The sequence below is a fragment of the Leucobacter alluvii genome (assembly GCF_039530485.1).
In the GTDB taxonomy this organism is placed as follows: domain Bacteria; phylum Actinomycetota; class Actinomycetes; order Actinomycetales; family Microbacteriaceae; genus Leucobacter; species Leucobacter alluvii.
In genome coordinates this window covers 108,820-165,512 of sequence record NZ_BAAAOP010000003.1, presented here as the reverse complement: position 1 = coordinate 165,512, position 56,693 = coordinate 108,820, and the positions used below count along the sequence as shown (strand labels likewise).

The 56,693-nt window shown below is 68.3% G+C and carries 53 protein-coding genes (2 of these 53 only partly in view); 10 read left to right on the top strand and 43 right to left on the bottom strand.

Annotated elements, in window-relative coordinates:
* Together ABFX18_RS02815 and ABFX18_RS02810 are read right to left on the bottom strand one after the other, a co-directional pair.
* A protein-coding gene (locus tag ABFX18_RS02815; protein ID WP_200331668.1) for an MFS transporter crosses the window boundary here: on the bottom strand, window positions 1–566 show its beginning. It extends 871 nt beyond the left edge of the window; only the first 566 of its 1,437 coding nucleotides appear in the window; the start codon lies at window positions 564–566; the stop codon falls past the left edge of the window.
* 62 nt (window positions 567–628) lie between these two features.
* Window positions 629–1,516 (bottom strand): arginase family protein, encoded by an 888-nt coding sequence (locus ABFX18_RS02810; RefSeq protein ID WP_346057306.1) that lies wholly within the window; start codon window positions 1,514–1,516, stop codon window positions 629–631.
* A 141-nt stretch (window positions 1,517–1,657) separates the two neighbouring features.
* On the opposite strand from ABFX18_RS02810, the gene ABFX18_RS02805 reads away from it, so the two are divergent.
* Window positions 1,658–3,280 carry a PucR family transcriptional regulator gene (locus tag ABFX18_RS02805; protein WP_346057305.1) on the top strand — a complete coding sequence of 541 codons (1,623 nt, stop codon included), beginning with the start codon at window positions 1,658–1,660 and terminating at the stop codon, window positions 3,278–3,280.
* Window positions 3,281–3,282: 2 nt separating this feature from the next.
* Here the strand turns inward: ABFX18_RS02805 and ABFX18_RS02800 are convergent, their stop codons facing one another.
* Complete coding sequence (locus ABFX18_RS02800; RefSeq protein WP_346057304.1) at window positions 3,283–4,506, bottom strand: acyl-CoA dehydrogenase family protein; 1,224 nt, start codon at window positions 4,504–4,506, stop codon at window positions 3,283–3,285.
* 171 nt (window positions 4,507–4,677) lie between these two features.
* On the opposite strand from ABFX18_RS02800, the gene ABFX18_RS02795 reads away from it, so the two are divergent.
* Window positions 4,678–5,352: a TetR family transcriptional regulator gene (locus ABFX18_RS02795; RefSeq protein WP_090150276.1), complete on the top strand. Its 675-nt coding sequence runs from the start codon at window positions 4,678–4,680 to the stop codon at window positions 5,350–5,352.
* A 91-nt stretch (window positions 5,353–5,443) separates the two neighbouring features.
* Here ABFX18_RS02795 and ABFX18_RS02790 read toward each other — a convergent pair whose 3' ends face one another.
* From ABFX18_RS02790 to ABFX18_RS02765, 6 genes are all read right to left on the bottom strand, one after another.
* Window positions 5,444–6,778: an amidohydrolase gene (locus ABFX18_RS02790; protein WP_346057303.1), complete on the bottom strand. Its 1,335-nt coding sequence runs from the start codon at window positions 6,776–6,778 to the stop codon at window positions 5,444–5,446.
* 1 nt (window position 6,779) lies between these two features.
* Entirely contained in the window at window positions 6,780–7,427 is a 648-nt protein-coding gene (locus ABFX18_RS02785) for a VOC family protein (RefSeq protein WP_090150282.1), read from the bottom strand.
* Window positions 7,428–7,526: 99 nt separating this feature from the next.
* Window positions 7,527–8,153, bottom strand: a complete 627-nt coding sequence (locus ABFX18_RS02780; protein WP_200331658.1) for an MBL fold metallo-hydrolase — start codon at window positions 8,151–8,153, stop codon at window positions 7,527–7,529.
* Window positions 8,153–9,238, bottom strand: coding sequence for an S-(hydroxymethyl)mycothiol dehydrogenase (locus ABFX18_RS02775; RefSeq protein WP_211648654.1), 1,086 nt, complete (start codon window positions 9,236–9,238; stop codon window positions 8,153–8,155). Before ABFX18_RS02775 ends, ABFX18_RS02780 begins: the two co-directional genes overlap by 1 nt.
* 108 nt (window positions 9,239–9,346) lie before the next feature.
* Complete coding sequence (locus ABFX18_RS02770) at window positions 9,347–10,630, bottom strand: ArgE/DapE family deacylase (protein ID WP_346057302.1); 1,284 nt, start codon at window positions 10,628–10,630, stop codon at window positions 9,347–9,349.
* 159 nt (window positions 10,631–10,789) lie between these two features.
* Entirely contained in the window at window positions 10,790–11,887 is a 1,098-nt protein-coding gene (locus ABFX18_RS02765; protein WP_346057301.1) for an RsbRD N-terminal domain-containing protein, read from the bottom strand.
* Between the two features lie 108 nt (window positions 11,888–11,995).
* On the opposite strand from ABFX18_RS02765, the gene ABFX18_RS02760 reads away from it, so the two are divergent.
* On the top strand, window positions 11,996–13,318 hold the full coding sequence (locus tag ABFX18_RS02760) for an aspartate aminotransferase family protein (RefSeq protein WP_346057300.1): 1,323 nt from the start codon (window positions 11,996–11,998) through the stop codon (window positions 13,316–13,318).
* A gap of 15 nt (window positions 13,319–13,333) precedes the next feature.
* On the opposite strand, the gene ABFX18_RS02755 is transcribed toward ABFX18_RS02760, so the two are convergent.
* Window positions 13,334–14,374: a phosphotransferase gene (locus ABFX18_RS02755; RefSeq protein ID WP_346057299.1), complete on the bottom strand. Its 1,041-nt coding sequence runs from the start codon at window positions 14,372–14,374 to the stop codon at window positions 13,334–13,336.
* 11 nt (window positions 14,375–14,385) lie between these two features.
* A complete protein-coding gene (locus tag ABFX18_RS02750; RefSeq protein ID WP_200331648.1) occupies window positions 14,386–16,218 on the bottom strand; it encodes an ABC-F family ATP-binding cassette domain-containing protein in 1,833 nt (610 codons plus the stop codon).
* Between the two features lie 113 nt (window positions 16,219–16,331).
* Here ABFX18_RS02750 and ABFX18_RS02745 point away from each other — a divergent pair, with 113 nt between their 5' ends.
* Complete coding sequence (locus ABFX18_RS02745; RefSeq protein WP_346057298.1) at window positions 16,332–18,197, top strand: lipase family protein; 1,866 nt, start codon at window positions 16,332–16,334, stop codon at window positions 18,195–18,197.
* A gap of 29 nt (window positions 18,198–18,226) precedes the next feature.
* On the opposite strand, the gene ABFX18_RS02740 is transcribed toward ABFX18_RS02745, so the two are convergent.
* From ABFX18_RS02740 to ABFX18_RS02730, 3 genes are all read right to left on the bottom strand, one after another.
* Window positions 18,227–18,403: a hypothetical protein gene (locus ABFX18_RS02740; protein WP_346057297.1), complete on the bottom strand. Its 177-nt coding sequence runs from the start codon at window positions 18,401–18,403 to the stop codon at window positions 18,227–18,229.
* A gap of 28 nt (window positions 18,404–18,431) precedes the next feature.
* Window positions 18,432–19,133: a DsbA family oxidoreductase gene (locus ABFX18_RS02735; RefSeq protein WP_346057296.1), complete on the bottom strand. Its 702-nt coding sequence runs from the start codon at window positions 19,131–19,133 to the stop codon at window positions 18,432–18,434.
* Between the two features lie 77 nt (window positions 19,134–19,210).
* Window positions 19,211–20,137 carry a 4-(cytidine 5'-diphospho)-2-C-methyl-D-erythritol kinase gene (locus tag ABFX18_RS02730; protein WP_346057295.1) on the bottom strand — a complete coding sequence of 309 codons (927 nt, stop codon included), beginning with the start codon at window positions 20,135–20,137 and terminating at the stop codon, window positions 19,211–19,213.
* Window positions 20,138–20,345: 208 nt separating this feature from the next.
* Between ABFX18_RS02730 and ABFX18_RS02725 the strand changes: the two genes are divergently transcribed.
* Window positions 20,346–22,004: an MDR family MFS transporter gene (locus tag ABFX18_RS02725; protein ID WP_346057294.1), complete on the top strand. Its 1,659-nt coding sequence runs from the start codon at window positions 20,346–20,348 to the stop codon at window positions 22,002–22,004.
* Between the two features lie 4 nt (window positions 22,005–22,008).
* Window positions 22,009–22,554: a MarR family winged helix-turn-helix transcriptional regulator gene (locus tag ABFX18_RS02720; RefSeq protein WP_346057293.1), complete on the top strand. Its 546-nt coding sequence runs from the start codon at window positions 22,009–22,011 to the stop codon at window positions 22,552–22,554.
* Here the strand turns inward: ABFX18_RS02720 and rsmA are convergent.
* Genes rsmA through ABFX18_RS02700 form a run of 4 tightly spaced genes read right to left on the bottom strand, consistent with a single transcriptional unit; the run spans window position 22,535 to window position 26,476 of the window.
* On the bottom strand, window positions 22,535–23,446 hold the full coding sequence (rsmA, locus tag ABFX18_RS02715) for a 16S rRNA (adenine(1518)-N(6)/adenine(1519)-N(6))-dimethyltransferase RsmA (RefSeq protein WP_200331637.1): 912 nt from the start codon (window positions 23,444–23,446) through the stop codon (window positions 22,535–22,537). The two genes, ABFX18_RS02720 and rsmA, sit on opposite strands and share 20 nt — an antisense overlap.
* A complete protein-coding gene (locus tag ABFX18_RS02710) occupies window positions 23,443–24,360 on the bottom strand; it encodes a TatD family hydrolase (RefSeq protein ID WP_346057292.1) in 918 nt (305 codons plus the stop codon). Before ABFX18_RS02710 ends, rsmA begins: the two co-directional genes overlap by 4 nt.
* Window positions 24,357–25,943 carry a methionine--tRNA ligase gene (gene metG, locus ABFX18_RS02705; protein ID WP_346057291.1) on the bottom strand — a complete coding sequence of 529 codons (1,587 nt, stop codon included), beginning with the start codon at window positions 25,941–25,943 and terminating at the stop codon, window positions 24,357–24,359. Before metG ends, ABFX18_RS02710 begins: the two co-directional genes overlap by 4 nt.
* Window positions 25,944–25,999: 56 nt before the next feature.
* Window positions 26,000–26,476: an OsmC family protein gene (locus tag ABFX18_RS02700; RefSeq protein ID WP_346057290.1), complete on the bottom strand. Its 477-nt coding sequence runs from the start codon at window positions 26,474–26,476 to the stop codon at window positions 26,000–26,002.
* A gap of 49 nt (window positions 26,477–26,525) precedes the next feature.
* On the opposite strand from ABFX18_RS02700, the gene ABFX18_RS02695 reads away from it, so the two are divergent.
* The gene (locus tag ABFX18_RS02695; protein ID WP_346057289.1) at window positions 26,526–27,896 is read left to right on the top strand and encodes an aminotransferase class III-fold pyridoxal phosphate-dependent enzyme; all 1,371 of its coding nucleotides are present in this window, start codon (window positions 26,526–26,528) and stop codon (window positions 27,894–27,896) included.
* Between the two features lie 43 nt (window positions 27,897–27,939).
* Here the strand turns inward: ABFX18_RS02695 and ABFX18_RS02690 are convergent, their stop codons facing one another.
* From ABFX18_RS02690 to prmC, 14 genes are all read right to left on the bottom strand, one after another.
* Window positions 27,940–28,941 (bottom strand): PP2C family protein-serine/threonine phosphatase, encoded by a 1,002-nt coding sequence (locus ABFX18_RS02690; protein WP_346057288.1) that lies wholly within the window; start codon window positions 28,939–28,941, stop codon window positions 27,940–27,942.
* A gap of 30 nt (window positions 28,942–28,971) precedes the next feature.
* Window positions 28,972–29,772: a YaaA family protein gene (locus ABFX18_RS02685; protein ID WP_346057287.1), complete on the bottom strand. Its 801-nt coding sequence runs from the start codon at window positions 29,770–29,772 to the stop codon at window positions 28,972–28,974.
* An 82-nt stretch (window positions 29,773–29,854) separates the two neighbouring features.
* A complete protein-coding gene (locus tag ABFX18_RS02680; RefSeq protein ID WP_346057286.1) occupies window positions 29,855–30,112 on the bottom strand; it encodes a F0F1 ATP synthase subunit epsilon in 258 nt (85 codons plus the stop codon).
* Between the two features lie 3 nt (window positions 30,113–30,115).
* On the bottom strand, window positions 30,116–31,576 hold the full coding sequence (atpD, locus tag ABFX18_RS02675) for a F0F1 ATP synthase subunit beta (RefSeq protein ID WP_090150382.1): 1,461 nt from the start codon (window positions 31,574–31,576) through the stop codon (window positions 30,116–30,118).
* A gap of 22 nt (window positions 31,577–31,598) precedes the next feature.
* Entirely contained in the window at window positions 31,599–32,489 is an 891-nt protein-coding gene (locus tag ABFX18_RS02670) for a F0F1 ATP synthase subunit gamma (protein WP_090150385.1), read from the bottom strand.
* A 79-nt stretch (window positions 32,490–32,568) separates the two neighbouring features.
* On the bottom strand, window positions 32,569–34,197 hold the full coding sequence (atpA, locus tag ABFX18_RS02665) for a F0F1 ATP synthase subunit alpha (protein ID WP_090150388.1): 1,629 nt from the start codon (window positions 34,195–34,197) through the stop codon (window positions 32,569–32,571).
* A 54-nt stretch (window positions 34,198–34,251) separates the two neighbouring features.
* Entirely contained in the window at window positions 34,252–35,028 is a 777-nt protein-coding gene (locus ABFX18_RS02660) for a F0F1 ATP synthase subunit delta (RefSeq protein WP_346057285.1), read from the bottom strand.
* Complete coding sequence (locus ABFX18_RS02655; RefSeq protein ID WP_346057284.1) at window positions 35,028–35,579, bottom strand: F0F1 ATP synthase subunit B; 552 nt, start codon at window positions 35,577–35,579, stop codon at window positions 35,028–35,030. Before ABFX18_RS02655 ends, ABFX18_RS02660 begins: the two co-directional genes overlap by 1 nt.
* A gap of 39 nt (window positions 35,580–35,618) precedes the next feature.
* Entirely contained in the window at window positions 35,619–35,846 is a 228-nt protein-coding gene (atpE, locus tag ABFX18_RS02650; RefSeq protein WP_010157574.1) for an ATP synthase F0 subunit C, read from the bottom strand.
* A 51-nt stretch (window positions 35,847–35,897) separates the two neighbouring features.
* Window positions 35,898–36,722, bottom strand: a complete 825-nt coding sequence (atpB, locus tag ABFX18_RS02645; RefSeq protein ID WP_428833626.1) for a F0F1 ATP synthase subunit A — start codon at window positions 36,720–36,722, stop codon at window positions 35,898–35,900.
* A gap of 155 nt (window positions 36,723–36,877) precedes the next feature.
* Complete coding sequence (locus tag ABFX18_RS02640; protein WP_346057282.1) at window positions 36,878–37,348, bottom strand: Cg1360 family ATP-synthase-associated protein; 471 nt, start codon at window positions 37,346–37,348, stop codon at window positions 36,878–36,880.
* Window positions 37,341–38,549: an MraY family glycosyltransferase gene (locus ABFX18_RS02635; protein ID WP_346057281.1), complete on the bottom strand. Its 1,209-nt coding sequence runs from the start codon at window positions 38,547–38,549 to the stop codon at window positions 37,341–37,343. Before ABFX18_RS02635 ends, ABFX18_RS02640 begins: the two co-directional genes overlap by 8 nt.
* A 1-nt stretch (window position 38,550) precedes the next feature.
* The gene (locus tag ABFX18_RS02630; protein WP_211648677.1) at window positions 38,551–39,216 is read right to left on the bottom strand and encodes an L-threonylcarbamoyladenylate synthase; all 666 of its coding nucleotides are present in this window, start codon (window positions 39,214–39,216) and stop codon (window positions 38,551–38,553) included.
* Between the two features lie 57 nt (window positions 39,217–39,273).
* A complete protein-coding gene (prmC, locus tag ABFX18_RS02625) occupies window positions 39,274–40,179 on the bottom strand; it encodes a peptide chain release factor N(5)-glutamine methyltransferase (RefSeq protein WP_346057280.1) in 906 nt (301 codons plus the stop codon).
* Between the two features lie 189 nt (window positions 40,180–40,368).
* On the opposite strand from prmC, the gene cysK reads away from it, so the two are divergent.
* Together cysK and cysE are read left to right on the top strand one after the other, a co-directional pair.
* Entirely contained in the window at window positions 40,369–41,304 is a 936-nt protein-coding gene (cysK, locus tag ABFX18_RS02620) for a cysteine synthase A (protein WP_346057279.1), read from the top strand.
* Window positions 41,305–41,342: 38 nt separating this feature from the next.
* Window positions 41,343–41,909 (top strand): serine O-acetyltransferase, encoded by a 567-nt coding sequence (gene cysE / locus ABFX18_RS02615; RefSeq protein WP_090150415.1) that lies wholly within the window; start codon window positions 41,343–41,345, stop codon window positions 41,907–41,909.
* Window positions 41,910–41,925: 16 nt separating this feature from the next.
* On the opposite strand, the gene ABFX18_RS02610 is transcribed toward cysE, so the two are convergent.
* The 9 genes from ABFX18_RS02610 to ABFX18_RS02570 form a co-directional block, all read right to left on the bottom strand.
* A complete protein-coding gene (locus ABFX18_RS02610; protein WP_346057278.1) occupies window positions 41,926–43,317 on the bottom strand; it encodes an MFS transporter in 1,392 nt (463 codons plus the stop codon).
* 28 nt (window positions 43,318–43,345) lie between these two features.
* On the bottom strand, window positions 43,346–43,885 hold the full coding sequence (locus ABFX18_RS02605; protein ID WP_346057277.1) for a GNAT family N-acetyltransferase: 540 nt from the start codon (window positions 43,883–43,885) through the stop codon (window positions 43,346–43,348).
* Between the two features lie 205 nt (window positions 43,886–44,090).
* A complete protein-coding gene (gene prfA, locus ABFX18_RS02600) occupies window positions 44,091–45,167 on the bottom strand; it encodes a peptide chain release factor 1 (protein ID WP_090150424.1) in 1,077 nt (358 codons plus the stop codon).
* A gap of 108 nt (window positions 45,168–45,275) precedes the next feature.
* Entirely contained in the window at window positions 45,276–47,483 is a 2,208-nt protein-coding gene (locus ABFX18_RS02595; protein ID WP_346057276.1) for a hypothetical protein, read from the bottom strand.
* Window positions 47,484–47,635: 152 nt separating this feature from the next.
* Window positions 47,636–48,592, bottom strand: a complete 957-nt coding sequence (gene thrB / locus ABFX18_RS02590) for a homoserine kinase (protein ID WP_346057275.1) — start codon at window positions 48,590–48,592, stop codon at window positions 47,636–47,638.
* Window positions 48,589–49,908: a homoserine dehydrogenase gene (locus tag ABFX18_RS02585; RefSeq protein ID WP_346057274.1), complete on the bottom strand. Its 1,320-nt coding sequence runs from the start codon at window positions 49,906–49,908 to the stop codon at window positions 48,589–48,591. Before ABFX18_RS02585 ends, thrB begins: the two co-directional genes overlap by 4 nt.
* Before the next feature lie 70 nt (window positions 49,909–49,978).
* Window positions 49,979–51,430, bottom strand: coding sequence for a diaminopimelate decarboxylase (gene lysA, locus ABFX18_RS02580; protein ID WP_346057273.1), 1,452 nt, complete (start codon window positions 51,428–51,430; stop codon window positions 49,979–49,981).
* Between the two features lie 252 nt (window positions 51,431–51,682).
* Window positions 51,683–53,107 carry an APC family permease gene (locus ABFX18_RS02575; RefSeq protein WP_090150438.1) on the bottom strand — a complete coding sequence of 475 codons (1,425 nt, stop codon included), beginning with the start codon at window positions 53,105–53,107 and terminating at the stop codon, window positions 51,683–51,685.
* A gap of 44 nt (window positions 53,108–53,151) precedes the next feature.
* Window positions 53,152–54,255 carry an alcohol dehydrogenase catalytic domain-containing protein gene (locus ABFX18_RS02570; protein WP_346057272.1) on the bottom strand — a complete coding sequence of 368 codons (1,104 nt, stop codon included), beginning with the start codon at window positions 54,253–54,255 and terminating at the stop codon, window positions 53,152–53,154.
* Between the two features lie 162 nt (window positions 54,256–54,417).
* Between ABFX18_RS02570 and ABFX18_RS02565 the strand changes: the two genes are divergently transcribed.
* Entirely contained in the window at window positions 54,418–55,854 is a 1,437-nt protein-coding gene (locus ABFX18_RS02565; RefSeq protein ID WP_346057271.1) for a PucR family transcriptional regulator, read from the top strand.
* A gap of 1 nt (window position 55,855) precedes the next feature.
* On the opposite strand, the gene ABFX18_RS02560 is transcribed toward ABFX18_RS02565, so the two are convergent.
* A complete protein-coding gene (locus ABFX18_RS02560) occupies window positions 55,856–56,623 on the bottom strand; it encodes an LmeA family phospholipid-binding protein (RefSeq protein WP_090150447.1) in 768 nt (255 codons plus the stop codon).
* Window positions 56,624–56,636: 13 nt separating this feature from the next.
* Window positions 56,637–56,693, bottom strand: partial view of an arginine--tRNA ligase gene (gene argS / locus ABFX18_RS02555; protein WP_346057270.1) — the 3' portion only. 1,614 nt of this gene lie beyond the right edge of the window; only the last 57 of its 1,671 coding nucleotides appear in the window; its start codon lies off the right edge, out of view — the gene reads right to left on this strand; its stop codon occupies window positions 56,637–56,639.

Here is a 56,693-nt window from a genome sequence, read left to right as displayed (position 1 = left end):
TGCAGCACCGTGACGATCGCTGCGCCCAACACGAAGCCGAGATAGCTGCCCGCGTCGAGGAAGGCGGCGTAGAACCCCCGCTTCTTGTCGGGCGCCGACTCACTGATGAAGGTCACGGCGCTCGTGAACTCCCCGCCGGCGGAGAACCCCTGCACGATCTTCAGCACGATCAGCAGCACAGCCGCTGCGATGCCGATGGAGGCATAGCCGGGAAGCAGACCGATGAGGAACGTCGCCAGCGCCACGGTGGTCAGGGTGATGAACAGCACGCGCTTGCGTCCGATCTTGTCCCCGAGCCAGCCGAAGAAGAGACCGCCGAGCGGTCGGAACAGGTACGTGCTCGCGAAGGTGCCGAGCATGAAGATGACCTGCGTCGCAGGGTTCGCCTCGGGGAGGAATACGGGGCCGAGGGTGACGACGAGGTAGCCGAAGACTCCGACGTCGTACCACTCCATGACATTGCCGACGAACGTTCCGCGCACCGCGCGGCCGAGCTCGCGTTTGCGCACGATGTTCACCGCCCCGGTGTCGAGCACCGGGCTCACCTGCTCTTGGTGTTCCGCCATCGTCCCACTCCCTCACTTCATCATGCGAAACCGAACGCGCTCCATCGACGCGTTCGATCGGGTCAGTCGTCGCTGTGTCGTTGCCCGAACACGGCGAAGTAATAGCAGAGATAGGCCGCGAGGGTCGCGGTCATGTCCTGGTGATCCGTCATCGGGTTGACCTCGGTCACTGCGAACGAATCGCAGTGCGGTGCAAGCGCCATGATCGTGTCGATCGCCTGCCGTGACGTGATCCCGCCCGGCTCGAGGGCTCCCGCGCCCGGCGCGTGCGCCGGATCGATCGCGTCGATGTCGAAGCTCAGATGCACATGGTCGGCGCCTGCGGTGCGTTCGAGAATTCGTTCGACGACGGCTGCGGTGCCGCTCCTATCGAATTCCGCCGCGGTGATGCGCGCCAGGCCGCCGCTCTCCAGGTAGGCCCGCGAAGACGGGAAGTTGAAGTGCCGGAGCCCCACCTGAATGCTGTGCTCCGTCCGCGCCCGATCGAGTTCGAGCGATCGCCGCATCCCACTGGACTGGCTGTGGGTGCCCTGCTGCTCGTTTCGGTCCATCACGTCGAGGTGCGCATCGAAGTGGATCACGCCGACCGTTCCATCGGTGGCATCATGAAGCCCCTTGGTGCCCGCATACAGGAAGCAGTCGTCGCCCCCGAGCAGAATGGGCACGTTCCCGGACCGCACGCTCCGCGCGATTCGCGCACTCGTGCGCTCGAGCGTCGTCAGCACGTCGTGGGCCACGATGTCGGCGTCGCCGCCGTCGATGATCAGCGGAGCATCGTGCAGCTCGCCGGTTTCGAGCGAGAACACCGATCCAGCCTCCACGCGCTGCGTGATCCAGCCGAGTTGCTGACGAATACGATCCGGTGCGTAGCGGGACCCGGGATACCCGAGCGTGGCCGCTCCGTCGAAGGGCGCTCCGATGATCTCGAACTGACGTGCGGTCGCTGGCATGACCCCTCCTGGTTGTCGTGATGCGCTGAGATTCCAGCATCGTCGGCCACTGCATCGTCCGCAATCGCGCTGAGGGTGAGTAGCAGCAGATACACTCACTCATACAGTGAACGCGCTTGCGCATGGAGTCAGGAGGAGCACATGCCAGCACCGCGACCGGCTCCCTACCCCACACTCGCCGATCTCACCCGCGCGAAAGAGTTGGCACTCACCTGCGTCGTCGGCCACGACTGGTTGAGCCGGTCGGTCACCTGGGTGCACGTCGCGGAAGTCACCGATCCCAGCCCGTGGCTGACGCGAGGGGTGCTGCTGCTGACCACCGGCCTCATCGAGCGCACGCCGGAGTCGCTGGACGAGTTGTTTCGGCGTCTCCGCGAGCACGGCGTCGCCGGCGTCGGGTTCGGAGTGGGGCTCACCGTGGAGGAGATCCCGCAGGAATGGCGCAGCGCAGCCGTGAAGCATCAGCTTCCGCTTCTGCGCGTCCCGCTCACCACCCCCTACATCGCCATCGCCGAGCACGTTTCCGCTCGTATTGCGGAAGCTCAGATGAGCCAGGTGCAGCGTCTCCTCGACCTGCAGCAGCGCCTTGCCGCCGCGCCGGGCCCCGGACTGCGCACTGAAGCACTCGAGACCCTTGCGGCCGAGCTCGAGGCGACGGTCGTCTGGCGGGACGCCGCCGGAGACCCCGCCTCCGCAGGACGGGTACTGGGGGACGGCGAAATGCGGGCCATCTCCGGCGAGCTCTCCCGGCACGCGGCATCCGGACGGCGCTCGACGAGCGTCTCCCTCGGCGCACGCTTCGTGCACATCGCGAGTACCGCAGGCGCACCGATCGCCGTCACTCGAATGCGCCGATACTCTCCGCTGGAGCAGGGCATGATCGGCTCGATCGCATTCTTCATCGATGACTCGCGCACGAGCAGTCGAGGCGACGTCACCGCGACCTCGTTCCGCGAACGCGTGCTCACCGAGGCTCTCACCGGGCGACTCGAAGGCGATGCGCGGTTGTTCGAGCTGCTGCTCGGATCGAGCACGCGCTGCACGGTCGTGCACCTCGGCCCCTCGCCCGACCCGGGGCTCCCCAGCATGAAGGAGCCGGCTGCCGGCCTGCTCCTCAAGGCTCATCTCGCGAATGCGTGGAATCAGGCGGAGTTCACCGTGGTTCCGCTGCTGTGCGCCGTCGGATCGGAGTTCATCATCGTGATCCCGGGGGCCGATCATCAGGAGGTGCAGCCGCTCGTCACCCAGTTCCTCGCGAACGAGACCGGCAACCTCGCGAGCTGGCGAGCCGGTATCAGCCGCACCGCGCCCGCGAGCGGGCTGCTCGACTTGCGAGCCGAAGCGGCACGGGCGCACCTCGGCACCCGGGAGCGCGACGTCGTCGCGGTGTCGTACGCCGAGCTGAGCCGTCGGGAGGCCTGGAGCGCCTCGATCGACGCCTCCAGAACCGTCCCGGTGTTCGCGGAATGGCGACGGCGCCTGGAGATGCTCGATCCCGCCCTCGCCGAGCGCACGCGCGTCGCACTGCACGCGTACCTCGCGGCCAACGGAGCCATCGAACGCGCGGCCGCTCAGCTCGCGGTGCACCGGCAGACGCTGCGCAGTCACCTGCACGCTGCCGAGCGCGATCTCGACGTGCGGCTCGACGCCCCCACCGAGCGCGCACTCCTCTGGCTCGCACTCGACTCCGGAGCGCTCGCACCGGCCACCGGTTCCCCGAGGTCCCGGGGATCAGCCGGGGTTGCAGCGCCGCTCGAGGACTGAACTCAGGCGAATGCGGAGATTCCCGTGATGTCGCGACCGATGATGAGCGCCTGCACCGTCTCCGTGCCCTCGTACGTGTGCAGGGCTTCGATGTCGGCGAAGTGGCGAGCGACCCGATTCTCGAGCAGAATGCCGTTGCCGCCGAGCAGGTCGCGAGCGTTCCGCGCCAGATCCCGCGCCGTGCGCGTGGCGGTGTACTTGCCGAGCGAGGCGCCGGGCCCCGACAGCTCACCCCGCTCCTCCGCGCGCGTGAGCTGCATGAGGAGGGACTGCAACGAGGTCACGCCGCTCAGCATCTCGGTGAGCCGGGACTGGACGATCTGCGAGGCGGCGAGCGGCCTTCCGAACTGCACGCGCTGCTTCGCGTAGTGCACGGCCGACTCGTAGACGGCGACGGCGTGCCCGAGCGCGGACCAGGCGACGCCGAGGCGCGTCGCCTGCAGCACGCGGGCCGTGTCCTTGAAGCTGTTCGCGCCCGGCATCCTCGCGCTCGCCGGCACCCGCACACCGTCGAGCTCGATGTGCGCCTGCCAGATGGCGCGCAACGAGACTTTCCCCTCGATCGTCGTCGCCCGATATCCTTCCGCGTCTTGCGGCACCAGGAAGCCCTGCACCTGACCGTCATCGCCTCGGGCCCAGACCACCGACACCTGACCGACGCTGCCCGACCCGATCCACTTCTTGTGCCCCGTGATGACGTACTCGTCTCCGTCCGCTTCGGCGCTCGTCTCCAAGCTGACGGAGTCCGAACCGTGCGTCGGCTCGGTGAGTGCGAACGCTCCGAGCTCGGCGCCCCTCGCGAGCGGTTCGAACCAACGATCGCGCTGCGCTTCGGAGCCGCAATACGCGATCGAGCGCAGCGCGAGACCGCCCTGCACGCCGACGATCGTCGCGATCGACCCATCTCCGCGCGCGAGCTCCATCATGGTGAGGCTCGCGGCCAGCAGGCTCTGCTCCGGATAACCCGGAACGTCGATGCCGTCGCGCATGAGGTCGAGTTCGCCGAGGCGAAGCGCGAGATCGAGCGGATACTCGGCCCGATCCCAGATGCCTGCGATGACGGGCCGCACCTCATCCTGCACGAACGCGCGAGCCCAATCCCGGTATGCGAGATCCTCGCTCGAGACGCCGCGGAAGACTCCGGCGACATCGGGATCGAGCGGTTCCCAGAGCGCATATTCGGGCTCCGCGGTACCCTGGCTGACGACCGGCTTCGAGTTCGGCATGGGTTCCTCCCTGCGACGGCGCGCGCCGACGCGTTCGCCGTCGAGCATGCCTGACACTCGGTGTCAAGTCAAGTCCATTCCCCACGTCGAAGCCCCGACCGGCCCGCGCTCGTAACGCCTTCACGAGTGGAACTCGGTTTCACCGGCTCACCGGTGTGCTAGTTTCTTGGCATGCCACCGCACGGAGCCGGAATGACGCCGGAGAGCTCGACCGCGGCGATCCGCCACCTCGCGGAACGCGGCTACGAAGCGACGACGGCTGAAGCTCTCGCCGCAGCGGTCGGGATGAGCCGGAGCACGTTCTTCCGACGCTTCGGCAGCAAAGACGACGTCATCTTCGCCGACCACGATCACGCGCTCGCCCGTCTCGAGGCCGCCCTCGAGGACACGACCCTCACCCCCGCGGACGCTCTCGTCTCTGCGACAGCCGATGTGCTGCGACTCCTGCTCCGCGATCCAGAGGCCGCACGGCTGCGGTTCGAACTCATGCGCCTCACGCCCGCTCTCCGCGACCGAGAGCTCGTCATCACCCACCGCTACGAACGCGTGTTCACCCGCTACATCCGCGAGGTGCAGCAGCCGGGTGCGCCTGCCTGGGTGGCGTCGACCCTCGGCGCCTCGCTCGTTGCGGCCCACAATGCCGCACTGCGCGCGTGGTTGCGCGGCCGCACCACGGATGCCGCGGCCGCGCTGACCGAGGATCTGCGCGAGCTCACATCGCTCTACCTGCGCTGGCTCACGGCCGATCACGACAGCAGCGAGCGCCGCGTCCTGGTGGCGGTCTACGACGCCACCGGTTCCCCCGATTCCGTACTGACAGCAGTCTCCGAGCAGCTGCGCCGCTAGACCCCCGCGCTTTCGGTGCCGCTCAGCCGCGCGCGCGGCAGCAGCGCCACGGCACCCCGCGCGCGCGGCAGCAGCGCCACGACTCCCGGAGTCACGACTCCCAGCGATACCGCCCGCCGCGCGCCGCGAACTCAGCATCGACGGCGGCCCGCAGCGCCCCATCGGCGAGGTAGTCGATCGCCACTGCACCGAGTCCTGCGGCCGCATCGGTCATCGCGGCGAACGCGGATGGCTGCACGGTCTGATCGGCGAACGCGGCGTGGTGGGGGTGCACCGTCTCCGGACCGCCGATCCCGATCGACGGATGGATGGCGGGGATGAACTGCGTCACGTTTCCCATGTCGGTCGACGGCCCGGCCTGCGCGGCGACCGCGGGTGACGGCGGCGTCTCTCGTCCTCGCTCACCGAGCGCTCCGGCCCAGCGGCGCATCAGCTCGACGCTCGGCTCCAGCGGCAGATACGGCGGTACGGGGTCGACTTCGATCTCCGCGGTCGTGCCGGTGGCGAGCGCTGCCCCGCGCAGCACATCGACCACGCGGTCCATGAGCACCCGCAACGTATCGATCTCGCCGGATCTCACGTAGAAGAGCGCTGAGGCCTGCTCCGGCACGACGTTCGGTGCGGCACCGCCGTCGGTGATGATGCCGTGCACGCGGTCGATGGGGAGGATGTGCTGCCGCAGCTGGGCCACCGACTGGTATGCGGATACGACGGCGTCGAGCGCGTTGATTCCGAGCCATGGCTCCCCAGCGGCATGGGCAGCGCGGCCCCGGTACGTCACCGCGATACGGCGCACGCCCGTGGTGCGCTCACCCCAGATCGGGGAGGCCTTCGCACCCGCCGCTGGATGCACCATCGCCGCGGCATGAATCTCATCGAACCCGCCGGCTCGCAGAATGTGCTCTTTGCCGCCGCCGTTCTCCTCCGCCGGAGTCCCGATGAGCGAGAGGGTCGCGCCGAGTTCACGCACGATCGGAGCGGCGCCGAGAAACGCGCCGACGGCGATGCCCGCGATCAGGTTGTGCCCGCAGGCGTGACCGATCCCGGGGAGCGCGTCGTACTCGGCGAGTATCGCGAAGTGCGGCCCGTTCCCGGTGCCCACTTGCGCCCGGAGGGCCGTTTCGAGGCCGTACGCCCCCACTTCGGGCTCGACGCCGTGCTGGATGAGCACAGCGGCGAGCTCCCGCACCGAGCCGTGCTCTGCGAAGCCGATCTCGGGGGCTTCGTAGAGGCGGGTTGCGAGCGTCTCGAGCGCAGGCCTCAGATCGTCGACGGATCGCCCCAGCTTCGTGTGAGCGTCTGCTCCGGCTCCGGCGAACCGCGACGGCTCGTCGCCCGGGGGCGTCTGCGGGGTTCTCGAACGTCGCTGGTACTCGAGGTACACCTCTTGCGCATGGTTCGCGCCACCGCTGCGGGGGGCGGGCATGTCAGCAGGTCACGAGCGCGCCGTCGGCGCGCTGCAGCTCGAGTCGATACCCCGGGCGAGGTCCGGTGATGGTCTCGGCGGCACCGTCGCCCAGGCCGAGCGCCGCGAGCGCAGTGTCGACCGCCAGAGGGTCCGGCTCCTCACGGACGAAGGAGACGAGTTCGATCGTCGGCAGCTCTCCCGTTCCGGGCTGCGCCGTCGTTCCCCAATCGATCAGGAATGGCACGTCGAGGCGGTGCATCGCCGCTCCGGTGAGACGCCATTCGAGCAGCTCTCCCGCGGGGGTGCGCCGGGAGAGCTCCCAGACGTCACCGGGATCGAACCCGCTCGCCCGGGCAGCGGCGACCGTCGCGTCGATGTCGTGCGGGTGCACGGCGTAGGCCTGCACGCGAGGCTCGTCGAGAGTGTCGATCGCGAAGGTCGTCGGGAGCGCAGCGGTCTCGCGATCCGGATCAGGGCCGATGAGTTCGATGTACTGCGGGCCTCGTTGCTCTCCCACCGTGAGCGCAACGAGGGCATTCGCGGTGCCGGTGGGGTGCGCCCCTCCGCGTTCGGCGGTGACCCCCGTCCGGTCAGCGAACCACTCGATGAGTGCGTCGAGATCGGGGCCGGCGATGACGATGTGGTCGAGAAGACGCGGGATGCTCATGTCGAGAGTTCATCACACCGCGGCCGCGCGCGTGACGTCCGCCGTCATACGACGTCACGCGCGCGGCATCGCGAGTCCGCGGATCTACTCGCCGTGCTGTTAGTGCCCGCGCGCGATCCACTCGTCGAGGTGCGGGGCCTCATCGCCGATCGTCGTCGTGTCCCCGTGTCCGGTGTGCACCACGGTCTCAGCCGGAAGGGTGAGCAGCTTTCCGCGGATCGACTCGATGATCAACGGGAAATCGCTGAAGGAGCGACCGGTCGCACCAGGTCCGCCCTGGAACAAGGTGTCCCCGGTGAACACCGCGTCGAGCTGCGGCGCGGTGAACGAGGTCGAGCCGGGCGAGTGCCCGGGCGTGTGCAGCGCCGTCAGCTCGACGCCCGCCACCGAGAACACATCGCCGTCCGCGATCTCCGCATCGGGGGCCGAGTCGTACACGGTCTCCCACAGCATTGCGTCGGCCGGATGCAGATGCAACGGCGCCTGGAGTCGATCGGCCGTCTCGCGTGCCGCACGGATGTGGTCGTCGTGCCCGTGGGTGAGCAGGATCGCGACGGTGCGGCGCTCGCCGACGGCCTCCGCCACGGCTTCGGCGCTGTGAGCGGGATCGATGACGATCACTTCGGAGTCGTCGCCGACGATCCAGACGTTGTTGTCGACGTCCCACGTGCCGCCGTCCAGCGAGAACGTGCCGCTCGTGACCAGTCGTTCGATACGCGCGGCCATCAGAGCACCACCACCGAGCGCAGCACGGTGCCCTCGTGCATTCGGTCGAATGCGGCCTCGACGTCGCCCAGGCCGATGCGCTCGGTCACGAACCCTTCGAGATCGAGACGCCCAAGCTTGTACTGATCGATGAGCATCGAGAAATCTCGGCTCGGCAGGCAGTCGCCGTACCACGACGACTTCAGCGATCCGCCCCGCCCGAAGACGTCGAGCAGCGGCAGTTCCAGCTGCATCTCGGGCGTCGGTACGCCGACGAGTACGACGCGGCCAGCGAGATCGCGAGCGTAGAACGCCTGCGTGTATGTCTCAGGGCGGCCCACAGCATCGATCACCACGTCGGCGCCGAACCCCTCCGTCAGCGCGCGAATCGCTTCGACCGGATCCTCGGAGCGCGAATTCACGGTGTGCGTCGCCCCGAAGCGCCTCGCCTGCTCGAGCTTCGCGTCGTCGATGTCGACGGCGATGATCGTGGTCGCTCCCGCCAGCTGCGCGCCTGCGATCGCCGCAGTGCCCACGCCGCCGCAGCCGATGACCGCGACCGACTCGCCGCGCTGCACGCCACCGGTGTTGATCGCCGCACCGATGCCCGCCATGACGCCGCAGCCGAGCAGTCCGACTGCGGCGGCATCCGATTCCTCGTCGATCTTCGTGCACTGGCCGGCGGCGACGAGGGTCTTCTCGATGAACGCTCCGATGCCGAGTGCTGGTGAGAGCTCCGTGCCGTCCTCGAGCGTCATCTTCTGCTTCGCGTTGTGCGTGTCGAAGCAGTACTGCGGCTGCCCTTTCGCGCAGGCGCGGCACTGCCCGCAGACCGCGCGCCAGTTGAGGATCACGCGATCCCCCACTGCGACCTCGGTCACGCCCTCGCCGACGGCTGCGACGCGACCCGTCGCCTCGTGGCCGAGGAGGAACGGGAACTCGTCGTTGATGCCGCCCAGCTTGTAGTGCAGGTCGGTGTGGCAGACGCCGCTCGTGAGAATGTCGACGACGGCCTCACCCGGGCCCGGGTCCGGCACGATCACCGTTTCGATGGTGACCGGGGCGTTCTTCTCTCGGACGACAACGCCTTGCACTCGATACGCCATGGGGTTTTCCTTTCACGGATCTCTGCAGCTTGCGCGCCCGCGCGCTCGGTGCACGTGCGGGCTCTGCATCCAGGCTATCGAGTACCGTCGACACGCGCCCCTCCCGGCTCAATCGATTTCTTCGACCCCGCACCATTCGGCGATGAAGAGCGCCATCGACTGCGTGCAACGGCGAATCGACTCGATGCTGACGCGCTCGTCGAACCCGTGAATGTTCTCGGATACCGGCCCGTACACGAGCGTCGGCGTGTTGCCGTAGTTCACGAACACGCGACCATCGAGGTAGCCCGGCGTGGTGAAACTGGTGAGCTCGCGCCCGAACGCGGCCCGGTGCGTCCGCTCGAGCACCGCCTCGGCGTCGCTGCCCGGTTCGAGCACGTAGCCCTCAGCGTAGAACCCGTCGGGCGTCACCTCGACGTCGAACGGGCGGCGATCCTCGGCGCCCGACGCGGCCCCGCGCACGCACTGCTCGACCGCGGCGTGCGCATCCGCGGCGGCCATGCCGGGGTACAGCGCCACGCGAAGCCTCAGTTCGCACCACGCCGGAACGCTCGACGGCCAGTCTCCGCCTCGGATGCCGCCGATGTTGAAGTTGATCGGGTGATCGAGATCCTCGAAGTACCGGTGCTGTGACTGCTCGGCATTCCATTCCTGCTCCAGCCCGCGAAGCGCCTCGATCACCTCGTAGGCCGCGTCGATGGCGTTGAAGCCGTTCGCCATCTCACGCGGATGGGTCGGCTCGCCGCTCACCCGAATGGTGCACCACAGGACGCCGACGTTCGCGCGGACGAGCGCGTCCTCCTCGGGTTCCGAGATGATGACGGCGTCGGCTTCGTAGCCGCGCAGCAGTGCGGCGAGCGAACCGTTGCCGGTGCACTCCTCCTCGACGACCGATTGCAGGTGCACGCGGGCGGTCGGTGCCAGGCCGGCGCGGCGCAGCGCATCGAACGCGAACAGGTTCGCGATGAGCCCGGCCTTCATGTCACCGGCGCCGCGACCGTACATCCATCCGTCGCGCACCTCGGCGTCCCACGGCGAGCGCGACCACTGCGCTTCCGGCCCCTCCGGCACGACGTCGATGTGACCGTTCAGAATCAGCGATCGGCCAGCCTCTCGCGCCGGCGTGTAGGTTCCGACCACGTTCGTCATCCCCGAGTAGTCGACGGTGGACGGCCCGTACCCGGGATGCGATTCGAGTTCGGGCGAACCGATCGTCCAGCGGTCGATGTCGAGGCCGAGCGCGGCCATGCGCCCCTCGATGAGGTCTTGCGCGGCTTCCTCGTCCGCGCGCAACGAGGGCGCGGAGACCAGGTCGGCGGTCGCGCGCACCTGCTCGTCGAATGCGGCGTCGACGGCGTCGAGGATGCGCTGGGTCTGCGTGGTCGAGATCATGGGGCCTCCGGGTCCGGTGTGCTCGCCGGCGGCGCGCAGGTCACCGGCCGCGGGTCATTCCGCATGCTCCGAGGCTATGGCCAGAAGCGCCGCCGATCCGTGTCGGATCGCCTCCGCTTGCCGTCGCTTCGTGTGCATTCGGACACCCGCCTCACCCCCTCAGAGATCGAGGATCACCATCGCGATCGCGGCATCGCGCGGCACGGTGACGTCGAGGCCGCTGAGGTCCTGGAAGACGCGCAACCGCTTGAGCACGGTGTTGCGGTGGAAGAAGAGCTCCTCAGCCGTGCGCTGCATCGAACCCGTGCGGATGAACGCGCGCAGCGTCACCGCGAGGCGCTCCCGCTCTGCATCGGGAAGCGAGTCGAAGGCTCCGGTCAGTTCGTGCATGAATCCGTCGACCCGCTCGAGCATCGTCTCGCGAGCGATCGAGGCGAAGCCGTCGCGCAGTCGGAAGACCGCTCCGTCGTCAGCGCGCTCGGCGAGGTCGATCGCGATGGTCGCCGCTCGCCCGACGCGGTCGAGACCGCCCACGCGCGAGAGGTAGCCTCCGCAGAGGGCAGGATCGGCGTCGACCCAGTCGATGGGCCCGCGTCGTGGACGCAGCAGTACGGTCGTGCCGCCGTCGTCAACGTACTGGCCGCCGCTCTCGAGCACCTCCCGCGCCAACCGGTCCCCGTCGCGCGTCGTGGCGAGCATCTCGTATTCGACCGACGATGAGAGTCGCAGCAGGTGCGCGATCGCCACCAGTTCGTCGCCGTCGGCCTGCCCGGAGAACAGTCTCGATCGCGCCCGTTCCTTCGCCGTTCGCCGCTGCTGCGTCATCGAGTCCGATTCCTCGAGGAACGAGCGCTGCACCTCCGTCGCGTAACGTTCGACGACGTCGAGCACGAGCTCGCCGTGGGCCAGCAGCGCGTCGGTGAGGTCGGGCTGGGCCGCCCGTTCGAGCCCTCGCCAGAGCACTCGGAAGTTGATGCGCACCGCTTCCATGAAGCGCTCGACGCGCACCCCCTGCCGCGCGCGGCGTCGCCCGAGCGCCTCGGCGAACTCCGACGGCGCCTCCGCCCCGGCCTCAGCGGCGAGACGCGAGGCGAACAGCGCGAACGCGTTCCGCGCAGTGCGCTCGATATCCTCTGCCGCGACCGCGTCGCCGACGTACCCCTCGTGCGTGCTCAGCTCCGTCAAGAAGTCGTCGAGCAGCGTCGGCGTGTCCGCGCGCACGCGATCGATGAGCTGGAGCCAACGCGGATCGTGCATGACTCCATTGTGCGGCAGAGTGGTGCGCTGCGGAGTACTGGATCGTTCACGGGCGCGGGATACAGTGGGGCGGGGGCCGCTGCCGGACGGCCGGCGAGGAGGGACACGATGAGCGTCGCACGCGAAATGCACATGGCCAACAGCTTCGACCCGGGACGCGCGGCCGATCTCTCGCCAGCGGACGCGCAGCTCATCGCGCGGCGAACCCGCGCGATGGGCGCCGCCTACCGGCTCTTCTACGACCGGCCGGTGCACTTCGTGCGTGGCGAGGGCGTGTGGCTCTACGACGCCGAGGGCAACGCGTTCCTCGACGCGTACAACAACGTGCCGGTGGTCGGTCACGCGAACCCGATCGTGCAGCAGCGCGTGGCTGCCCAGCTCGGCAGACTCAACACGCACACCCGCTATCTGGGCGACGAGGTCGTCGCCTATGCCGAACGCGTCACCGGGCTCCTGGGGCACGGTCTCGAGCAGGCCGTCTTCGTCTGCACCGGCAGCGAGGCCGTCGACCTCGCGCTGCGCGTCGCCCGGCACGTGACGGGCCGCCGGGGCATCATCGCGACGGCGCACGCCTATCACGGCACGACCGCGGCGGCGGCGGCCATCTCACCGAGCCTCGGCCCGAACAATCCGATACCCGACGATGTCGAACTCATCGCAGCGCCCGATCTCGCCCGGGAGTCCCCCGACCGGGCTGCGGCCGCGTTCGCCGTGCGCGTGCGCGAGGCGGCGGATGCGCTGCGATCGCGCGGCCACGAGCCTGCCGGGCTCATCGTCGACTCGATTCTCTCGAGCGACGGACTGCAGGGAACGGCGCCCGGATTGCTGCGCGGCGCGGCGACGGAGATCCGCGCGCAGGGCGGCCTCTACATCGCGGACGAGGTGCAGACCGGGTTCGGGCGCACCGGCGCCTGGTGGGGCTTTCCGCAGCACGAGGTCGCACCCGACCTCGTCGTCGCCGGCAAGCCCATGGGCAACGGCCTGCCCATCGCCGCACTCTTCTCCCGCCCCGAGCTCCTCGACCGCTTCGGCGCCGACATGCGGTTCTTCAACACGTTCGGCGGCAATCACGTGAGCGTCGCCGCTGGCCAGGCCGTGCTCGACGAGATCACCGAGCGAGACCTGATCGCGCGTGCGGCGGCGCTCGGCGCACGCATGCTCTCAGAGCTGCGAGGGATCGCTCTGGCCAATGACAGCATCGGCGCCGTGCGCGGATCCGGCTTGTTCTTCGCGCTCGAGGTGGTGGACGACGAGGGCGTTGCGGATCCGACTCTCGCAGCCGCCGCGGTCAATCGCATGCGCGCTGATCGCGTGCTCATCAGCGCATCGGGGCCGCAGGCCAACGTGCTCAAGATTCGGCCTCCGCTCGTCTTCGGCGACGAGCACGCCCCTCGGCTGCTGGAGTCGCTCGCGGGCGCGCTCTCGCGCTAGTCCGCCCCGTCCGTCTCAGCGCTCCGGGAGGGGCTCTGCGGCGAAGCGCGCTGCGGCCTCCGCGGGTGCGACGCGGAGCAGCTGCTCGAGCGCCGGCCAGGTGGCGGCCATGCGCGCCTCGGCGTAGGCGCGGTTGCCCTCACGGCCCCGGTGCGTCCACGTGCTCGCGTTCACCGCGAGTCGGGCGACGGCGAGCGGGTACAGCACCTCGATCTCCTCAGCCGTGAGCGAGCAGTGCGCGACGTAGCCCGACACGACATCGGCGAAGGCCGCGAACGCGTCGCCTTGGCGCAGCGCCGCATAGGCCGCCGCAACGGCGAGCTCGGCGATCCGCACGGTCGCGACGGCATCGTTGAAGTCGACGATGCCCATGATGCTGACGGCGCCGTCCTGACGCCGCTCCGCGAGCAGATTGAAGTCGTGGAGGTCCTGGTGCACGACGGCTCGCGGGAGCGTCGAGAGCTTCGGCTCGATGACGTCGAATCGGCGGAGGACTTCCTCCAGCAGCGCCCGTCGTGCCGGGTCGATGACCGCATCCCAGGTGCTTCTGATCGAATCGCCCGCGCGGTCAGCCATCCAATGGTGCAGATTCTGGCCGTCGTGTCGTTCCGCGAGCGGGTGAAGACTGCGCGGAACCTCGGCGGCGAGCGCTCCGAGACTCCGGCGATATGCCGCGTCGGTGCCGCCGAGTTCGGCGACGCTGGTGCCGGCGACCCAGCTCGTCACCCGCGCACGAAGCGCGCGGCCGTCCCTTGCGACGAACGGCTTCGCGACCGACCCGTCTGCAGCGCGCTGCAAGACCGGGGTCGCGACCGGGAGGGGGCGCTCCTCGAGCTGTTCGAGCACGGCGTTCTGCCACGCGAAGGTCGCCTCGTCGAGAGGCGTGGGTGAGAGGCGCACGAATCGGGCGCCCCCGTCCGCAAGGGTCGCTCGATAATTGATGTCGAGTTCGCCGCCGAGTCGCTGCCAGTGCACCGCCTCGACGTCGAAGTGCTCATCGAGCACTGCGGCGAGCGCGCGCTCGTCAGCGGCAGTGAGCGGATCGAGAACGTGCATCGAGGAGCCGCCTACTCCAGCGCGCCCGACAGCTCCAGCCACCGTTCCTCGAGGGCCGCGACCTCGTCTTCGATCGCGGTGATCTTCGTCATCTCGGCGTTGAGCTTCGTGTAGTCGCCCTGATCCATCGCCGCGAGGCCGGTGCGCGCCTGCGCGGCATCGCGCTGCAACCGCTCCATCTTGCGCTCGACGGCCGACAACTCCTTCTCTGCGGCACGCCGCTCCGCGCCCCCGAGCGCCGGCTTGCGTGCGGCTCCGGCCGCCTGCGACGCGGTGCTCCCCGTCGATTGCGATGCCGATCCGGACGACGACGCCGTCGACCCCGACTGCTCCCGACTGCGCAGTTCGAGGTACTGGTCGACACCGCCCGGCAGGTGCCGAAGGTGCCGGTCGAGAATGGCGTACTGCTGATCGGTGACGCGCTCCAGGAAGTACCGGTCGTGCGACACCACGATGAGGGTGCCCGGCCAGGAGTCGAGCAGATCCTCCATGGCGGCCAGCATGTCGGTGTCGAGGTCGTTCGTCGGCTCGTCGAGGATCAGCACGTTGGGCTGGTTGAGCAGGATCAGCAGGAGCTGCAGTCGGCGCTTCTGCCCACCGGAGAGATCCTTCACGGGCGTCGACAGCTGCGCGCTCGTGAAGCCCATGCGCTCGAGCAGCTGACCCGGCGTGAGATCCTGGGCCTTCGATCCGCTGCCGACGGTGAAGCTCGTGCGCAGGCCGTCGATCACCTTGCGCACCGGATCCTGGAGATGCTCCTCGAGCTCGTCGAGACGCTGGGTGAGGGTCGCCACCTGCACGGTCTTGCCGCGCTTGACGCGCCCGGACGTCGGCTCGACGGTGCCGGAGATCAGGCCGAGCAGTGTCGATTTGCCCGCTCCGTTCACGCCGAGTATTCCCGTGCGCTCACCCGGGGCGAGCAACCAGTCGACGTCCTCGATGATCACCCTGCCGTCGTAGGCGACTCCCGCTTCGACGAGGTTGACGACCTCTTTCCCGAGACGGGCGACGGCCATCGACTGCAGCGACACGCGATCCCGGATCTCGGGAACGTCTGCGATCAGCTCGTTCGCCGCGTCGATGCGGAACTTGGGCTTCGACGTGCGAGCAGGCGCACCGCGGCGCAGCCAGGCGAGCTCCTTGCGCGCGAGATTCTGCCGCTTCTGCTCGATGGTCGCCGCCTGCCGGTCCCGCTCGACGCGCTGCAGGATGTACGCGGCGTACCCGCCCTCGAACGGTTCGACGATGCGATCGTGCACCTCCCAGGTCATATTGCAGACCTCATCGAGGAACCACCGATCGTGCGTGACGACGAGCAGTGCGCCCTGGCCCTTCGGCCAGCGGCGCTGCAGGTGATTCGCGAGCCAGGCGATGCCCTCGACGTCGAGGTGGTTCGTCGGCTCGTCGAGGAAGACGATGTCGTACTGCTGCACGAGCAGCCGCGCGAGCGCCACCCGTCGGCGCTGACCGCCGGAGAGCGCGTCGAGCGGAGCCTCCCAGTCGAGGTCCGAGATGAGGCCGGCGATCACCTCGCGCGCTTGCGGGTCGCTCGCCCACTCGTACTCCTCGCGGTCGCCGACGACCGTGCGGCCCACCGTCTGGCCCGCCTCGAACACGTCGGCCTGATCGAGCACGCCGATCGTCGTCCCGCCGCGCAGCGTCACTTTGCCGCCGTCGGGCTCGCGCCGACCGGCCAGCATCATCAGCAGGCTCGACTTGCCGTCGCCATTGCGCCCGACGATGCCGATGCGGTCCCCCTCGGCCACGCCGAGCGTGACCGAGTCGAACACGGTCTTGGTCGGTACTTCGAGGTGCAGGGCCTCGGCTCCCAGTAAATGCGCCATATGTTTCCCAGCGTAGTCGTGCCGCAGGAGTCTCACTACACTGGCGATGTCGCGGTCGCGCAATGGATCGAGTCAGACCCGCTCCTCGCGGATCCAGCCAGGGAAGGCCGCCGGTGACATCCAGGTTCTCACGCACCGCGTCGCGAGTGCTGTTCGGTGCTGCTGCCGTCGCGCTGGGAGCGGCGCTGATCTTCGCTCCCGTCACCGTGCACGGCATCGCGATCATCACGGGGCTCGGGCTCATCAGCGTCGGGGCGGGGTCGTTCTTCCGCCCCTCGCCCGCGGCCGGAGGACCCGGGGTCGCGCCGCGGATCCCTTCGCTCACGCGACTGGTCGGCGGCGCACTCATCGCGCTCGGCGCGCTGATGGCGCTCTGGCCCGACGCGGGAGCGCCCTGGCTCGCGTTCCTCGTCGGCGCCGCGCTCGTGGTGCACGGCGCGCTCGCGCTGTGGAACGCGATCACCGGCCGCGATGGGTGGCACGCCGACGCCCGCGCCGCGGCTGCGATCATGGGTGCGGCGACGATCGTGCTCGGCGTCGTCGCCTTCTCCTGGCCGGTGCTGACGCTGACAGTCTTCAGGCTCGGACTCGCACTGTGGCTGGTCGCGGTCGGCCTGCACGCCGTCTGGGATGCCGTAGTGTGGCTGCGATCCGCCCGAGTCGGAGGTGCGCTCGAGGTCGGCGCGCCGGTTCGCGACGCATCATCCCGCAGCGGTGCGCGGCCCTCGCGACTGCGTCGATGGGCCAGAACCGTGGGCGCCGTCGCGTCGCTCGCAGCCGCCGCGCTGCTCGCCTGGGGCAGCGGCACCGTGCTCGGAGGGTCGCCGATGCCCCAGCCGGGCGCGTTCTACACGCCGCCCGCGGACGTACCGGGCGCCCCGGGTCAGCTGCTGCGCTCCGAGCCGCTCGACTCCGGGGTGCCCGAGGGCGCGCGAGCCTGGAAGATCCTGTACACGACCACGCACCCCGACGACACGCCCGCCGTCTCGAGCGGCACCGTGCTCGCCCCGGTCGAGCCGACGAAACGTCCGCTGCCCCTGCTCAGCATCGCTCACGGCACGACGGGCGTCGTAGCGCAGTGCGCGCCCTCCATGAGTGCCGCGCCGTTCTCGGACGGAGCCGGTACCGCTCTCGCCGAGATGGTCGCCCAGCACGGCTGGCTCGCCGTCACGTCCGACTACGTCGGGCTCGGCACCCGCGGCGTGCACCCCTACCTCGTCGGAGACGCGGAGGCCCGGAATGTGCTCGACGCCTCGCGAGCCGTGCAGCAGCTCGACGCCGTCACGACAACCACGGAGACGGTCGTCTGGGGCCACTCGCAGGGCGGGCAGGGCGCGCTCTGGACCGGGCAGATCGCCGAGGACTACGCGCCGGAGCTCACCGTGCGCGGGGTCGCGGCCTTCGCGCCGGCAGCCGACCTGTTCGGGCTCGCCGAGGTCGACAAGAACGACGCCGCCGGCAAGACCGTCTCCGCGTACATCGCGACGACGTGGGCGCGGCTGTACCCCGACCTCGATCTGAAATCGCAGCTCACGCCGGGATCACAGGGCCCGGTCGAGCACATCCGCTCCCTGTGCTTCAACGGCAGCGACGTGCTCGCGGCGATCCTGAGGGGGTCGCAGATCCCGAACCAGATCTTCCCCGACCGCCTGCTGAACGGCGAGTTCGGCGATCGCTTGAAGGCGCAGACGCCTGTCGGCCCGTTCCCCGCCCCGGTGCTCGTCGCTCAGGGTCGGGCGGATCCGCTCGTCCGCCCGGAGATGCAGCGCGACTGGGTCGAGGCGCGTTGCACGGACGGCGTCGACATCGACTACCGCACGTTCCCCGGCCTCAGTCACAACACCCTGGTGGCGGCGGATTCGCCGCTCACTCCGCAGATCGTGCAGTGGACGCTCGACCGCTGGGAAGGCAAGCCGGCGGCCCCGAACTGCGACGATCTTCCGGCTTCGACGCCCGATGCGGAGCAGACGCCCGGGTAGCAGGCCTCAGAAGCCCGCGCCTCATCGCTCTACGCCGCGCAGCACGACCCGCCGCAGCATGATCCGCCCGACTCGCTGTCGCCCAGCAGGTTCAGGATCTCTCGCGTCTCGGCGTCGGCGAACGATGCGGCGCCTTCGAGGCCGGTCTCCGATCCGATCGACGGTGCGTCTCCTGCGGTGGTCTCGGTGCGGTGCTGTTCAGTCATCTTGCGCTCCTTCTGAATGTGGACGAGTCTAGACCGTGCCGGCCGGCGCGTCGCCCCGCTGGAACCCGAGCACCTGGTCGAAGACGTTCGCGAACGCCTCTGCTGATTGCGCACCCGAGACCCCGTACTGCCCGTCGAGCAGGAAGAACGGAACGCCGGTGATGCCGAGCTGCCGCGCCCGCACGATGTCGCGCTGCACCGCCTCGCCGTACGCCTCGTCATCGAGCGCTGCCCGCACCTCATCGGCGTCGAGCCCCGCCTCGGCGCCGAGCCGCGCGAGCGCATCGGCGTCGGACATGTTCTCGCCCTCCGCGAAGTACGCGCGGAACAGACGCTCCTGCACCTCCGCCTGCACGCCGCGATCCCGTGCGAGGTGCAGTACTCGGTGGGCGCGCTGCGTGTTCGCGTGCTTGACGTCTCGGAACCGGAACTCGACATCCTCGGTGGCGCCGAGCTCGGTCATCTGCCCGAGCATCTGCTCGACCTGCGCTGCAGGCATGCCCTTGTGCCGCACCAGGAAGTCGATCTCGCTGCCGGAGAAGTCCAACGGGGTGTCGGGCGCGAGTTCGAAGCTGTGGCTCTCGACCTCGACTGCGACGCCGGGGTGCTGCTCGCGGAACGCGCGCACCGCGGCATCGAAGCGGTGCTTGCCGAGATAGCACCAGGGGCAGGCGATGTCGGACCAGATATCGACGCGGATCGTCTCGCCCGCTGGCAGTGTTTCATTCACACACGGTGCAGCGCCGAGCGGGTCGCGCGTATTCCCGCGGAGGATCAGCAGGATGTCGAGCGTCGCGGCGATCCCGCTCAGATGACGCGCGCGCCGGGCACTGGCCCCGACACGATGAGCGCCCGGAAGCCGCGCCGGCCGAGCACCGCACGCACTTCGGCCGCCTCCTGCGGCGTGCCGACGAGGAACGCGATGGTCGGGCCGGATCCGGACACGATTCCCGCCAGGGCGCCCCGCGACTCCCCCAGTTCGAGGATCTCGGTGAGCTCAGGGGCGAGCTTGAGCGCCGCGACCTGCAGATCGTTGTGCATCGCGTCCGCGAGGGAGTCGGCATCGCCGACGCGCACCGCCTGCAGCACCGCCGTCTCCACTTTCACGAGATCGGGTTGCGGGCCGAGTGCGCTGGCGTGACGGTCGCGGTGCTCGTCGAGCGTCCGGTACACGACCGGCGTGCTGAGCCCCGAGTCGGAGAGCGCGAGCACCCAGTGGAAGTCGCCCTTCGCGAGGGCCGGACTGAGTTCATCGCCTCGTCCGGTGCCGACGGCGGTGCCGCCTTCGAGCGCGAACGGCACGTCCGCTCCCAGTTCAGCGGCGAGCGGGAGGAGGCCTCCGCGGCCGAGGCCCGTGCCCCACAGTTCATCGCAGGCGACGAGCGTCGCAGCCGCATCGGCGGAGCCGCCGCCCATGCCGCCAGCGATAGGCACGCGCTTGAGCACGGTGAGCGCGACGCCGCCCGCGTATCCCGTGCGCTGCGCCAAGAGCTTCGCCGCCGCGATCGCGAGATTCGAGTCGTCGCGCGGGAGCCCGGAGGCGTCAACGGGACCGACGAACTGGATCGAGAAGTCGTCGGCGGCGACGGCGGTGACCTCTTCGAAGAGCGACACGGCCTGGTACAGCGAGGCCACGTCGTGGTACCCGTCGTGCTGCAGCGCGCCCACGCGGAAGAACACGTTGATCTTCCCTGGCGCGCGCACCGTGACCGGGCCCCCTCGGCTCCTACCCATGGTCCTACGCTAGCGCAAGCGCGGGCGCCGGTCGGACGTGCGTGTCACACTCGTTCGTTAGTTGACAACGGTCAACCAAGTGGTATGGTTGATCTTCGTCAACTGTTGACTTGCATCAACCGATGCTCTCACGCTCACAGCACTCCGCAGCACACAGAATCAGGAACCAATGTCTCTCCCCGCATCCGCACCCACGGAACCGCCGAAGATGACGCATCGCCAGGTCCTCGAGGCGCTCTCAGGGCTCCTCCTCGGCATGTTCGTCTCCATGCTGGCCTCGACCGTCGTGTCGAGCTCGCTGCCCGTCATCATCCACGACCTCAAGGGCGATCAGGCCGCGTACACCTGGGTCGTCACCGCGACACTGCTCACCACCGCGATCTCGACGCCGATCTGGGGCAAGCTCTCCGATCTCTTCAATCGCAAGCTCCTGTTCCAACTCGCGATCGGCATCTTCGTGCTCGCGACGGCCGCGGCCGGGTTCTCGCAGGACCCCGGCACGATGATCGCCTTCCGCGCGGTGCAGGGCATCGGCGCGGGCGGACTCGCAGCCCTCAGCCAGGTCATCATGGCCGACATCATCAGCCCGCGCGAGCGCGGACGCTACATGGGCCTCTTCGGGGCCGTCATGGCGCTCTCGACCGTCGGCGGTCCGCTGCTCGGCGGCGTCATCACCGATTCGATCAACTGGCGATGGAACTTCTTCGTCGCACTGCCGTTCGCCGTCGCAGCGCTGTTCATCGTGCAGAAGACCCTGCACCTGCCCAAGCGTCCGCGCAAGCGCACCAGCATCGACTACTTCGGCATCGTGCTCCTCTCCGTGTCGGTATCGCTGCTGCTCATCTGGGTGACCAACGCCGGGCGCGACTACGACTGGTGGAGCCTGACGACCATCCTGATGGTCGGCGGCGCCCTCGTCGCCGCGACGCTGTTCATCATCGTCGAACTGCGCTCCAAAGAACCCCTCGTGCCGCTGACGCTCTTCCGCAGCCGCACGTTCACGCTCGCCGTCGTCGCCTCGATCGCCACCGGCATCGCCATGTTCGGCTCGTCCGTGTTCCTGAGCCAGTACATGCAGCTCTCGCGCGGGGCCACCCCGACGCAGGCGGGCGTCATGACGATCCCCATGATCGCCGGCCTCCTGCTCGCCTCGATCGGCGTCGGCGGCCTCATCACGAAGTACGGCAAGTGGAAGCCGTACCTGATCGTCGGGGCCGTGCTGCTGATCGCCGGCTCGACGATGCTCTCGACCATCCATTACGACACGAACTTCGCTCTGGTTTCCCTGTACATGTTCCTGCTCGGCGCCGGCGTCGGCATGACGATGCAGAACCTGGTGCTCGTCGTGCAGAACACCGCGGATCCCGCGCAGATCGGCGTATCAAGTTCGGGTGTCACGTTCTTCCGCAGTCTCGGTGGCACCATCGGCGTCTCAGTGATGGGTGCAGCGCTGGCGGCCCGCGTGAGCGACCTCATGGGATCGGAATCCATCCTTCGCAAGATGGCCACCGCGGTCCAGTCGCTCGGCGAAGAGGGCATCGCCGTCGCGCAGCAGCTGAAGTCGGGGGCTCTGCCAGAGGTCTCGACGATGCCGCACGCGATCAGGATCATCGTCGAAGACGTCTACGCGCAGGGCATCTCGCACTCCTTCCTCATCGCCGTGCCGTTCGCGGTGCTCAGCCTCATCGCGATCATCTTCCTGCCGAACACCCCGCTCACGAGCATGACGAACAGCGAGCGTGCGCACGCATCCGAGGCGGACTTCGCCACAGTGTCGACCTCGGAGGGCATGGGGGTGCTGACCGCGACCGGAGGCATCCCCGTGGTCGAGGACGACGACGCTCCGAACCGGCCGTCGGAGAAGTAACGACATGTCGTCACCCACGCGTCCGGCTTCCGCGGCTTCCGCGGCTCCCGCTGCGCCCTCCTCGGCTTCCGAGCGCGAGAACCGCAGTGGAAGCCCCGCGGGCGACCCGCGCACGCAGGCCTTCGAGGCGCTCGAGCGGGAGTTCGAGCTCATCTTCACTCAGTTCCGCCGGTCGGCGATGGCGAATGCGTCGCAGGTGAGCGAGGGGATGCTCCCCGGCGCCTACAAGGTGCTGACGACGATCTCCCGCGTCGGGAGTGCAACGCTCTCCGAACTCACCGAGATACTGCTCACCGACAAGGGGCAGATGAGCCGCACGATCCGCGATCTCGACGAGCGAGGCCTCATCGACCGCGCGCCGGACCCGAGCGACGGCCGGTCGATCCGCATTTCAGTGAGCGAGTTCGGGACGCAGCGTCTCGCGATGACTCGGGGCGAGAAGGAGCACGAGCTCCGCGACGCGATGGGACGTTGGACCGTCAGCGACATCGTGCGGTTCACCGGGCTCCTGCACGCTCTCTCGCTCGGCCTTACTCCCCGGACTCCGTAGCACTGGCTGCCGCGCGGGCGATCGCGAGGAACTCGTCGATCGCGAGTTCCTCCGCCCGCGCTGCGGGGTTCGACCCTGCTGCCGTGATCACGCCCACGGTGCGATCGAACCCTCCCAGCACCGGCTGCAGGGCTTGACGCAGCATCTTCCGGCGCTGCGCGAATGCCGCGTTGACGAGCTCGAAGGTCAGACGCCGCTCGGCCTCGGTGCCGCGAGGCTCGTCTCGACGCTCGTATCCCACGAGCACGGAGTCGACGCCGGGCACGGGCCAGAAGATCTTGCGGCTCACGGTGCCGGCGATGCGCCACGGACCGTACCAGGCCGCTTTCGCGCTCGGCGATCCGTACTCCTTCGAGCCGGGCTGCGCGGCGATGCGGTACCCCACTTCGGCCTGCACCATCACGAGGCCGCCGCGCAGGTCGGGGAGCAATTCGAGCAGATGCATCAGGATCGGCACCGATACGTTGTACGGAAGATTCGCCACGAGCTTCGTGGGCGCCGCGTCGGCCGCGAAATCCTCGGCGGTGACGTCGAGCGCATCACTGCGCACCACACTCAGACGCGGGCGCTCCGCATCCGCGAAGACCTCCGGCTGCATCGCAGCCACCGTCGCCGGGAGCTCGGCGGCGAGCCGGTGATCGATCTCCACAGCGGTGACGCCCGCGCCGGTTTCGGTCAGTCCGAGCGTCAGAGAACCGAGCCCGGGTCCGATCTCCACCACGCGCTCCCCCCGCTGCACGCCGGCGAGCCGCACGATCTTGCGCACCGTGTTCGGGTCGATGACGAAGTTCTGCCCGAGCTTCTTCGTCGGCGAGACGCCGAGTCGCTCGGCGAGCTCGCGCACCTGCGCCGGACCGAGCAGCGCAGGCGCTTCGCGGTTCTCGTCGCTCACGAAGTCGCCTCAGCTGGTTCGAGCTGCCACGATCCGTACACGCGTTCCGTGTTGGCGGCGATGAGCGCGCACACCTCATCGAGGGGGCGCTCGAGGGTCTCCGCCAGGCGCCGCACCGTGTAGGGCAGCAGGTACGGCGCGTTCGGCCGCCCGCGATAGGGTTCCGGCGTCAAGAACGGGGCGTCGGTCTCCATCAGCAGGAGCTCTGGCTTCGCGACGGCGATCGCCTCGCGGAGCACCGGCGCGTTCTTGAAGGTCGAGGGTCCGGCCACCGACACGTACCAGCCGTGGTCGTTGCAGATCTTCGCGAGACGCGCATCGCCCGAGAAGCAGTGGAACACCGTGCGCTCGGGTGCGCCCACGCGGATCAGGGTGGCCACGACCTCGTCGTGGGCATCGCGATCGTGGATCTGCAAGGCGATGCCGTTCGCCTTGGCGATCTCGATGTGCGCCTCGAACGATTCGATCTGCGCGTCCCGGCCGTCCTCGCCAGTTCTGAAGAAGTCGAGCCCGGTCTCGCCGATCGCGCGCACGCGCGGCTGAGCTGCGAGTCGGGCGATCTCGGAGAGCTGCGCGTGCAGCAGCCCCAGCTCAGCGACGCGCGGCGCCTCGTTCGGGTGGAGTGCGACCGCGGCCAGCACGCGCGCGTCGCTCGCCGCCAGTTGCGCGCTCCACCGGCTCGTCTCGAGATCCGTTCCGACCTGCACGACTCCCTGCACGCCGACTGCAGCGGCACGCGCCAGCGACTCGAGCGGGTCGAGCCGATCCACACCGTCCTCGAACTCGAGGTGGGTGTGGTTGTCGTATACGGGCAGCGGCAGGGGCTCCGGGGCCGCGGGCCGCGTGAGGTCCCGCCCCTCCGACTTGCGCTTGCGGAGCCCGCCCTCGGGAACCGCTGCAGCAGCCTGACTCACTTGCCCGTCTCGTCGGCTTCGATCCGCGGGAACAGCACCGCGAGCGGCTGCTGCTCGGTGCCCGGCGCAAGCTTGCCCCAGACGGCCGCATCGCGGAGCGGCTGCTCGTCGAGTGCGCCGAGCACGGACTCGGCGCCGAGCGCTGCCCACAGCTTGTCGGTCGCGAGCGGCACCACCGGAGCGAGGAGCTCGGCGAGCACGCGCAGCCCTTCGGTCGCCGTGTAGAGCACGGTGCCGAGACGCGCGCGCTGCCCCGGATCCTTCGCGAGCACCCAGGGCTCCTGCTCGGTGATGTACCCGTTCAGCGCGTCGACGAGCTCCCAGATCGCGGCGATCGCCTCGTGGATCGCGAACGCATCCATGCGCTCGTCGGCTCGCGCTGCCGCCGATGCCGCGAGTTCGCGAATCGCCTCGTCCGCAGGCGCTTCGTCGGCCGCCTCCGGCACTCGCGACTCGAAGTACTTCGCGTTCATCGCGAGTACCCGGCTCGCGAGGTTGCCGAAACCGTTCGCGAGTTCGGCCTGGTAACGTGCCGCGAGGTCCTCCCAGCTGAACGAACCGTCGTGCCCGAAGGAGATCGCTCGCATGAAGTAGTAGCGGAACGCGTCCGAGCCGAACGTATCGGTGATCTCGTTCGGCGCGATGCCGGTGAGCTTCGACTTCGACATCTTCTCGCCACCCACGAGCAGCCAGCCGTGGGCGAAGACGTGGTTGGGCACCTCGAGCCCCGCTGCCATGAGCATCGCCGGCCAGATCACCGCGTGGAAACGCAGGATGTCTTTGCCGACGAGATGGTTCGCCGGCCACCGGCGCGCGAACTCCTCATCGTCCTGGCCGTAGCCGATGGCTGTGACGTAGTTCAGCAGCGCGTCGAACCAGACGTAGGTGACGTGCGATGCGTCCCACGGGATCGGAATACCCCAGTCGAAGGAGGTGCGGGAGATCGACAGGTCCTCGAGTCCCTGCTGCACGAACGCGATGACCTCGTTTCGCGCGCTGGCCGGTTGCACGAAGTCGGGCCGCTCCTCGTAGAGCGCGAGCAGACGATCCTGGAAGGCGCTCATCTTGAAGAAGTAGTTCTTCTCCTGCAGCAGCTCCAGGGGCTTGGAGTGGATGGCGCAGACCTTCTGACCCGCGAACTCGCCGGTGCCGTCGACGATCTCACTCTTGGGCTTGAACTCCTCGCACCCGACGCAGTAGAGCGCTTCAAACTCCCCCGCGTAGACGTGGCCGTCGTCGTGCAGCTTCTGCAGGAACTTCGCGACGCCGGCCTCATGGCGCGCGTCGGTCGTGCGGATGAAGTCGTCGTTGGAGATGTCGATCAGATCGAGCAGCGGCTTCCAGGCCGACTCGACCAGCCGATCCGCCCACTCCTTCGGGGCGACGCCGTTCGCCGTCGCGGTGCGCAAGATCTTCTGACCGTGCTCGTCCGTGCCCGTGAGGAACCAGGTGTCGTCCCCGGCCTGACGGTGCCAGCGAGCGAGCACATCGGCGGCCACTTCGGTGTAGGCGTGCCCGATGTGCGGGGCGTCATTGACGTAGAAGATGGGGGTCGTCAAGTAGAACGAGGAGGGGTTGGCCATGGGTTCCATTGTATTGGGAACCGGGAGCTGAGCTGGTCGCGCGACGTCGCCCGGCCTCACTCCCCCGCGGCGACCGCGATCTCCGGCTCGTGCCGCACCGGGAAGTTCACCGAGCTCGCGATGAAGCACGCTCTGAAGGCGTCTGCGTGCGCCGCCCGCGCCGCGTCGACCATGCCGGACGCGGCAACGGTGACGTGCGGACGCAGGATGACCTCTTCGAAGGCTCCGCCGATCCCCTGCTGCCGCATCACGCCGGTCGCGGCGTCGCTGTACGCGACGACGACGACCCCGGCGCGCACAGCCATGTGCAGGTAGGAGAGCATATGGCACTGAGCGAGCGCGGTGACGAGGAGCTCCTCCGGGTTCCACCGGTCGCGGTCACCGTGAAAGGTGGGATCCGCCGAGCCCTCGAGGGGAGCCTTCCCATCGGCGTGGATCAGCAGCTCGCGCCCGTACGCGCGATACCCGCTCGTGCCGGTGCCGCGGTTGCCCGTCCACTCGACACCGACGCGGTACTCGTGCAGATCCTTCATGACCCCACTCTAAACGGTGTCGCAGTGCCCCGAGAGTAGGATCGAGACCATGAGTTCAGCGACCAGCGCCGTAGCCGTCAGCACCGAATCTTCAGTTCCTCAGGAGCGTCTCGTACGCACCGAGATCCCCGGGCCCCGTTCGAAGGAGATCCACGAGCGGCGACGGGCAGTCGTGCCTCCCGGTGTGCACAGCGTGCTCCCCGTGTACATCGAGCGCGCGCACGACTCGATCCTCATCGATGTCGACGGCAATCAGATCATCGACGTCTGCGGCGGCATCGGCGTCACCACGATCGGGCACACTGATGATCGCGTCGTCGCGGCGGCGACCGCCCAGCTGCAGAACGTCACCCACACGCTCTTCACGATGACCCCGTACGAACCCTACGTGCAGGTCGCCGAGCATCTCGCGAAACACGTCCCGGGGTCGACGGCGAGCGCTCCGTACAAGACACTGCTCATGAATTCGGGGGCCGAAGCAGTCGAGAACGGCGTCAAGATCGCACGCAAGTTCACGGGACGGCCGGGGGTCGCCGTGCTCGAGCACGCCTACCACGGTCGCACGCTCCTCACGAGCAGCATGAATCACAAGGCTGCGCCGTACGCGCTCGGGTACGGCCCGCGAGTCGGCGACATCTACAAGGCGCCGAACTCCTACCCGTTGCACGACGGACTCACCGGCGCAGAGGCCGCCGCGCGCACGATCGCCTACCTCGAGAAGCAGGCCGGGGCATCCGACCTCGCATGCCTCGTGGTCGAGCCGGTCCAGGGTGAAGGCGGCTTCATCGTGCCAGCCGACGGCTTCCTCCCGGCACTCGCCGAGTGGTGCCGCGCCAACGGCATCGTCTTCATCGCCGATGAGGTGCAGGCGGGGATGGCGCGCACCGGCACGGTCTTCTCGATCGAGCAGTTCGACGTCGTGCCCGACATCGTGCTCTCGGCCAAGGGCATCGCCGGCGGCCTGCCGCTCGCGGGGATCACGGGCCGGGCCGACATCATGGACCAGTCGCAGCCGGGCGGACTCGGAGGAACCTTCGGCGGCAATCCAGTGTCGTGCGCGGCCGCCGTCGCCGTCTTCGAGCAGATCGAATCGCTCGGCCTGCTCGGCGAGGCCCGACGCATCGAGTCCTCCTTCGGGGCCGGCCTGCGCGAGCTTCAGGAACGCTTCCCCGCGATCGCCGAGGTGCGCGGCATGGGGGCGATGCTCGCCATCGAGGTGACGAAGCCCGGCACGCTCGAACCCGACGCCGATCTCGTCGCTCGAGTCATCGACGCGGCCGCGCAACGGGGGGTGCTGCTGCTGAGCAGCGGCGTGCACAATCAGGCGATTCGCTTCCTGCCCTCGTTGAAGATGAGTGACGCACTCATCGCCGACGTCATGTCCGTGCTGCAGGAGTCGTTCTCAGTCGCGAGCTCGTAGGGGCCCGCGGCGGCGCGCCCCTACGAGCGCTGAGCCGCAGCGCTCAGCGTTCTTCCGGGCGGGGCGTGCTCGGCGCATCGGGGAGGATCACGGGCTCGACGTCATCGCAGTCCTCCTCGTCCTGGGCGTCCCGGCTCGGCGTGTGCACCGGAGCCGGTGTCACTGCCGCCGCAGCGCGGCTCCGGTCGCCCTCGGAGCATACGCTCTCCGTGTGGTCCGAGAGATCGATGCCGGATCCCTCGATGCTTCCAGTGTCAACCACATCGCCGACCGCGTGCACATCGATGACGACGACGGTCACATTGTCGCGGCCCGCGTTCTCGAGCGCGTGCCGAACGAGCGAGCGGGCGGCGGCCTCCGCGGTAACCTCCGTCGCGAGGAAGTGCTGGATCCCGACGTCAGTCAGTTCCTTGGTCAACCCATCGGAGCAGATGAGCAGCCGCTGACCCGGGATGAGCGCCAGCGACGTGTAGTCGGGAATGGGCGCCTCGTTGAATCCGACGGCGCGCGTGATGACGTTGGCGTGCGGGTGCACCTCCGCCTCTTCCTCGGTGATCGCGCCGGTATCGATGAGGTGCTGCACGACCGAGTGATCCACGGTGATCTGGCTCAGCGCACCCTTGAAGTACTGGTAGACGCGGGAGTCGCCGATGTTGAAGACCTTCCACGTCGGCTCGGGATCCGTGCCGAGCACGACTCCGGTCACCGTCGTGCCTGCTCCGAGTTCCGTGTCACCGGCGTCAAGCTCGATGTCGTCGACGGCGTCTCCGAGCGTCTCGTCGATGTCTTGCTCGCTCACCAGGTCTTTGCCGCCGAGTTCGGCGAGACGTCGAACGACCGCTGCCGAGGCGATCTCTCCGGCGGAGTGACCGCCCATCCCGTCAGCGATCGCGAACACCGGCGGGGCCGTCACGTAGCTGTCTTGATTGTTCTCTCGACGGCGCCCGACGTCCGTCATTGCGAACCACGAGAGCTCGAGTTCGAGATCGCCTCCGGCACGATAGTTCAGCCGTCGCCGAACTCCGTTCTCTCCGCGAGCCGTCACAGCTTCCCTCTCATAGACACCCGAGCCATATTACCCTGCATCCGCTTGCCGCGATGCGGTCATGCCCGGAGCACCGAGCCGCGTGACGAGCGTGAGGGTCCGCTCGTCGGTGTCGGCGTGCAGCTCGAGCCCTGCCGACGAGCCCCAGCTGAGGAGCGCGTCCATGTCTGAAACGGCGGCCTGATCGCTCGCGAGGCGCCGCACCAGATCGCCTTTCCCGGCCTTGTTGAAGTGGTTCAGGGCGCGTACCTCGCCGTCCGCGCTGCGCTGCGCGACATGCACGAACCACCCGATACCGTCCGGGAGCGGGGCGAGAGCTGCGTAATCCTGTGAGCGGAGATCGAGCACCAGGCCGGGGGCGTCATCCCACGAGATGGCAGCGTGTGCGCCGCTCCACAGTCGTTTCAGCGGCATGGCGAGCTCCGGCAAACGCGAGCTCGCGGAGAGTCTGTACGCGGGAATCTCATCCCCCGCACCGATCAAGCCGAAGAGCGCGGACTGCACAGCGACGTGATCGTCGAGCCACTTCCGGGACGCCGGATCGAGCGTGGCGACATCGAGGGCGTCGTACAGCACTCCCGTGTACCGCTCGATCGCAGGCAGCACGCCGCTCTCACCCAGTCGGCGGTTGTGCGCGAGCTCGGCGCGGTTCTTCACCCCGAGCTTCAGCGCCTTCGCTGCCGCCGCCTCGTCGCTGCTCAGCGATTCGAGGGCTTCGCGCACGCGCCGCCGGAACTCGGCGAGCTCGTCAGCGAATCGGAGCCGTGCTGGGTCGAACGCGCCGGCGCCGCCGGGCCGCTTCGTCTCAGATGGCGGAAGCAGGAGGAACATGCGTACCTTTCGTGCACTGCACGAACGAACGGCCGATCAGTCCCCGTGGAGGGCATGACCGGCCGTTCGCTGGTGTTGGGGACTACGCTACGGAGGCGCGTCCCGCGACAATGGTGATGGTGTCGTGGTCGACGGAGAGGAACCCGCCCTCCGCCTCGACGGCGACCTTCTCGCCGCCAGCGGTGGTCACGCGCACCTCGCCCTTCGCCAGCAGCGCGAGCAGGGGCTCGTGGCCGCTGAGGATACCGATCTCGCCCTCGACCGTTTTCGCGATGACCTGGGAGGCTTCACCCGCCCAGACCTGACGCTCGGCCGAGACGACGCTCACGTTCAGCGCCATCGTTTAGGCCAGATCCTTCTGCATCTTCGCCCAGTTCTCCTCGACATCGTTGATGCCGCCGACGTTGAAGAACGCCTGCTCCGCAACGTGGTCGAACTCGCCCTTGGCGATGGCATCGAACGACTCGATGGTCTCCTTGAGCGGAACCGTCGATCCCTCGACACCGGTGAACTTCTTCGCCATGTAGGTGTTCTGCGAGAGGAACTGCTGGATGCGACGCGCGCGCGACACGGTGATCTTGTCTTCCTCGGAGAGCTCGTCGACACCCAGGATCGCGATGATCTCCTGGAGTTCCTTGTTCTTCTGCAGGATGGCCTTGACCGTGGTGGCGACGCGGTAGTGATCCTCGCCCAAGTAGCGGGGGTCGAGGATGCGCGAGGTCGACGTCAGCGGATCGATCGCCGGGTAGAGACCCTTCGATGCGATCTCGCGCGACAGCTCGGTCGTCGCGTCGAGGTGCGCGAAGGTCGTCGCCGGAGCCGGGTCGGTGTAATCGTCGGCGGGGACGTAGATCGCCTGCAGCGAGGTGATCGAGTGACCGCGCGTCGAGGTGATGCGCTCCTGGAGCACACCCATCTCGTCTGCGAGGTTCGGCTGGTAGCCCACAGCGGAGGGCATACGGCCGAGCAGCGTCGAGACCTCGGAACCGGCCTGGGTGAAGCGGAAGATGTTGTCGATGAAGAGCAGCACGTCCTGCTTCTGCACATCGCGGAAGTACTCCGCCATGGTCAGCGCCGAGAGGGCGACGCGAAGACGCGTTCCCGGCGGCTCGTCCATCTGGCCGAACACGAGCGCGGTCTTGTCGAAGACGCCCGCTTCTTCCATCTCGTGGATGAGGTCGTTGCCCTCACGGGTGCGCTCGCCGACGCCCGCGAACACCGACACACCGCCGTGATCCTGCGCGACGCGCTGAATCATCTCCTGGATGAGGACGGTCTTGCCGACACCGGCGCCGCCGAACAGGCCGATCTTTCCACCCTGCACGTAGGGCGTGAGGAGGTCGATCGACTTGATGCCGGTCTCGAAGAGCTCCGTCTTCGACTCGAGCTGGTCGAACGCCGGCGGGGTGCGGTGGATGCCCCAGCGCTCGGTGATCTCGATGGTCTCACCCTCGGGGAGGTTGAGCACATTACCCGAGACGTCGAACACCTTGCCCTTGGTGATGTCGCCGACGGGCACGCTGATGGGGCCTGCCGTGTCGAACACTTCCTGGCCACGGACGAGACCGTCGGTGGGCTTCAGAGCGATGGCGCGGACGAGGTTGTCTCCGAGGTGCTGTGCGACCTCGAGAACGAGCTTCGAGGACGCGGTGCCGTCACCGAAGTCGACGCTCGTCTCGAGAGCGTTGTAAACGGCGGGAATCGCATCGTGGGGGAACTCGATGTCGACGACGGGCCCGGTGACTCGAGCGATCCGCCCGACAACCTTGGTGGCCTCAGTCGCCACTGCGGCGGTTTCGGTCATGATTCTCTCTCTTCGTGCTGTTTTAACCGGACAGCGCGTCAGCGCCGCCCACGATCTCGGAAATCTGCTGGGTGATCTCCGCCTGGCGCGCGTTGTTCGCGAGGCGGGTGTAATCCCGGATCAGCGTGTCGGCGTTATCACTTGCGGACTTCATCGCCTTCTGCGTCGCAGCATGCTTCGCTGCGGCCGACTCGAGCATCGCGTTGTAGACGCGCGACTCGATGTAGGCGGGAAGCAGGCGGTCGAGCACGGTGTCTGCATCCGGCTCGAACTCGTACAAGGCTTCCGGTGCATCGGTTGCCTCGGCTACGCCCTCGACGATCTGCAGGGGCAGCAGCCGGTGCACCTGGGGCACCTGGCTGACCATGCTGATGAGGCGGTTGTAGACGAGGTGGATCTCTTGCGCTCCGCCTTCAGCAGCGGGGCGCCCGAAGATCTCGAGCAGCGCTTCAGCGACTTCGCTGCCGGTCTCGAACGTCGGATTCTCGGTGTCGCCCGTCCACACGCGCTCGGAGGCGCGGCGGCGGAACGAGAAGTACCCCTGGGCCTTGCGGCCGATCAGGTAGTACACGACGTCCTTGCCCTCGCTGCGGAGCAACTCGCTCAGCTCCTCGGCTTCGCGCAGCACCTGCGAGTTGAAGGCGCCTGCGAGGCCGCGGTCCGAAGTGAAGATGACGACCGCTGCGCGCTCGACCTTCTCAGCCTCGGTGAGCAGCGGATGGTCGGAATTCGAGTGCGTGGCGACGGCAGAAACCGCGCGTGTGATCGCGGTGGTGTACGGCGTCGAAGCTTCGACGCGCGCCTTCGCCTTCTGGATGCGAGATGCCGCGATCAGCTCCATCGCACGGGTGATCTTCTTGGTCGTCTGGGCAGAACGAATTTTCTGCCGGTAGACCCGAAGTTGCGCTCCCATGTCTCTCCTGTAGTGGTTGGGGCTGGCTGGTGATCAAGGTTCGGGGTGGGCGGGGACGATCGTCCCCGCCCACTGATCCCTACTTCTTGTTGACGACCAGCTGCTCCTGCTGGATCTCGGCTTCGTCGATCGCGTCGAACTGCTCGGCCAGGCTCTGACCGCTCGACGTGCGGAACTCGCTCGTGAACTTGCCGATCTGGCTTTCGAGCTCGGCGACAGTCTCGTCGGCGAGGACGTTCGTCGTGCGGAGCGTGCCCAGCACCTCGGAGTTGCGTCCGAGGTAGTCGAGGAACTCGCGCTCGAAGCGGAGGATGTCCTCCACCGGAACGTCATCCATGAAGCCCTTGGTACCCGCCCAGATCGACACGGTCTGCTCTTCGACCGGGTACGGGGTGTACTGGGGCTGCTTGAGGAGCTCGGTGAGGCGCGCACCGCGGGCGAGCTGCCTGCGGCTGGTCGGATCGAGATCCGACGCGAACATCGCGAACGCCTCGAGCGCACGGTACTGAGCGAGCTCGAGCTTCAACGTACCCGAGACCTTCTTGATCGACTTCACCTGAGCGTCGCCGCCCACGCGCGACACCGAGATGCCGACGTCGACCGCGGGACGCTGGTTCGAGTTGAACAGGTCGGACTGCAGGAAGATCTGGCCGTCGGTGATCGAGATCACGTTGGTCGGGATGTAGGCCGAGACGTCGTTGGCCTTCGTCTCGATGATCGGCAGACCGGTCATCGAACCAGCGCCCAGCTCGTCGGAGAGCTTCGCGCACCGCTCCAGCAGACGGGAGTGGAGGTAGAAGACGTCACCCGGGTATGCCTCGCGCCCCGGCGGACGACGCAGCAGCAGCGATACCGCGCGGTAGGCCTCAGCCTGCTTCGACAGATCGTCGAAGATGATGAGGACGTGCTTGCTCGCGTACATCCAGTGCTGGCCGATGGCCGAGCCGGTGTAGGGGGCGAGGTACTTGTAACCAGCGGGATCCGAAGCCGGGGATGCCACGATGGTCGTGTACTCCATCGCTCCGGCGTCTTCGAGCGCGCCCTTCACCGAAGCGATGGTCGAGCCCTTCTGACCGATCGCGACGTAGATGCAACGCACCTGCTTCGAGATGTCGCCCGATTCCCAGTTCGCCTTCTGGTTGATGATCGTGTCGATCGCGAGGGCGGTCTTGCCGGTCTGACGGTCGCCGATGATGAGCTGGCGCTGGCCACGGCCGACGGGAATCATGGCGTCGATCGCCTTGATGCCGGTCTGCAGAGGCTCGTGCACCGACTTGCGCTGCATGACGCCGGGCGCCTGGAGCTCGAGGGCGCGACGGCCTTCGATTCCGGTGATCTCGCCGAGTCCGTCGATGGGCTTGCCGAGCGGGTCGACGACGCGGCCGAGGTAGCCCTCGCCAACGGGAACGGAGAGCACCTCGCCGGTGCGGGTGACCTGCTGGCCCTCTTCGATGCCGGTGAACTCACCGAGCACCACCACACCGATCTCGTTCTCTTCCAGGTTCTGCGCGAGACCCAGGGTGCCGTCCGCGAAGCGAATCAGTTCGTTCGCCATCACGCCCGGGAGTCCCTCGACGTGCGCGATGCCGTCAGCGGCGTCGACGACCGTGCCGACCTCGGTCTTGCCAGCCTCGGTGGGCTCGTACGACGCTGCGAAGTCCTTCAGCGCGTTACGGATCTCATCCGGGCTGATTGAGAGTTCTGCCATTTCGTTTCCTCTGTCTGTTCCGGAAGCGCAGCCCCCGGGGGTGAAAAGTTGTCGCTATGCAGCGAGCTGCTGTCGGAGATCGGCGAGCCGCGCGCGAACGCTTCCGTCGATCACGTCATCGGCGATCTGCACCCGGACTCCACCGACCAGAGTCGGGTCGACCACGGTCGTGATGCGCACGGGGCGCCCCACCGACTGCTCGAGTGCGCGTGCCAGACGCTGCTGCTGCTCCGCCGTGAGAGGCGTCGCAACGGTGACCGTTGCGAGCTCGCTGCCGGCCTCATCCGCCGCGAGGCGTGCTGCCTGACGCAGCGTGGCGTCGAGACGCCGACCGCGCGGGCTTGCGACGAGATGCGAGAGGACGGTCAGGGCCGAAGCCGATGTCTTCCCCTGGAAGAGGCGCTGCACGAGGGCGAGCTTGCCGGCAGGGTCTGCCAGCTTGCTGCCGAGGCTGAGTTGCAGTTCATGGTTGCGATCGATCACATCGACCGTAGCGAGGAGCTCATCGGAGAGCGCCGGGTTCACGGCGCCTTCCGCACGAATGCCGAGCTCTTCGACGCCCGAGACGAACTCGGCGACATTCGACCACCGGGCCTGAACGGCAGCGGTGAGTACTGAGCGCGCGCCAGCGGAGAGACCGCTGAAGAGTCGCTCGACCAGCTGCGACTTCGCCTCGGCCGGAGCCGAAGCATCGCCGAGCGCCGCTGCGAGCGCGGGGCTCTCAGCGACCCGGCTCGCCGCTTGCAGCAGCTCACCGCCGGCGTTCGAGTCGAGACCGGACCTGAGCGCGGTTCGCGCCTGGGCCAGTGCTTCGCGTGACGCGCTTCCCATTACTGAGCCGCCTTCTCGGATGCTTCGAGGTCGGCCAGGAAGCGATCGACGAGCGCCGAAGCCTTCTGGTCGTCGGTGAGCGTCTCGCCGACCACGCTCGAAGCGAGGTCGATCGCGAGCGAGCCAACGTCCTTGCGGAGCGAGACGACAGCGCTCTGGCGCTCGGCCTCGATCTGCGCCTGCGCGGCGTGGGTGATGCGTGCCTGCTCGGTCACCGCATCCTCCTTCGCCTTTGCGACGATCTTGTTCGCGTCGAGACGAGCCGACTCGCGGATCTCGCCGGCCTCCTGCCGAGCGCTCGCGAGCTGGGCGGTGTATTCCTGGAGTGCGGCCTCGGCCTTCGCCTGAGCCTCGTCGGCTTTGGCGATGTTGCCTTCGATCGCCTCTGCGCGAGCATCGAGCATCGTCTGCATCTTAGGAAGGAAGACCTTCCAGAATGCGACGAGAATGATGGCGAAGACGACCGCAGACCACACGATGTCGTAGGTCTCGGGAAGAAGCGGGTTCTTCGTCGAGCCTTCCTCAGCAGCAGCTAGGACTGCGTTAATCATCGAGCCTCCCTTTCGAGACTAGGGAAAGGTGTAAGCGGCTTAGGCAGCGAAGATGAACGGCGTCGCGATCGCGATGAACGCGAGCGCCTCGGTGAACGCGATACCGATCCACATGAGGACCTGTAGGCGGCCGGCGAGCTCGGGCTGGCGGGCGACACCCTCGATGGTCTTGCCGACGACGATACCCACGCCGATGGCGGGTCCGATGGCAGCGAGGCCGTAACCGACGGTTGCGATGTTGCCCGAGATTTCAGCGAGAACAGACACGGTATGTGTTTCCTTCCGTATGTGAGTGCGGCGGTTGCCGAACCCGATTGGTTAGTGCTCTTCAGCCAGCGCGAGCTGGATGTAGACGGCGGTGAGAAGTGCGAAGACGTAGGCCTGCAGCACAGCGACGAGGATCTCGAACAGGGTGAAGACTGCACCGAAGGCGAAGGTGCCGACGCCGAAGAGCTTGAAGAAGCCCTCGCCGGAGAAGAGGAAGAACTGAGTCGCTGCGAACAGAAGCACCAGCAAGAGATGGCCGACCAGCAGATTCATCATGAGTCGCAGGGTCAGCGTCACCGGGCGGATGATGAACGTCGAGATGAACTCGATCGGGGTGACAATGATGTAGATCGCCTTCGGTACCCCGGCCGGGAAGAGCGCGTTCTTGAAGAAGTTGCCCGGGCTCTTCTTGATGCCAGCGTAGATGAACGTCACGTATGAGACGGCCGCGAGTACCAGAGGGTAACCGATCACCGACGTTCCGGCGATATTCAAGCCGGGCACGATGCCGGTGATATTCAAGGCGAGGATCGAGAAGAACATCGCGGTGAGGATGGGAAGGAAGCGGCGTCCGTCTTTCTTTCCGAGCAGGTCCTCCGCGATGTTGACGCGCACGAAATCGAGCGCCATCTCTGCAAGGGACTGCCCGCGCGTGGGGATGACACGCATCCGGCGAGTGCCGAGCCAGAAGAGGAGCAGCAGTACGACCATCATGAGGACACGGATCATCATGATCCGGTTCATCGCGAACGGCGTACCTTCGAAGAGCACGATGTCGGGGAAGAACTCGGCCATCGTCGGCGCGTGGAATTCACCCTCTTCGGCCGCGAAAAGTACGGGGGCCACGAGGTGCATAGCGTTAGCGAACAGCGCCATTCTCCTGACTTCGGTGCGGCATCAGCCAGCACGGTGTCGAACGGTGGTCGTGCCCCCGGGGCGGTGGCGGCACAGCGCAACCAGCCCAGCAGGGAACACTTGAGTGTATCAACCTTTCCGCTCCAGGAGAAACTCGGAACGGTGTGATCACAGGTTCAGGATCGCCGGGTATCCGAGATGATCGGGATGCGCGAGCGCGAGATGACCACGACGTCGAGCACCAGAGAGGCGATGACGCTCGCGATCACGCCGAAGAACATGACTCGCGTATCCAGCCATTCGGCATCGCGCAGCAGGACGACGGCGACGATGAAGACGATGAATTTCAAGACCCAGCTTCCGAGCACGATGCCGAAGAAAGCCGTGATGTAAAAGTCGCGCTCGATGAATCGATTCGCGAACGCGATGCTGCCCACCGTCATCATCAGGAAGAGGCCGCCCAGCGCGGTTCCGATGACGCCGCCCCAGAGGCCCGGCTGACCGGACGCGAGGTACCCGATCACCGCGAAGATCACGATCAGGGCCGCGGTAACGACCAGGCCCCACCGCAGCGCGCGCAGCAGCACGGGCTGGGAGGACGGCATCGGCCGAGGGTCGGTCTCGTTCGGCTGCGCGAGATCACTCACTCTGGGATCCTTTCGGCGGCACCTGCTCGGCGAGTGGATCGACGCCGGCGGCGTCGGCTCGGGTGGGCCGTCGCGTCAACGGTACCAAGCCCTTCCGTGCCACAGCTGCACGGACGCGTCGGGCCGGGTACATCAGGAGCGCGAACGTGGCCGCTCCCCCGATGCCCAGCACGATCGCAGGCAGTACGAAGCTCTGGGTCGTGAAGACGAGCAGCACCGCCACCGAGAGCACTGCGGTGCCGGCATAGAAGATGCAGACCGCTTGGAGCGGCGAGTGGCCCATGTCCAGCAGGCGATGGTGCAGATGGAGTCGGTCCGCGGTGAACGGGCTCTTCCCCGCGCGCAGCCGCCGCGCGACCGCGAGCGAGAAGTCGGCGAGCGGCAGGGCCAGCACGGCGATCGGAAGGATGATCGGAATGTAGCTCGCGAGCACGAGCTTCTGATCGAGGGAGGCCGGATTCAGCTGCCCCGTCACCGACACGGTCGACGTCGCCATCAGCAGCCCGACGAGCAGCGCTCCCGTGTCCCCCATGAACATCCGTGCGCGGTGCCAATTGAACGGCAGAAATCCGACGCAGATGCCGACGATGACGATGGCGATGAGGCTCGCGAGGATGACCGAGTCGACGCGCCCGATCTGGTCGTTGAGCAGACGCGTGTAGATGAAGAACAGCGAGTTCGCGATGATCGCGACACCCGCGACCAAGCCGTCGAGGCCGTCGACGAAGTTGACGGCGTTCATCACCAGCGTCATCAAGAACACGGTGAGGAGGAAGTTCACCACCGGGGAGCCGATGATCAGCGTGTCCCCGAACGGCAGGGAGACGATCTGGATGCCGCTCCACGCGAGAATGCCGGACGCGACGAGCTGCGCGGCGAGCTTGATCATCCAGTCGAGGTCGAGCAGATCGTCGAGCACGCCGACCACGGCGATGATGCCGCAGGCACCGAGCAAGGCCCACATCTGGTTGCGCTGGGCGAAGAGGGACGCGAACTCGTGCTGCGTTCCCGCGACCGCGAAGGCTGCGAGGATCCCGAGGAACATCGCGACCCCGCCGAGTCGAGGCGTCGGCGCGGTGTGCACATCGCGAGCGCGCACTTCCGGCGTCCAGTGGAAGCGGCGGCTCAGCCGAAGCACTCCCCAAGAGGCGACCGCAGTGACGAGAGCCGCGACCGCGACGACCGTCACGTAGGCAAGCACGCTACTCCCCGAACACGACCTGCGGCAGCAGTTCCGCGATCAGATCGCGGGAGACGCCGCCTTCGCGCAGGATGCGGATCTCGCCGCCGTCCTCGGTCAGTCGCGTCGCATCGACGATCGTCGACGCGACGCCGTCGCCGGCCGCCGGGCCAGCGTCGAGGTAGACCGAAACGGAGTCTCCGAGCATCTCCTGCGCTTCGGCCGCCGTGCGCGCCGCCGGCCGACCGGTCAGATTGGCCGATGAGACGGCGAGGGGCCCGGTTTCGCGCAGCAACTCGAGCGCCAGCGGCTGATGCGGGATGCGGAGCGCGACGGTGCCCCCGGTCTCGCCGAGATCCCAGCTGAGGAGCGGGTTGGCTTGCGTGATGATCGTGAGCGCGCCCGGCCAGAACGCGTCGGCCAGGGCGCGAACGGGGGCGACGACCTCAGCGGCGAGGGCCGCGAGCGTATCCGTGTTCGGAATCAGCACCGGGGGCGGAGACTGCCGGTCGCGACCCTTCGCATCGAGCAGACGCTGCACCGCATCGGGGTTGAAGGCATCGGCGGCGACGCCGTAGACGGTGTCGGTCGGAACGACGACGAGTTCACCCCGGCCGATCGCCTGCCGTGCGGTGCGCGTACCGGCGAGCAGTTGCGAACTATCGGAGCAATCGAAGAACTCGGCCATAGCTCGCCAGTCTACTCCTGTCGCGCACGGGACCGACGGGATTGCCCACCCGGCCTCTCATCGCAGAGCGGTCGTCGCCCGGTCCCGCCCGGTGAGATCCGGATGGGTCGCAGCTGCGCGCCAGCCGTCCGCGGTCAGCAACTCCCGGATCGCGCGTCCTTGCGACTCCGCGTGCTCGATCACGAGGGTTCCGCCGGAGACGACGAGTGCGCGCGCCGACCGACTGATGCTCCGAACGACGTCGAGGCCGTCCTCTCCCCCGTACAACGCGAGCTGCGGATCGTGATCCCGCACCTCCGGATCGCGGGGCACCATGCCGCTCGGCACGTATGGAGGATTCGACACCAGTACGTGCACGCGCCCCGCGAGCGGCGCGAGGTCGGCGATCTCCTCCAGAACGGTCACATCCCCCTGCATCAGCGACACGCGACCGTCACCCCACTCTGCGACGTTCCGCTCCGCCCAGGCGAAGGCCTCGCGACTCATCTCGACCGCCCAGATGCTGGCCCTCGGCACTTCGTGCGCCATTGCCAGGGCGAGTGCGCCGCTCCCCGTGCAGAGGTCAACGGCGATCGGTTCGGGATCCGGGACCAGCTGCAGCGCATCGATCGCGAACTGAGCGACGATCTCCGTTTCGGGGCGCGGCACGAAGACTCCAGGGCCGACCGCGAGCTCGATGGATCGGAACGGCGCGCGGCCGGTCAGATGCTGCAGCGGGACCCGCCGAGCGCGCTCCTCCGTGAGTTCCACCGCCACTGCCGCGTCAGCAGACGTGATCTCTGCGTGCATCACGGCCAGCGCCTGCACCCGGCCGCGCGACTCGCCGAGCACGTGCCCGAGGATGAGCTCGGCATCGGCCGACGGATCCTCGATCCCCCCGGCGCGCATTCGCTGCCGCATCGCGTCCAGCAGCACATCGACCCGTGCGGTCGCCGTCGGGGCAGTGCCCTGTTCGTCAAGCATGGCTCCACCCTCCCACATCGGTCGCGAGCCGTCGTGCGGCGCACGTGCGATGCCATTTGGCGCTCGGCGTCACACTGCGACTTGCTGCATAACGTCTGCGAACGCGAGGGATAACCGATCGATATAGTTTGAGGAGGCCTCGCCGCCCCAGCGGCCCGCAACGACTCGACCCCAGGAGGATGCAGCACCATGGCACGGACCTACGACAACATCACGCAGGCGTTCGGCAACACGCCCCTCGTCCGACTGAACCGCGTTACGGAGGATGCGGGCGCCGAGGTGTTCGCGAAGCTCGAGTTCTACAACCCTGCCGGCTCGGTGAAGGATCGCATCGGCATCGCCATCATCGACGCCGCAGAGCAGTCGGGCGATCTGCAGCCCGGCGGCACCATCGTCGAAGGCACGAGCGGCAACACCGGGATCGCACTCGCCTTCGTCGGCGCGGCCCGCGGCTACCGCGTGATCCTGACCATGCCGGAGACCATGAGCATCGAGCGCCGCAAGATGCTGCGCGCCTACGGCGCCGAGATCGTGCTCACCGAGGGCCCCCTCGGCATGAAGGGCGCCGTCGCGAAGGCCGAGGAGATCGCGTCGAACACGCCGGGCGCCGTGCTCGCGAAGCAGTTCGCGAACCCCGCGAACCCGGCAGTCCATCGCGCCACCACGGGGCCGGAGGTCTGGAACGACACCGATGGCTCGGTAGACATCTTCATCGCGGGAATCGGCACCGGGGGCACCATCACCGGCGCCGGCTGGTACCTGAAGGAGCAGAACCCGAACGTGCAGGTCATCGCCGTCGAGCCGATCGACTCGCCGCTGCTCACCGAGGGCAACGCTGGTCCCCACAAGATCCAGGGACTCGGCGCGAACTTCGTTCCCCCGATCCTCGACCGCGAGGTCTACGACGAGGTCATCGACGTCACGCTCGCCGATTCCATCGCGAAGGCGCGCGCGCTCGCAACGGACGAGGGCATTCTCGCCGGCATCTCCGGCGGCTCCGCCGTCTGGGCCGCCACCGAGGTCGCCAAGCGCCCCGAGAACGCCGGCAAGAAGATCGTCGTCGTCGTCCCTGATTTCGGTGAACGCTACTTCTCGACGGTGCTCTTCGAGGACCTCGATGCCTGAGGCTGCAGGAATCTGACGACGCAGACACCCGCTACGAGATGAGCGTGTTCTCCCGCATTCGTGAAGACATCTCCGCCGCCCGCGCGCACGATCCAGCAGCGCGCAGTGCGGCGGAGGTGTTCTTCGTGTATTCAGGCCTCCATGCCGTCTGGTGGCATCGCGTGTCGCATGCGCTGTGGCGGCGCGGCATGCGGTTCGTGCCGCGCGCCATCTCTCAGGTATCCCGATTCTGCTCTGGTATCGAGATCCACCCCGGGGCCACGATCGGCCGCCGACTGTTCATCGACCACGGCATGGGAGTCGTCATCGGCGAGACCGCCGTCATCGGCGACGACGTGCTCATCTACCACGGCGTCACCCTCGGAGGCACCGGGCATGACCGCGGCAAGCGGCACCCGACCGTGGGCAACCGGGTCATCATCGGCGCCGGGGCGAAACTGCTCGGCGACATCGAGATCCAGCACGACAGCGCGATCGGCTCGAACGCCGTGGTCGTGCGGTCGGCACCGCCGTGGACCACGCTCACCGGAATCCCCGCGCAGGGGCGACCGCGGCGAGGTGCCCCGATCGAGCAGCCGGACATGGCCGACTTCTACGTGATCTGAGCGGGACGCGGCGCCATCAGCGCAGCGTGCGTCCGTTCTCGTCCATCCAGCGCTTCGTGCGCCGCTGCTCCACGATGATCATGACGATGCCCAGCGCCCAGAACGGGATCTGCACGGCGAACGCCACCTGGAAGGCGTGGAGCGAGTAGTTCTCGGGCGATCCGGCGCCCTGCACGTCGAGCACCAGACCGATGAGCAGGATCACGAGCAGCGACGCCGTGAACCCGCCCGTGTTCACGAGCCCCGTGCCGAACCCCGCGTAGCTCCGAGGCGTGTGCGACCGGGCCACCTCGAACGCGATCATCGAAGCCGGTCCCCCGAGCGGCAGGATCAGCAGGAGCACCAGTACGAGACCGAGCGGAGGCGTGCCAGGCCAGACGATCACCGATGTCCAGACGAGCGCGATCGCGACGGTGATGCCGAGATTGAACCAGACGCGGCGCTCGATGAAGCGAGAGCTCAACGGGCCGAGCACCACGCTCGCCACCATCGAAGAGATGACGGTGAGGCTGAGCAGACCGCGCGCATCCGCCTCATCGAGCCCGAGGCCGCCGACGAGGAACGGGGTTCCCCAGAGCAGCAGAAACACGTTCGCTGCGAACGGCGAGGCGAAGTGCACCCAGTACGCGAGCCTGACGCCGGGCAGTCGAAGCAGCCGCCGCGCGCGGTTCCAGAACCCCAGTCCGCGCACCCGAACCTCGGAGATCACGGGGATCATCTCAGTCGCGGGCGGCTGCACCGCGGCCATCGCGGCCGTGCGCGTGTCGGCGAACGACCGCGCGTTCTCGGTCGTGCGACCCCGCCTCCCCGTGACCCGCTCGAGCAGTGTCTCCTGGCCGGGCGCATCTCGCAGCACGACGACGCCGAGAATCACGACCAGCAACCCGACGGCGGCGAGGCCGAGGAACCCGCCCATCCAACCGGCGGTTCCGACGAGCACGGCGAGCGGCACGACCGAGACGAGCTGACCCGACTGCCCGATGAGGCCGGTGGCCTGGCTGATGGTCGGCAGTTGCCGCAACGAGAACCATTCGGGCAGCATGCGCATGACGCTGATGAACGTGCAGGCGTCACCGGCGCCCACGAGCACGCGTGCGATGATGGCGAGCCCCACCTCGGGTACGGTCGCCATGGCCGCCTGCCCGACGATCATCAGCACGCCCCCGATGAGGATCATCGCGCGCGGCCCGATGCGATCGAGCAGCACTCCCACCGGGATCTGCAGTCCGGCGTACACCAGCAACTGGATCACCGGAAACGAGGCCAGCGTCGTCGCATCGATGCCGAAGTGTTCCTGCGCCGCCGGACCGAGGGCGGAGAGCGACGAGCGGTTGATGATCGCTATCGCGTAGGCGAGCGCCGCGGTTCCCCAGACGACCCAGGGAAGGATCGGACGGGCAGCGCGCATAGTGCCATGCTACCGCCGCGCGCAGAGCTCAATCGCGCGACGGGAGCGGCGGGCCGTCGGGAAAGTCGGATCGCGTGAGGTCGAGCAGCAGCGCGTCTTCGAGCGCCCCACCGGGTCGCACCTGGTAATCGCGGAGCACGCCGACGCGCTGGAACCCCAGGCGCTCGTAGCTCCGGATCGCGCCCGGGTTGTTCACGTTCGGGTCCAGAGTCACGCGCGTGATCCCCTCCGCGAACTCGGAGCGGATGGCGAGCGCCAGCGCCTCCTCGCCGATGCGCCGCCCGCGAAACACGGTGCCGATGAACAGGTGCATCACCGTCGTCGGATACTCGGGATCTTCCCCGCGCAGCACGAACATCGCCCCCGCGGTCTGCCCCTCCACCTCGATGATGCGCGCGACGTCCGGGGCGTCGATGAACTCGGCGCGCACGCGCTGCGGGCTGTAGCCCACCCACCAGAGCGAGACCTCCGGCTCGTCGAGAATCGCGACGAGCGGGTCGAGATCGGCCGGGCCGGGGGCGCGGAGAGTGACCAGGGGACCGACGAGCGGCAGCACGGCATCTGACATGGGTTCAGCGTACCGGCCTCCGCCCCTTCCCCGGGCCTGTGGTGCGCGATTTCTCCAGGGTGCAGGGTCGCGGTTCGCGGTCCGGGTTGCGGGGTCGCGGTTCGGGTTGCGGGGTCGCGGTTCGGCGCGTGGCCCCGGGCGCTTCGGTGAGAGGCAGGGCCAGGTCCAGAACCAGAACCAGGCCCACGGCCAGGGCCTGGCGCGCCTACTCCTGTCCGAGGTCGGCCAGGCGCGCCTCCTCATCGGCACGGATGCACGACTCGATGACGGCGTCGAGCGCGCCGTTCATCACGTGGTCGAGGTTGTAGGCCTTGTATCCGGTGCGATGGTCGGCGATGCGGTTCTCGGGGAAGTTGTACGTGCGGATGCGCTCCGACCGATCCATCGTGCGGATCTGGCTCGACCGGTGCGCGCTGGCCTCTGCCGCGGCCTCCTCCTGCTGACGCGCGAGCAGTCGCGCTCGCAGCACGCGCATCGCGGCCTCGCGGTTCTGCAACTGGCTCTTCTCGTTCTGCATCGCCACGACGATGCCCGTCGGGAGGTGCGTGATGCGCACGGCCGAATCGGTCGTGTTCACCGACTGACCGCCGGGGCCCGACGACCGGTACACGTCGATCTTGAGATCGTTCTGGTTGATCCCGACCTCCTCCGGCTCGTCCACTTCGGGGTACACGAGCACACCGGTCGTCGACGTATGGATGCGCCCCTGCGATTCGGTCACGGGAACGCGCTGCACGCGGTGCACGCCTCCCTCGTACTTGAGGTGCGCCCAGGCGCCCTGCGATGGATCCGCCGCGTTCGCCTTGATGGCGATCTGCACGTTCTTGTACCCGCCGAGGTCGCTCTCGTCGGCCTCGATCATCTCCGTCTTCCAGCCCTTGGACTCCGCGTAGTGCATGTACATGCGCAGCAGGTCGGCGCCGAAGAGGGCCGACTCGGCGCCGCCTTCGCCGCCCTTGATCTCGAGGATGACGTCTCTGGCGTCGTCGGGGTCGCGCGGAATGAGCAGGCGCCGCACACGCTCCTGAGCCTCCGCCAGGCTGGCCTCGAGTTCCGGGACCTCCTCGGCGAACGCCTCATCTTCTTTCGCGAGCTCCCGCGCCGCCTCGAGGTCGTCGCCCACCTGCTGCCAGTGCTCGTGAGCCGATTTGATCTTGCTGAGCTCGGCGTATCGCCGATTGACCTTCTTCGCACGCGACGCGTCTGCGTGCAGTGCGGGATCCGCCAGTTCTTCCTGCAGCCGCGCGTGCTCCGCGATCAGCCCTTCGACCTGTTCGAACATGTATCTTCCTAACGTCTCGCGGCCGCGATGGTGTCGCCGCCCCCAATCTAGCGCCGCATCCGGCGACGACTGAGCCCGCCCCGGATCACCGGGGCGGGCTCGTGCGTACTAGGCCAGACCGCCCGAACGCTGCACCTCTGCGAGAAGCGCGGCGTTCGACGCCGTCGCGCTCAGGCGCTCGCGGAGTCGGTCCTCCGCGCCGTCGGAACCGAGATCCGCGCGAAGCGTTGCCAGCGCCGCCGTCTCATCAGCACCGAGTACCGACTCGGGGTTGCGCGTGCGCGACGCGGCGAGCTTGACAACCGGAGGAAGGCCGGCGGCCGACTTCGCGAATCGCACCTCGCTGTTGACGACTGCGCGCACCTCGCGCAGCAGCAGCTTGTCGGCTGCGAGGCCGGTCTTCGAGTGCACCGTCGCGAGCACGGTGAGCGAGCCGCCGTTCTCCACGTTGCGAGCCGAGGCGAGCAGACGCTTGATCTGGGCGAGCGCGAGCTCGTCGATCTCGTCCAGGGCCGGGCGGCTCTGCGCGTGCTGGGCCTGAGCGTAGGCACGCGCGAATCGGTTCAACGAGTCGACGAGTACGACGACGTCGTGGCCGAGCTCGACGAGTCGCTTCGCGCGATCGATCGCGAGTTCGGCGATGATCGCCTGATCCTCGGCGCCGCGGTCGAAGCTCGCGGCGACGACCTCACCGCGCACCGATCGCTGCAGCCGGGTGATCTCCTCCGGCTGCGCATTCGCGAGCAGCAGCACGAGGTGCGCATCGGGTCGGTTCGTGCTGATCGCCTCGGCGAGCTCGCCGAGCACCGCAGTGCCGTCGGAGTGCGCGGGAAGCACGAGCGCTGCGCGCTGACCCAGGCCGGTCGGTGCCACGAGGTCGATGGCACGACCGAGCACGCCCTGCTGCGTCGTCTCGAAGCGCAGCCGCTCTTCGGGGTAGATGGCCGTGAGGTCGGCGATGTCGACGCGCTCCTCCGGCTGCTCATCGACCGGTCGACCATTGACGGTATCGATCTTCACGATCGCGTTGTACTTCTGACGGCTCGCGCTGTCGTTGTCACGGGGTTGACGGATCGCTCCGACCACCGCGTCGCCGCGTCGCAGGCCGTACTTCTTGACCTGCCCGAGCGACACGTAGACATCGCTCGTGCCGGGGAGGTAACCGCTCGTGCGCACGAACGCGTAGTTGTCGAGCACGTCGAGAATGCCCGCGATCGGCAGCAGCACGTCGTCTTCGGTGATCTCCGGCTCGAGGTCGTCGCCCTGACCGCGACGCTTGCGGTCGCGCTGCCGGGTGCGGCTCGACCGGCTCGAGTTGTCGCCGTTCTTCGCGTCGCCGTTCTTCTGGCCGTTCTGCGGCCCGTTGCCGCTCTGGCCGGAACCGCGCTGCTTGCCCTCGTCATCGGAGGAGGCGGCAGCATCGGTCTGCTCGTTCGACTCCGCGTTCTCGTTCTTCTGGCCTCGACCGCGGCCGCGGCGGTTGCGACCCGAGCGCTCACCATCGGAGTTCTCCGACTTCTCGCCGCGATCCGAAGCGCGATCCGACTGCTCGCCGCGATCCGACTTCTCGCCGCGATCCGACTGCTCCGAGGCATCGGCCTGCTGGCCGTTGCTCTGAGCGGCATCGGCGTTCGACGCGGCGCCCTCGAGCGATTCCGGCGTGCCGGTCTCCCCCGTGCCCGTCTCTGCTGCAGCGGTCTGGGCCGCGGCCGTCGCTGACGAGGCCCGGCGGCTGCGCGTGCGCTTGGCAGGAGCCTCCTGAGCCGGAGCTTCGGCTGCCGTATCGGTCGACTGCGCCGGAGCCGCGTCAGTCGCGGCAGCGGCGGCATCGACGGAGGCATTCGCGTCTGCAGATGCAGCGGTCGCAGGCTCGGCGGGCGCTTCAGCCTTCTTGCGGCTGCGCGTCGCGCGCTTCTTCGGAGCAGCAGCTGGCTGCTCATCCGGCGCGCTCGATGCGTCGCCTGCCTCGGTGCTCGAGGATGCAGTCGTTGCCGTGGCATCCGACTCGGCTGCCGGATCCTGCGCCGTCGCATCGGCGGGCGCATCGACCTTCTTCCGGCTGCGCGTCGCGCGCTTCTTCGGCGCAGCGGCGGCGGGTGCTTCCGCTGCGTCAGGGGCCGGCGCCTCAGCAGCCGGCGCTTCAGCAGCCGGAGCCTCAGCAGCAGGCGCTGCTGCAGCAGGCGCCTCAGCAGCCGGAGCGGCCTCGGGAGCGGCAGCCCCAGCGGCGGCGCTCACGCGACGAGAAGCACGGCGACGCGTCGGCGCGGCGGCTTCCTCGGGTGCGGGAGTGGTGTTGTCTTCAACGTTGGATTCCACGTTCTTCCTTTCGGAACGCCGACGGGACTGCACGCGCAAGTGGGCGCGCATTCCCGCGGTAGTGCACATGTGTGCTTCGGGATCACCGTGCGATGTGTTCACGATGCGATAACGACCCACGGTTCCGCATGAACGGACATCGACGGGCGAGGCTAGAGCGCCGCTCCCGCAGGGGTCGTTTCAACTGTAGCACCCTTGGTATCGACGGCCAGGGTGAGCACGCGCCAATCCGGGTGATGGGCAGCCACGAAATCCGCTGCCTGCATGCGATCCAAGGGCCCGTTCGAGAGCACGAGCACCGACGGGCCGGCACCGGAGACCACTGCTGCATGCCCCGCTGAGCGCAGCTCGCCGATGAGGTCGCGCGTTGCCGGCATGGCGGCACCGCGATAGTTCTGATGCAGCCGATCCTCGGTCGCCTCGAGTAGGAGCTCGGGGCTCTGCGTGAGTGCGGCGATGAGCAGCGCCGACCGCGAGACGTTGAAGACGGCGTCCTCATGCGGCACCTGCTTCGGCTGCAGGCTTCGGGCGAGCTCGGTCGACATGGTGAAGCTCGGCACGAGCACGAGCGGTGCCACGCCGCGGTGCACCATCAGCCGTTTGAAGCGCGGGCCCTGCTCCGTCGTCCACGCGATGGTCAATCCCCCGAACAGCGCGGGTGCGACATTGTCGGGGTGCCCCTCGAGTTCGGTCGCGAATGCGAGCAGTTGCTCCTCGGTGAGCGCGACAGGAGCTTCGGGGTCGCTCTGCAGCAGGCCGGCGGCGATCATCACGCCGGCGACGATGGCCGATCCGGAGGATCCCATGCCGCGCCCGTGCGGAATGCGGTTCGTGGCGGCGACGTCGATGCCGGGCATGCGGCGTCCGAGTTGCGCGAAGACGTGGGCGGCGGAACGGACCACGAGGTTCGTCTCATCGGCGGGAACCTCGCCGGCTCCGACGCCCGTGACTTCGACGGTCGCGCCGGGCGCGTCGCGCACGACGACCGTCAGCTCGTCTCCGTACGCGAGTGCGATGCCGAGCGTGTCGAATCCGGGGCCCAGGTTCGCGCTCGTCGCGGGCACGCGCACCTTGATGGTGCGACCGATCCCGCTGCCGGTCGCGCTCACGCCTGACCCTCGAGGCGCAGCACGCTCGTCACGGCGGTGACGACCTCGGCGGCCCGGAGGGCTTCGACCGTCGCAGCGAGATCGGCTTCGCGCGCGCGGTGCGTGCCGATGACCAGAGCCGCGCTCGGCTCGTCGCCTGCCCCGCCTCGAGCGACGGTCTGCTCGACGCTCGCGGCAGATACTCCCCGCTCGGCGAGGATGCCCGCGATGCTCGCGAGCACTCCTGGCTGGTCGCGCACTTCGAGCATGATCTGGTAGGCCGTCATCACTTCGCCGACGGGAAGGATCGGCAGCTCGGCATGCAGCGACCCCGGAATGCCCGGGCCGCCGACGACGTGCCTGCGCGCTGCGGAGACGAGGTCTCCGAGCACCGCCGAAGCGGTTTCCGCTCCGCCGGCTCCGGCGCCGTAGAACATCAATTCGCCGGCGGCCTCCGCCTCGACGAACACGGCGTTCTTGCCCTCGTGCACCGCTGCGAGCGGGTGGTCGCGGCGGATCAGCGCGGGGTAGACGCGCGCCGAGACTCCGTCGGTGCCGTCGGCGGCCTGCAACCGCTCGGCGATCGCGAGGAGCTTGATGACGTACCCAGCGCTCTTCGCCGCGTCGATCTGCTCCGCCGTGATCTGCGTGATGCCCTCTCGGTGCACCGCGTCGACGGGCACCTCGGTGTGGAAGGCGATGCTCGCGAGGATGGTCGCTTTCTGCGCGGCGTCGTAGCCCTCGACGTCGAGGGTCGGATCGGCTTCGAGGAAGCCCAGTTCGCTCGCCACCCGCGATGCGTCTTCGGCGCTGTCGCCGAATCGGTCCATGCGGTCGAGGATGTAATTGGTCGAGCCGTTCACGATCCCGAGCACGCGGGTGATGTGGTCACCGGCCAGGCTTTCGCGCAGAGGGCGCAGGATCGGGATCGCCGCGGCGACGGCCGCCTCGTACGAGAGCTGTGCGCCGACCTGTTCCGCCGCTTCCGAGAGCTCGGGACCGTGCGCCGCGATGAGCGCCTTGTTCGCGGTGACGACGTCGGCACCGCCCTGCAGTGCCTGCGTGATCAGCGTGCGGGCCGGTTCGATGCCGCCCATGAGCTCGATGACGATATCGGAGCCCTGGACGAGACGCTCGGCGTCGGTCGTGAACAGCTCCCTCGGCAGCTCGACATCGCGCGGCGCGTCGACGCTGCGGACCGCGATGCCGGCGAGCGTCAGACGCGCCCCGATGCGCGCGGCCAGCTCGTCTCCGTGTTCCAGGATCAGCCGGGCCACCTGTGCGCCGACCGAGCCGCAGCCGAGCAGCCCGATGCGGAGGTCACGATAACCATTCATGTTCGTCTCCTTGATAGTGCGTCGTGTTCGATCTGCCGAGAACGGCGGGAGAATTCTGGGCCGGCGATCCTCAGCCGGCGTTCGCCGGGGCCACCGGCGCCGGAATCACGGACTTCGCGAGCAACTCGTCCTCGGTTTCGCCCCGCACGATGACGCGCGAGGAGCCGTTCGACACGGCGATGACCGGCGGTCGCGGCACGTAGTTGTAGTTGCTGGAGAGGGACCAGCAGTAGGCTCCGGTGACCGCGACGGCGAGCGTGTCGCCTGCGCGCACATCGCCCGGGATCACGTCGCGCTGCACGACGATGTCGCCCGACTCGCAGTGCTTGCCCACCACCCGTACGAGCGCCGGGTCGGCGTCGCTCTCGCGGTTCGCGATGCGGACCTGGTAGTCGGCGCCGTACAGGGCAGGTCTGGCGTTGTCGCTCATGCCGCCGTCGACGCTCACGTAGAGGCGTTCGGCGAACCCCAGGTCGGCTGGGTCGGCCGCCGCATCGGAGCCGGCGAGCAGCACGGGCTTCGTGGTTCCCACCGTGTAGAGGGTGACCCCGGCCTGCCCGATGACGGCGCGACCCGGTTCGAACGCGAGTTGCGGAACCGATACGCCGGCTTCAGCGCAGGTCTCCGCGACGATGTCGGCGAGCTGTCGTGCGATGGCAGCGACCTCGGGAGCCTGCTCCGCCTGCGCCGATGTATAGGCGATGCCGAAACCGCCGCCGAGGTTCAGCTCGGGAATCGGCCGGCCGGCGATCCGCTCGAGCTCCGGGTACACGCCCACCAGGCGCCTGGCGGACTCGCGGAAACCGTCGGTCGCGAAGATCTGGGAGCCGATGTGGCAGTGGAGCCCCACGAACTCGAGGCTGTCACGAGCGAGGATCGCCTCGACCAGTCGCGGCGCCTCGCTGAGCGGCTGACCGAACTTCTGATCTTCGTGCGACGTCGCGAGGAAGTCGTGCGTCGATGCGTGCACGCCGCTATTGACGCGCAGCCGCACGCGCTGGCGGCGATCCGCCGCCGCTGCCGCACGCGCGATGCGCTCGGTCTCGACCTCGCTGTCGATGATGATCGTGCCGACGCCCGCCTCGACCGCACGCGCGATCTCGCGTTCCGATTTGTTGTTGCCGTGGAAGCCGATGCGCGCCGGGTCCACTCCGGCGGCGAGCGCGACGGCGAGCTCTCCCCCGCTCGCGACGTCGATCGCGAGGCCCTCTTCGGCCATCCACTGCGCCACCTCGACGCACAGGAACGCCTTGCCCGCGTAGTACACGGTCGCACTCGTCCCGATGCGCTCAGCCTCGGATTCGAGGGCGACTCGGACCTCGCGGGCCCGATCGCGGGCGGCCGCCTCGTCGATCACGTACAGCGGCGAGCCGTACTGCTCGACGAGCTCGGTCGCGCGCGCACCGCCGAGCTGCAACTCTCGGCACTCGCTCCCGCGACGCGCAGACGGGGGGAAGACGCGCGGGTCGATGCTGTTCGGGTCGGCGGCTGGTGTCGCACCAGCGGGGTTCACCTGTGCCATCGTCGCTCCTGGGTTCGGTCTGCCTCGGGTCGGTCTGCCTGATGTCCGTCGTGCTCGCGGGCCGCGAACGGGCAGCCGATGGCGAGCGGACCCGGATTGGCCCCTGAAGCCGTGCGCACGGAGACCCTGTCTCTGAACGAACCCGTCCAGCTTACCCGGTGGTCCGATCGCCTTCGGAATGTGACGAGGCCGAGCGCGACCCCTCAGAATGAAGGATCGCGCCCGGCCTCGTCATCTGGGATGCTCTGCCGCTCAGCCGACGCCCTCGAGCATGTCGGTGTGCGTGTTCCCGATCCGCTGCAGCACCTCGGGGCGCTTCGCGCGCAGCCACCAGAAGCGGATGAACGCGAGCAGCATCGTCGCAGCGAACAGGTATGGCAGCACGTTGATCGGGAACGCCGGGATCGGCCACACGTTCGCGAAGAACACGTATGCCATGGCGACGACGGCGACGACCGCCGTCACCGTGATCATTCCGCTCCGCATTCCGCGGCGGCGGGTGTAGACGACGCCCGCGACGGCGACGAGCGCGTACGCCACCATGTAGCCGTAGGTCGCATAGGTGTCGACCCACACCACGATGTCCATCGGATGGGTGCCCGAGATGAGCAGGATGACGTCGAGCGCGATCGCCGCGGGGCCCGCGATCAGCAGGACGCGGTGCGGGGTGAGATGCGTTTCGTGGGTGCGGCCGAACCGCTCGGCGACGACGCCCTCCTTCCCCATCACGTACAGGATGCGGCCGACGACGTTCAGCGGCGCGACGACGACCGCGAAGAACGATGCCGCGACGCCGAACACGAGCACGGGTGCGAACCAGACGGGCATTCCGATGCGATCGTTGATCGCCTGCAACGGGCTGGCGACCTCACCGAGCTCGTCGCCGAGGACGGCGATCTGGGTGTACGCCGCGAACACGTAGAGCACGCCGACGGCGACGGCGCTCCACATGATGGCACGGGGAATTGCGGTGTGCGGATTGCGCGCCTCGCGCCCGAGCGCATCGGCGGAGGAGAAGCCGACGAACCCCAGAATGCCGAGCACCATGCCGGCTGCGACGCCCTGGAACGGCACGCCCTCGAACGAGAACTGCGTCGGATCCCACGCCTCGGGACCGAGCCAGACGAGCGCGGCGATGAGCAGCACCAGAATGATGAAGACCGAGAGCAGTTCGAGCACGAGAGAGATGCGTGCCGAGATGCGAATGCCGCGGATCGTGAAGAACGTCGCGAGGCCGCCGATCACGACGGCGAGCGCGACGAGCCAGACGGTGCCGGTCGCGGGAACGCCGAACAGCTGGAGCAGGTCGGAGGCGTACGAGACCGCGCCGCCGAGCGAACCGGCGGCGATGCCCCAGGATCCGATGAGCAGGGCGACGCCGGCTGCGAAGGCGCCAGTGGGCCCGAGCCCCTTCGCCACGTAGGTGTAGAGCGAGCCGGCGGAAGCGTGCTGGCGGGCGAACATCGACACGATGTAGCCCACGCACAGAATGACGATGGTGGCGAGCAGGAATGCGAAGATCGTACCGCTGCCGGCTCCGAGGAAGATGGAGGCGGCGGTGAATGCGATGACGGCGCTCGGGGCGATGCTGGCGATGGCTTGTGCCGCCAGTTCGGGCCCAGACATCACCCCTTCTCGAAGGCCGGCGTCGGCCTTCCGTGCTGCGGTTTGGGTCATGAGTACTCTCCTATGAGTGCGTGGTGCGAAGGGTGAACAGGTGCTTACGGAATGAGCAGTGTGCGCAGCACGCCGCCGGTCTCGAGGTCGTCGAGCGCCTCGGCCGCTTCGGCCAGGGGGCGACGGCCCGAGATCAGCGGATCGAGCTTCAGCTGGCCGTCCATGTACCGGTCGACGAGTGCCGGGATGTCGATCGAGGGGCGCACCGACCCGTAGTTCGAACCGAGGATGCGCTGATCGGCTTCGGCGAGCACGAGCGGCTCGAACGAGGCTTTCGCACCGGTCGGCGGCAGTCCGACGATCACGGCGGCGCCGCCGAGGCCGAGCATGCGGATCGCCTGCTCAGTCGTCGAGGTGCGGCCGATCGCGTCGAACACGTAGTCGGCGCCGTCCGGAAGGAGCTCGAAGAGCTGCTCGACGGCGTCGCGCTGGGATCCGTCGATGCGGTCCGTTGCACCGAATTGCAGGGCCATCGCGGTCTTCTCTGGAACGATGTCGATCGCGATGATCCGTTCTGCCCCCGCCAGTTTCGCACCCTGCACGACGTTCAGGCCGACGCCTCCGCACCCGATGACGGCGACGGTCGCGCCCGGCTCGACGCCAGCGGTGTTGAGCACCGCGCCCACACCGGTGGCGACCGCGCACCCGACGACCGCGATGACGTCGAGCGGCGCGTCGTCGCGCACCTTGATGGCTCCGGAGACGGGCACGACGACCTCTTCGGCGAACGAGGAGACGCTCAGGTAGTGGCGCAGAGGCTCGCCGTCCTCGGTGCGGCTGAGGCGGGAGGTGCCGTCGAACAGCGACCCGTGCGCGTTGTTGATCTCGACCACCTTCTGGCAGCGGGCCTCATGCCCCTGCAGGCAGTACCGGCACTCTCCGCACGGCGGCACCCAGCTGAGCACGACGTGGTCTCCCACGGCGAGCGATGTGACGCCTTCTCCGAGCTCGACGACGATGCCAGCGCCCTCGTGCCCCATGACCATCGGCGCGGGCGCATCCCACTCACCGCGCTTCACATGGAGATCGGAATGGCATACGCCTGCGGCGGCGATCTTCACGCGGACCTCGCCCTGCTTGGGGGCGTCCAGGGTGACTTCGGTGACCTCTGCGCGGGTCTCGGGGTTACGGAACACGACAGCCTGCATGCTGCACTCCTTCGTTCGTTCGCTTCGTCGGATCGCCGGGGCGCGGTGCACAGGTTCGACCACGCCGGCGACGTAAGGATGCTACGGACCCGATCGGGTGCCTGTCATCGCACCAGGTGTCGATATCTCGATCGCGTCATCGACACTTGGTACGCTCCTCCTGTGGCTCTTGATCTCTCCGCCGTCAGGCGCGCCGTCGGCGGCACCTGCGTGACGGCCCGTCTGCCGGAGCGCACCCCCGTCGACGGCATCGCCCATGTCGAGGCGTTGGTCGTGATCGGCAATCCCGATTACGCGACACTCGTGACGGGTGACCGCGAGGTCCTCCTCACCGCTCTCACGACACCGGGTCCGGCCTCGAACGCGCTGCCGGGCGCGGTGTTCGTCTCACCGGAGGACGACGCCGAGCTCCGGTCGGCCCTCGCTCGTCACGGCATGACGGCGATCCTCGGGACCCGCCTCTCCGGCACCGCACTGCACAGCAGCCTGCTCGCGCTCATCGCAGATGACCGCGCTGCAGCCGACCGTCTCGTGACGGCGGGAATGAACGTACTCACGCAGGTCGCCCGGCGTGGCGGCGTGACCGCGGTCATCGCCGAACTCGCGCGCCGCATCGACGGGTGGGCGGTGCTCCTCGATGCGCACGGCCAGGTCATCGCGAGTGCCGGAGCCGGAAGACTCCACGTGTCGGACGCGGCGGCGTTCGCGCTCGGGCGCCCCGTACGCGTGCGTCACGACGGGCTGCAACTGCACCGCGTGGGTTCGGAGCAGGATCTCGCAGGATCGCTCGTGATCGCGACCCGCTCGAGCCGAACGAGCCACGCACGCGATCTCTCGTCGCTCGCAGCGGCGCTCTTCGATCTGCTGTTGCGCAGTCACGATCCCACGCTGACCGAGCACCTGGGCCGCGGCGCGCTCATCGACATCCTCGTCGACGGCGGCCAGCGGGCCGAGGCGCTGCTCCATCGATGGGGCGTGCACGAGCGCACGCTCACAGCGTTCGAGGTGGGTACGCGAACGCGCACGATCGACCTCGAGCGACTGCTCCGCCGCTGGTTCGACGAGCTGGGCGCCGAGCACGTGTTCGCAGCCGACCACGGGCACATTCGCGGGTTCGTGCGCGATGATCTCGCGGCCGGACTCCTCGACCGAGTTCGTTCGTTCAGCCCGGTGGCGGGGATGCGCGTGCACATCGGCGTCGGAGACCCCGCTCCGGTTGGCGCGCTGTCGCGCACCGCGACGCAAGCTCATCAAGCGCTCGATGCCGCGCTCGAAGACGGCCGGCCCGGGGTGAGATACGCCGAACTGCCATCCGTCGAACTCGTCCTCTCCGCGCTCGGAGCCGCAGCACAGGGGCAGCTCGCCGGGCTCCTCGAACCGCTCGTCCAGCCCTCGGGCGCGAGCGGCGATCTCGCCCGCACCCTCCGCGTATTCCTCGCAGAGAACGGCGCCCACCGCGCCAGCGCTGCACGTCTCGGCATTCACCGACAGACACTGGTCGCGCGCATTCGGCGCGTCGAGGCCCTCACCGGCCTCGCGCTCGAACGCGCCGACGATCGCGCCGTCGCGTGGCTCGCGCTGCGCGAATACGGGCTCTGACTCAGCCGCAGGTGCCCTTCTCCCGCTGATCGGGATCCGACAGGATGCCGGGCGCGAGGTCCGCTCGTATCGTCACCGTTCCCGTGCTCGAGAGCACGATATCGGTCAGCGTGACTCCGGCTGGGAGTTGGTCGGCGATGCAGACGGTCTGCGGCTGCAGAATCGGGTCGAGCAGTGTTCCCGTCGCCTGCGCGAGTTGCTCCGCCGAGAAATCGAATCCCGCCGCCTGCAGCCCGAGCGGGTTGATCTCGACCGCACCGTCGACGGCCTCAACGCTCAATCTCGCGGAGAGATTGACCTGCTGCCCGAATGCTTCGAGCGCGCGCCCGACGACGAGTTCGCCGTCGCGCACCTCGCCCGACTGAGCGACCCCCTGAGTGACGGTCTCGATAACCGGTCCGAGCTGCTCCTTGTCGAGGCGAAGCTCGACCACCCCATCCGAGATCTCACCCGAAGTCGGGTTGAACGGCACCAGATCTGCGTGCAGCGCGGCATCGGCCTGCACCCCTTCGACGAGCGGGGCGTCCGGCACGTCGACGGTCACATCGCCCACTCCGCCGCGGAACGCGTTGAGCAGGGCGGATCCCCCCAGCGCCACGTCGACCGGATGGTCGTCGGTGAGGTCCAGCTGCGAGCGCACTGCGCCGGCGACCACTCCCGGAATGATCAGCCGGAGCGCCAGCTCGGCCGCACCTGCGAGCAGCCCGACGACGACGATCACGATGATCAGCTTGGTCCACCAGCGGGACCCGTTCCGCTCCGCACTCACGACGGCTCCTGGGTCAGAGCCGCTCGGGCGCAGAGACGCCCAAGAGATCGAGGCCGTTGCGGAGCACCTG

Excerpts from the sequence above, each read along its gene's own strand:
- ABFX18_RS02810 (WP_346057306.1), bottom strand. The coding sequence starts at position 1,516 with ATGCCAGCGACCGCACGTCAGTTCGAGATCATCGGAGCGCCCTTCGAC.
- ABFX18_RS02805 (WP_346057305.1), top strand. The coding sequence starts at position 1,658 with ATGCCAGCACCGCGACCGGCTCCCTACCCCACACTCGCCGATCTCACC.
- ABFX18_RS02800 (WP_346057304.1), bottom strand. The coding sequence starts at position 4,506 with ATGCCGAACTCGAAGCCGGTCGTCAGCCAGGGTACCGCGGAGCCCGAA.
- ABFX18_RS02795 (WP_090150276.1), top strand. The coding sequence starts at position 4,678 with ATGCCACCGCACGGAGCCGGAATGACGCCGGAGAGCTCGACCGCGGCG.
- ABFX18_RS02790 (WP_346057303.1), bottom strand. The coding sequence starts at position 6,778 with ATGCCCGCCCCCCGCAGCGGTGGCGCGAACCATGCGCAAGAGGTGTAC.
- ABFX18_RS02785 (WP_090150282.1), bottom strand. The coding sequence starts at position 7,427 with ATGAGCATCCCGCGTCTTCTCGACCACATCGTCATCGCCGGCCCCGAT.
- ABFX18_RS02780 (WP_200331658.1), bottom strand. The coding sequence starts at position 8,153 with ATGGCCGCGCGTATCGAACGACTGGTCACGAGCGGCACGTTCTCGCTG.
- ABFX18_RS02775 (WP_211648654.1), bottom strand. The coding sequence starts at position 9,238 with ATGGCGTATCGAGTGCAAGGCGTTGTCGTCCGAGAGAAGAACGCCCCG.
- ABFX18_RS02770 (WP_346057302.1), bottom strand. The coding sequence starts at position 10,630 with ATGATCTCGACCACGCAGACCCAGCGCATCCTCGACGCCGTCGACGCC.
- ABFX18_RS02765 (WP_346057301.1), bottom strand. The coding sequence starts at position 11,887 with ATGCACGATCCGCGTTGGCTCCAGCTCATCGATCGCGTGCGCGCGGAC.
- ABFX18_RS02760 (WP_346057300.1), top strand. The coding sequence starts at position 11,996 with ATGAGCGTCGCACGCGAAATGCACATGGCCAACAGCTTCGACCCGGGA.
- ABFX18_RS02755 (WP_346057299.1), bottom strand. The coding sequence starts at position 14,374 with ATGCACGTTCTCGATCCGCTCACTGCCGCTGACGAGCGCGCGCTCGCC.
- ABFX18_RS02750 (WP_200331648.1), bottom strand. The coding sequence starts at position 16,218 with ATGGCGCATTTACTGGGAGCCGAGGCCCTGCACCTCGAAGTACCGACC.
- ABFX18_RS02740 (WP_346057297.1), bottom strand. The coding sequence starts at position 18,403 with ATGACTGAACAGCACCGCACCGAGACCACCGCAGGAGACGCACCGTCG.
- ABFX18_RS02730 (WP_346057295.1), bottom strand. The coding sequence starts at position 20,137 with ATGGGTAGGAGCCGAGGGGGCCCGGTCACGGTGCGCGCGCCAGGGAAG.
- ABFX18_RS02725 (WP_346057294.1), top strand. The coding sequence starts at position 20,346 with ATGACGCATCGCCAGGTCCTCGAGGCGCTCTCAGGGCTCCTCCTCGGC.
- ABFX18_RS02720 (WP_346057293.1), top strand. The coding sequence starts at position 22,009 with ATGTCGTCACCCACGCGTCCGGCTTCCGCGGCTTCCGCGGCTCCCGCT.
- metG (WP_346057291.1), bottom strand. The coding sequence starts at position 25,943 with ATGGCCAACCCCTCCTCGTTCTACTTGACGACCCCCATCTTCTACGTC.
- ABFX18_RS02700 (WP_346057290.1), bottom strand. The coding sequence starts at position 26,476 with ATGAAGGATCTGCACGAGTACCGCGTCGGTGTCGAGTGGACGGGCAAC.
- ABFX18_RS02695 (WP_346057289.1), top strand. The coding sequence starts at position 26,526 with ATGAGTTCAGCGACCAGCGCCGTAGCCGTCAGCACCGAATCTTCAGTT.
- ABFX18_RS02685 (WP_346057287.1), bottom strand. The coding sequence starts at position 29,772 with ATGTTCCTCCTGCTTCCGCCATCTGAGACGAAGCGGCCCGGCGGCGCC.
- ABFX18_RS02680 (WP_346057286.1), bottom strand. The coding sequence starts at position 30,112 with ATGGCGCTGAACGTGAGCGTCGTCTCGGCCGAGCGTCAGGTCTGGGCG.
- atpD (WP_090150382.1), bottom strand. The coding sequence starts at position 31,576 with ATGACCGAAACCGCCGCAGTGGCGACTGAGGCCACCAAGGTTGTCGGG.
- ABFX18_RS02670 (WP_090150385.1), bottom strand. The coding sequence starts at position 32,489 with ATGGGAGCGCAACTTCGGGTCTACCGGCAGAAAATTCGTTCTGCCCAG.
- atpA (WP_090150388.1), bottom strand. The coding sequence starts at position 34,197 with ATGGCAGAACTCTCAATCAGCCCGGATGAGATCCGTAACGCGCTGAAG.
- ABFX18_RS02660 (WP_346057285.1), bottom strand. The coding sequence starts at position 35,028 with ATGGGAAGCGCGTCACGCGAAGCACTGGCCCAGGCGCGAACCGCGCTC.
- ABFX18_RS02655 (WP_346057284.1), bottom strand. The coding sequence starts at position 35,579 with ATGATTAACGCAGTCCTAGCTGCTGCTGAGGAAGGCTCGACGAAGAAC.
- atpB (WP_428833626.1), bottom strand. The coding sequence starts at position 36,722 with ATGGCGCTGTTCGCTAACGCTATGCACCTCGTGGCCCCCGTACTTTTC.
- ABFX18_RS02630 (WP_211648677.1), bottom strand. The coding sequence starts at position 39,216 with ATGGCCGAGTTCTTCGATTGCTCCGATAGTTCGCAACTGCTCGCCGGT.
- prmC (WP_346057280.1), bottom strand. The coding sequence starts at position 40,179 with ATGCTTGACGAACAGGGCACTGCCCCGACGGCGACCGCACGGGTCGAT.
- cysK (WP_346057279.1), top strand. The coding sequence starts at position 40,369 with ATGGCACGGACCTACGACAACATCACGCAGGCGTTCGGCAACACGCCC.
- cysE (WP_090150415.1), top strand. The coding sequence starts at position 41,343 with ATGAGCGTGTTCTCCCGCATTCGTGAAGACATCTCCGCCGCCCGCGCG.
- ABFX18_RS02610 (WP_346057278.1), bottom strand. The coding sequence starts at position 43,317 with ATGCGCGCTGCCCGTCCGATCCTTCCCTGGGTCGTCTGGGGAACCGCG.
- ABFX18_RS02605 (WP_346057277.1), bottom strand. The coding sequence starts at position 43,885 with ATGTCAGATGCCGTGCTGCCGCTCGTCGGTCCCCTGGTCACTCTCCGC.
- prfA (WP_090150424.1), bottom strand. The coding sequence starts at position 45,167 with ATGTTCGAACAGGTCGAAGGGCTGATCGCGGAGCACGCGCGGCTGCAG.
- ABFX18_RS02585 (WP_346057274.1), bottom strand. The coding sequence starts at position 49,908 with ATGAATGGTTATCGTGACCTCCGCATCGGGCTGCTCGGCTGCGGCTCG.
- lysA (WP_346057273.1), bottom strand. The coding sequence starts at position 51,430 with ATGGCACAGGTGAACCCCGCTGGTGCGACACCAGCCGCCGACCCGAAC.
- ABFX18_RS02575 (WP_090150438.1), bottom strand. The coding sequence starts at position 53,107 with ATGACCCAAACCGCAGCACGGAAGGCCGACGCCGGCCTTCGAGAAGGG.
- ABFX18_RS02570 (WP_346057272.1), bottom strand. The coding sequence starts at position 54,255 with ATGCAGGCTGTCGTGTTCCGTAACCCCGAGACCCGCGCAGAGGTCACC.